The sequence below is a fragment of the Caballeronia udeis genome (assembly GCF_044909315.1).
Taxonomy (GTDB): domain Bacteria; phylum Pseudomonadota; class Gammaproteobacteria; order Burkholderiales; family Burkholderiaceae; genus Caballeronia; species Caballeronia udeis_A.
Genome location: NZ_JBIYEB010000027.1, coordinates 1 through 56,461, shown reverse-complemented (window position 1 = coordinate 56,461; position 56,461 = coordinate 1). Strand labels below are relative to the sequence as shown.

Here is a 56,461-nt window from a genome sequence, read left to right as displayed (position 1 = left end):
CATAACCGACGCGCGGGGGATTGTCGCTGCGCTCGCACTGGGCGCGTCGGCTGTGCAGATGGGGACCGCGTATCTGTTTTGTCCCGAGGCGAAGGTACCCGAGGTGCATCGTATTGCGCTGCGCGAGTCCCAGGACGATTCCACCGTGCTGACGAACATATTCACGGGCCGGCCGGCGCGCGGCATCATCAATCGGGCAATCCGTGAACTAGGCCCGCTGTCCGCTGTGGCGCCCGCGTTTCCGCTTGCGGGGGCCGCGCTTGCGCCGCTCAAGGCCAAGGCCGAGCAGGCCGGCAAGGGCGATTTCACGAGCCTGTGGTCGGGGCAGGCGGCGCGGCTTGGGCGCGAACTGCCTGCGGGCGAATTGACGCGAGTGTTGATCAGCGAAGCGTTGGCGAGGATGGCGCAGGCGTGAAGCATTGCGGCGCCGTTCGCGTGGCCTGTCTGGTGCGATGAGCGTCACCCGTTCATCGCAGCCTCAAGCACGGCGAACACGCGCGGGTCAGTCGATTGGGCGACGTTGAAACGCAGGAAGCGGCTTGCGGACTGGGCAACGCTGAACGCATTGCCCGGCGCGAGGATGACGTTTTCGGCCAGTGCCCGCCGGGCCACGTCTGTTGCGTCGAGTCCTTCGGGTAGCGTGCACCAGAGAAACAGGCCGCCTCGCGGTTCGATCCATGGTTCGATGCCAAGCGTTTGCAACCGCGCGCTTGTTTGTCCCATCGAACGGGACAAACGCTCTCGCAAGCTCTCCATGTGCTTCCTGTAAGTGCCGTCTTTCAGCACGCCGAGAATGAGCTCGGCCGAAAGACGTCCACCGCCGAATGACGTGGCAATCTTCAAATCGATCAATCGCTCGACCCAGTCGTGCCGGGCCGCAATGAAACCGCAGCGCACCGACGCCGAAAGGCTCTTTGAAAAGCTGCCTGTGTGAACCACTCGCTCCAGGCCGTCGAAGGCTGCCAGGCGAGGCGCGGATTCGTGCTCGAAGTCGCCAAAGATATCGTCTTCAATAATGGTCAGGCCCGACTGGTCAGCGAGCTTGAGAAGCCTATGTGCAACAACCGGAGACAGCGTGGCGCCGGTCGGATTGTGAAGCGCCGAGTTGGTGATGTAGAGGCGCGGCCGATGCTCCGCGAGGGCCTTTGCGAACAGGTCGATATCAGGGCCTGCCGGCGTATACGGAACGCTGACGACCTTGGCCCGGTGCGCACGCAGCAACGCGAGGAAATTGAAATAGCAGGGGTCGTCGACGAGGACCGTATCGCCGGGTTCGAGCAGCAGGCGGCATAACAGGTCGATCGCTTGTGTGCCGGATTCGGTGAGGATGATCTGGTCAGGCGCGGCTTCAATGCCGCGATCCGCCATGCGCCGGGCGAGCAGTTGCCGCAGCGCCGGGTGCCCCAGGGACGTGCCGTAGTCGGCCAGCACGGCCCCGTCGGTGCGCGCCACGGATCTCAACGCACGGCGCAGCCCTGCCTCCGGCAGCCACGATGCAGGCAGCCAGCCGCAACCGGGTTTCAGGGCGTTCGCGCCGGCTTCCAGCGACTGTCTCGACACCCAGAACGGATCGACAACACGGTCCAGGCGCGGGCCCAATTCGGCGAGCGACAGCGGCGGCAGATGTCCGGCGACGTAAAAGCCCGAGCCGCGGCGTGACTGGATCACCCCTTCGGCAGCGAGGCGATCATAGGCTTCCACTACGGTGGACTTCGAGACCTGCAGGGTTTCAGCGAAGCCCCGGATGGACGGAACCTTGGCGCCCGGTGCCAGGGTACGTCCGGCAATCCGCTGCCTGATAGTCAGCATGACGCGCTCGACCAGCGTGCCGGCGTCTGTTCCAAGCGTAGTAGTGTCTTCCATGTGTACTGATATTTAACCCATACAGTTTTGCGTAACTGTAGTGCACTGTCTCTGGAAAATCCATGCTTCATGGACCGATACTGCCAGCTGAAAATAGGGGAGCATGATGGACAAGACGGCAAGCGGATGGATGAACGGTTTCCTCGGAATGCTGATTTTCAGCGGCTCATTGCCCGCGACTCGGGTAGCGGTCGCTGCTTTCGACCCGGTCTTCCTCACGGTCGCGCGAGCGGGAATTGCGGGCTTGCTGGGACTTGCGCTCTTGCTGGTGTTCCGGCAAAAGCGGCCCGAGCGGGGCGACCTGATTTCGCTCGCGGTCGTGGCGTGCGGCGTCGTGATCGGCTTCCCGCTGCTGACCGCCCTTGCGCTCAAGCACATCACCGCAGCCCACTCCGTTGTCTTCGTTGCCTTGCTGCCGCTTTCGACCGCCATCTTCGGGGTGCTGCGCGGAGGCGAACATCCGCGCCCGGCGTTCTGGCTCTTTTCCGGGTTCGGCGCGCTGTTCGTGGCGGGTTTTGCGCTGGCCCGGGGGACGGGGGCGTCGCCTGTCGGCGATCTGCTGATGTTCGCGGCCATTGTCGTCTGCGGGCTCGGTTATGCAGAAGGCGGCAGGCTCTCGCGCAAGCTCGGCGGCTGGCAGGTGATCTCCTGGGCGCTGGTTTTATCGCTGCCGATCATGGCGCCGCTGGCGCTGATCACCATGCCTTCGTCATGGGCGGACGTGGGTGGATCGGCATGGCTGGGCCTTGCCTACGTGTCCCTGTTCAGCATGTTGATCGGTTTCGTCTTCTGGTACCGCGGCCTGGCTCAGGGCGGTATTGCAGCGGTGGGGCAGTTGCAATTGCTTCAGCCCTTCTTCGGACTCGTGCTTGCCGCGACGTTGTTGCATGAGCCAGTCGGCTGGCCGATGGTGGTGGTCGCAACGGCCGTGGTGCTGTGCGTGATTGGCGCCAAGCGGTTTGCACGACCGGCGAATGCCGCGTTAGCGCGTTAGTGCATTTTCAGGGTGTCGTCATGGGAGCGGCACGGCGCGGGTCAAGCGCCGGACGAACGCGGCGGCCGGCCCGGAAAGCCTGCTTCGTGCTTTGTGCTTACTCGCCTGCGGCCTGAGCCTCTATTGAACGTCGACGACTATTTTTCCCTTGGCGGTTCCCGCTGTAATAGCCTGATAAGCGAGGTCCGCGCTAGTCAGCTCGAAACTGCGGGGATCCACTCTGGGCACCAGTTTTCCTGCTTCGACCAGCCGCGTTGCTATCTGCAGTATTTCTCCGTGATGTTCACGGTGTTTGCCGGTGAGCAGCGGCGAGAGCGTGAATACGCCCGAGTAGCTTGCTTCGCGGAATGACAATGGCGCCAGAGCATGGGTCCCCCAGCCTAGCGCGCTCACGACATGCCCGAATTGCCTGACCGCTGCAAACGATGCGTCCAGCGTCGCTCCGCCAACCGTGTCGGCTACCAGATCGAAACCTTCTCCTCGCGTGTGCTCTTGAACGTATTGCTCGACCGAGTACTCGCGATAGTCGATACCAGTCGCGCCATAACTCGCGATGAGTTCGGCATCACCTTTGCTCGCCGTTGCAAAGACGCGAGCACCCAATGCTTGCGCGAGTTGCACCGACACGTGTCCAACGCCACCGGCTCCGCCCTGTACGAGCACTGTTTGCCCCGCTTGTAACTGCGCCCTGTCCACAATCCCCTGATAAGAAGTGATGAAGCTGAGCGGCAGGGCTGCGGCTTCTTTCATCGACAGGTTGGAAGGTTTTAACGCGAGCAGTCGCGCATCTACTGCTGCGAACTGAGCAAGTGAGCCCTGGATGCCGCCGACGCCACCCGTCATTCCGTACACCTCATCACCCGCCTTGAACTGAGTAACGCCTTGCCCGACCGCCTCGACCACGCCCGCCATGTCGATACCCAGCACCAACGGCAGCGGATGTTGGGCATGCGCCGCGCTGCCCGCACGAATCTTGGTATCCAGCGGATTCAGGCCGCTCGCCTTGATGCGAACCAGCACCTGCCCGGGTTGCACGCCGGGACGAGGAATTTCCGTCAGTTCAAGCGGACCGTTATAGCGGTTCAGAACCAGCGCTTGCATGTTCATGATGTTTATCCGGGGAATCGAGCGAATGTGCTTGATTCATATTCGTCCATGCAGGAAATTACGTAAATCGACGTTATTGCACGACGGCCAAACATTTATGCATGAGGCGAAATGGACTGGGGCGATGTTCGGATTTTCCTGGCGATTGCCCGCACGGGTTCGCTTGGCGCGGCTGCAAGGCAGGCCGGTCAGACACAACCGACAATGGGCCGGCGGCTACGGGCGCTCGAGGCAGCGGTAGGCCAGACCCTGTTTCAGCGCACCACTGACGGGTTTGTTCTGACAGATGAAGGCGCGGCCGTACTGATGCATGCGGAGCGCATGGAGGAGGAGGCGCTTGCGTTCCAGCGCTCGCTGGCCGGCAAGGAACCGCATCTGAGCGGTGTGCTGAGGGTTTCATCGTCGGACTGGTTTGGCATTCACGTCCTGACGCCACTCTTCGCCGAATTCCTGAGAGCGAATCCGCGTGTGAGCATCGAGCTGGTTACCGATTCACGCCAATTCAGTCTTGCAAGACGTGACGCGGACCTGCTGTTTCGCATTACGCAATTCGAAGAAGCCGACGTGATCCAGCGCAAGTTCATGCACATGGACTACGCGCTGTACGGACCGGTCGACATGGTTCCGCCGCAGGCCGGCAACGGCGAGGGTTACCGCCTCGTCACCATGGACAGCGCGTTTGGAACGTTGCCCGACGTCGAATGGGTGACACGTGTGCTGCCAAAAGCGCAAGTGGCGTTCGGCAGCAACAATCGCGGCGCGCAAGCCCGGATGTGTGCGGAAGGGGGTGGACTAGCGGTGCTCCCTTGCCCGCTGGGTGACAATACGGCCGGCATACGCCGCATGGATCTTGGCGAGGCGCCGCCGGGGCGCGACGTCTGGTTCGGGTACCACCGCGACCTCCGCCGGCTGGGAAGACTAAGGGCGCTGCTTGATCTGGTCATCGAACGATTGGCGAATGTGTGAGCCGTGTGCTCAAAGCCCCATCGTTCGACTCTCGGGCAGGCCGGTTATTGCATCGCTGATCGATGCTCCCGATATGCCGCTGCAACCGTGCGCAAGGCCTCGCGCGTCTTCGTATCCGAGAGACTCGAATGCAGCACAATCTCCGACGAGGGAAGCACAGGCAGGCCCAGCACCGCGCCGACTTCGACGACACCGAGCGGTGCAACCCGATGCGCGAACGCTCCCACGGCTAGCCCGGCCGACACGGCAGCAGTGACGGCCGCCGTACCTCCGCCGATGAACACCTCGGTCCAGGCAATCCCCGCTGCATCCAGCCTGCGCGTCGCCACGCTGCGTATTCCGCACGATGCCGAGAGCGACGCGAGCCTCAGCGGCCCTCCTTCCCGATGCACGAAGCCGGGCGATGCAAACCAGCCCAGCGGCTCCAGCGCGAGCACTTCGCCGTTGCGGCGATCGTCCTCGCGACGCAGGATCGCAGCGTCAAGCTTGCCGCGCTCGAACGCGTCGAGCAGCGCGCGCGACGATTCGATCTGGACCTCGATCAGCAATGCGGGATCGTAGGCATGCAGCCGCGTGAGCAGTATCGGCAGGTCAGGACCTGCAACATGGTCACTGATGCCAAGCGCGAGGCGCCGCGTGGTGCCCGATAGTCCCGCGAGGGCGCGCTCATGCGCCGCGACGAACTCACGCGCCGCATCCAGAAACGCGGCTCCGCGCGCGGACAGCCGCACCAGCCGCGGCGTGCGTTCGATGAGCTTGTGGCCGAGCCGGTCCTCCAGCCGTTTCAGCTTCATGCTGATCGCGGCCTGCGTTGTGTCCATTGCCTCCGCGGCACGCGTGAAACTCTGAAAGTCCGCGACGAGTGTGAAGGCGCGCACTGCGTCGACATCGAGTGTTGCCATCTTATTCATCTCCAACCGTTATCACTGATATGTTCATACATCCCGTTGAGTTATGAGAAATAGTACCGCATAGTCGTCTTCACCGACCACCGGGCGGGCCGATCCTCGCGCCCCCGCATCCATCGACGAACGACTACATCCATGAGCCCACTCGACAAAGCGCGCCAGCTTTCTTCGCTCGACACGCATACCGCTGACCCGCGGCGCTGGCTCGCGCTATCCGTCCTCTTGACGGGGGCGTTCCTTCCAATCCTCGACTTCAACGTTGTCAACCTTGCACTTCCTTCAATCAGGCAGAGTCTCGGCGCCACGTCTGGCGAGATCGAATTCATCATCTCGGCGTATGCGGCAACCTACGCCGTTTTCCTCATCACCGGCGGCCGGCTTGGCGACCTGTTTGGCCGCAAGCGCATGTTCGTGACCGGCGTTGCCGGCTTCACACTCGCGTCGGCGTTGTGCGGACTCGCGCCGTCCGCTGTCGCACTCGTCGCGGCGCGCATCCTGCAGGGCCTGACCGCGACCGTCATGGCGCCTCAGGTTCTGGCCTCCATCCGCGTATTGTTTCCTCCCGCGGAACAGGGGCGCGCACTCGCGCTCTATGGCGCCACGTTTGGCCTCGGGAACATCTGCGGCCAGGTGCTGGGCGGCGCGCTCGTGTCGTTGCATCCGTTGGGATTCACCTGGCAGGCGATCTTCCTGATCAACGTGCCTATCGGTCTGGTGGCATTTGCCGGCGGTCTGGCATTTCTGCGTGACTCGCGGGCCGAACACGCGCAACGTCTCGACCTTGGCGGCGTAGTGCTGCTCTCGGTTGCCCTGGGTCTGCTGGTCTATCCGCTCGTAGAAGGACGGGAAACCGGCTGGCCGATGTGGATCATCGCGATGCTCGTCGCCGCGCCGTTTGCCTTCACGCTATTTGTGCGCTTCGAAACACGCCTGGCTGCGAGGGGTGGTTCGCCTCTTGTCGAATTCGCGCTCTTCCGCGAAGCGGGCTTCGCGGTCGGCGTCGCCATGGCATTCGCGTTGTATACGCTTTCGTCGTTTTACCTGACGTTCTCGGTGTACCTGCAAGGAGGGCTGCATCTCTCGCCGCTGCAAGCAGGGCTTGCCACGTTGCCGTACGCCGTCGCCTATTTCCTGGCGTCCCTGGCCTCCGCTCACGTCATGGCGCGGCTTGGCAAGTTCGCACTGACAGCCGGCTTCGCCCTGCAGGTGGTTGGCTTCAGTGTCGCGCTCCTTGCGGTGGCGGGAACGCTGGCGGACGGCCTTGATATCGGTCTCGCGATCGCCGGGCTGGGGTTTGGCACGGTCATGCCGTCGGTCATCAAGGCGGTGATCGGCGGGGTCGCGCCGAAGCATGCGGGTCTTGCTTCTGGAATTGTCATCTCGACATTCCAGATCGCCTCGGCGCTTGGCGTTGCGGTCATGGGCGGCGTGTTTTATGCCGAGCTTGGGGCTGGTCGCGGAGCAGCCTCGTTCGGTCACGCATTTGCCGTCGCGCTCGGCTGCAACGTGGTGTTGCTGGTCGTTGGCGGAGTGCTTTCACTATTCCTGCCCGATCAGCGGCACGCGCTCGCAAAAGCGGCTTCTACGGGAGTGAGCCGCGGCTAAGCGCGTCCGGTTTGGTCCCGGCTCTTCAGAGATGCATGCCCGCCGATTCCGAACAAGGATGAAGGATCGCGGTATTTCGAAAGCGGTCTTGTTGCAGCGATCGATATTCTTGTCCCAAGACCTTACGACGAAAGGTCGAGATTGCCGGCTAGCCGGATAACCTGGTGGTCCGCTGTAATCTGATGCCGTGGCGCTTCAGCTTTGCGTAGAGCGCCGGCTTGGACACGGAGAGCATGGTCGCGCAGCGGGTCATATTGAACCCGCAAGCGCCGAGTGCATGTTCGATAGCGAGGCGCTCTGCTTCCGCAAGTGACACGACGCCCACGGGGTCAGTCTTGCCCAGGCTGTCGCTTGTGTGATCGAGTCCCCGAGCGCCGGCTATCAGCGCACTGACGTCGCTGATATAAGGGTCGTCCTGCAAATTCATCGCCCGTTCCACGAAGTTCTCGAGCTCGCGAACGTTGCCTGGCCACCTGTACCTGATCAGTTGCTGCATTGCCTCCGGTGAAAAGCCGTAGATGTTCTTTCGCAGCAGCGCGGCATACTTGGCTACGAAAAAGCTCGCAAGGACGGGTATGTCGTCAACGCGTTGCCGCAGCGGCGGAATCAGGATATCGATGACATTGCAGCGGTAATAGAGATCCTCGCGGAACGTCTTGTCATGGACCATCGCTTGCAAGTCGCGATTGCTCGCGCAGATAATCCGCACGTCGATCCGTATGCCTCGCGTGTCACCCAGCCGGGTTACTTCGCGCTCCTGCAAGACGCGCAGCAGCTTTGCCTGAACGTCCAGCGGCAATTCAGAGATTTCATCGAGAAACACGGTTCCGCCGTCGGCTGATTCGAACTTGCCCGGCCGGCCTTCCCGAGTCGCACCCGTAAAGCTTCCCGGCAAGTGACCGAAAAGCTCGCTTTCGATCAGGTCGTGCGGTAACGCGGCGCAATTGATCGCGACGAACGGATGCCCTTGCCGCTCGCTCTCGTTATGGATCGCCTGCGCAAACACCTCTTTGCCAACACCGCTTTCTCCGCTTATCAGCAAGTTCGCTGCACCCCGCGCGGCCTTCCGCGCGGACGCCACCGCGGTCAGCAGTCCAGCACTCTGACCGACGATATTCTCGAACGTGTAGCGTGCATGATTGCCGGCGTACTTGCCGACGATCTTGCGAATGCGCTTGAATTCGCGGAACGTATTGACGACCGACACCACCCGGCCGCACGCATTTTTAATAGGAATCGCCGTATCCAGCAGATGAAGATGACGTGCCGGCGAATCGATGATGAGTTCCCGGTCGACGTAGCCCACGCCCGTGGAGAAGATCGGGCCGATGATCGGTTGAAAATCGATGAGCTTCTCCAAAGGCTGGCCGATCGCCTGCACCGGGTCGATACCAAGAATGCGCCCTGCGACCGTATTGGCATGACGCACCACACCGCCGCGTGCGAGCACCATCAGGCCATCGCCAATGTGATCGATGATCGCCCGCTGTTCGTCGATCAGCGTCTCGTGTGCGGCGAGCTCGGTATGGCGTTGCACCACGACTTCCAGGACGCTTTGCAGCAGGCCGCAGATTGTGGCGAGATCCGGTCGGTCCAATGATCCGCCGCTCGACACGAATATGACGATCCGTTCTGCGCCACAGACGAAACGCGTCGCGCACGCTGAGCCGATCTCGACGGGTTGTGTATCAATGGTCCCGCTTTCCACCAGCGCACGAATGGCGCTTTCGTCCTCCTCCGAAAGCGCGAATGCCGGATCGAGCGGTGAGCCTCCGCCGTCGAGCACTCGCACGAGAATGTCGGAATGCGACGCTACGCGATCGCGCGCTTCCTGCCAGGCCGGATCGGCCAGCGCTGCCAGGAGCGCATGAACCTCGACGCCTGTTTGATGGCCTTCCCTGTTCATGATCGAACTCACGATGGTTGTTCCCCAGAGAAGGTACCAACGGCAAAAAAGTTCGTCGCGTACAACATGCGCTGCATGCAAAAAAAAGACCGCCTCGACAGCGGTCAACACGGTCAGCAGGTTGGCCCCTGTCTTAAGCCTTTACTGCGCAGCCAGCGGTTCCAGTTTTCCGCCGGTCAATCGATACACGGTCACTGGCGCATGAACCCAGTCGCCATGCTCGTCGAACTTGACCGGCCCGAGCATGCTGTCGAAAGCCGACTCGCTCATCACCTTTGAAAACACCGGTGCCGACGTTGAATTTGCCTTCTGCATGGCCTGCGCTATCACCAGAGTAGCCGCATAGAATGCCGGCGCGTAGGTGTCGACATCGGCACCGAACGTGCTCTTGAATTTTTCGCGAAACGTCTTGCCGGCCGGCAGATTATCCAGCGGCTCTCCGCCCTGGGCGCAGAACATCCGGTTATCGAGGGCATTGTTCGACAACTTGGCAAATTCCGGCGAGCAGATTCCGTCTCCGCCGACCAGCGCTGCCTTCATTCCCAGGTCGTTCATCTGACGGGCGAGATACGCGGCCTGCGCATAGTAGCCGCCATAAAAAACAACCTGCGGATTCTCGGCCTTGATGCGGGTCAGGATGCCCTTGAAATCGGTACTTTTATCGGTGCCGTATTCACGGGCCACGACGTTCAGGCCATCTTTCCCGGCCTGCTTGACGAATACGTCGGCGACTCCCGAGCCGTAGGCGGTCCTGTCGTCGATCACGGCAACCTGTTTGGCCTTCAGCGCCTTGGCCGCATAGTCAGCCATGCGTGCGCCCATCTCGTTGTCGTTTGTGGCGAGCCGGAACACATAGGGAAACCCGAGCGCGGTCAGCGCGGGATTGGACGATGCACCCGTGATCATGACGACGTGCGCGTCGTTGTAGACCCGCGCGGCCGGAATGCTAACGCCCGAGTTGTAGTGGCCGATGACTGCCACCACACCCTCATCGACGAGTTGCTGCGCAACATTCACGCCCACTTTTGGATCAGCCTGGTCGTCGACAGAAACCAGTTCGAACGTCACCGGCTGGCCGCCGACGCTGATCTTCTTCGCATTGAGTTCGTTGATGGCGAGTTGCACACCGCGTTCGTCGTCCTTGCCGCTTTGTGCCTGACTACCCGTCAGCGGTCCAGCGTGACCGATCTTTACGATGGTATCTGCCGATACCGGCGCCGCTCCTGCCAGGCTGAGGCCCGACACGACCGACATTGCGACCAGCGAGCGTGCTATTTTCATCATCATTCCCCGAGGTTGATATTGCGAAGTGATTGCAAGAGATCCCGTACGGGCGACAGGTCTGAAAACTCGTAGTCGGGACGCGGCTGCCATGTGCCAAGCGATTCGCCACCGCGATTGATCCATGCGACCTGCATGCCCAGGGGCTTCGCGCCGTCAATGTCCGCCCAGCTCGCGAGAGAGCAATGCAATACGTCAGATGCGGGGACGCCCAACCGGTCCAGCGCCAGCGCGAAGATTGCCTGTGAAGGCTTGTACGCCTTCGCCATCTCGGCGGTCGTCACGTGTTCGAAGTAGCGGGTCAGGCGGCTGCGTTGCCACAAATCGCTGTCCATGTTTGTGATCGGCATCAGCGGAAAATGCGCGCTGGCCCATTCGAGAAACGGTATTGCGTCGCCGTGAGCCGGCGACGATTCCACCAGGTGCGTGAGGAAGATATCGGTCAGCGAGGCCGGGTTCTGGTTCCTCAATACGCCCGGCTCGAGGGCGTCGAGGCAGTCTCGCATTGCCGCCTCGGCAACATCCCGATACCGCCGATAAGCTCCTCCCCGATACAGCCGCACATTGCGGATGTCCCAATCCAGGTAAATGTCGGCGGCACTCCTTGCCGTTTCCACGCCGAGCCGTGCAAGCACCGCTTCCATGCCGCGCGTGCCACCCGCGTCCACATCCACGAGTGTGCCGAAGTAGTCGAACGTCAGGGCCTGGATCTTCATGGCGATTTTCTCTTTGCAAATGCGCTGACCCGCTGTGCGGCATCCGGATTCCTGAATGCGTCGATGGTCGCTTCGGCTTCGAGATCGAGACTATGCGCAAGCGTGGTCGACAGGTCGCGGTTCACGAGCCGCTTGAGCTTCGACACGGACAGTCGCGAAAGGCCCGCCACGCGTTGCGCGAGGTCGATCGCGGTGTCAACGAGCAATTCGCGCGTGACAACCCGATTGACGATGCCCATCGCGTGCAGTTGCTGCGCGCTGTGCCGCTCACCCAGGAGCCATAATTCCATCGCGCGCTGATAACCGACTGCCTGTGGCAAGAGCCAGGTGACGCCACCCGTGACGAACTGGCCCCAGGCCATTTCCGGGAAGAAGCAAACGAGATCGTCGGCCGCGACGACCAGATCGCAATTCAGCAGCCACTCGAAGCCACCGCCCACCGCGAATCCGTGGATCGCACCAATGACAGGTTTATCGTTGAACATGAGATCCCGCGTGATGCGCTGAATGCGGTCTATGTGACTTCGGATACTGGCATCGCTTTCCGTTTGTTGGTCGAACTCCTTCAGGTCATCGCCTGCGCAGAACGCACGGCCTTCACCTGCAATGACGATCGCATGAACGGTTGCGTCATCATTGACCTGCTTCAGCGCGTGATGAAAATCCTCAAGCAGGTCACCGCTGATCGCGTTGAGCCGTTCGGGCCGGTTAAGCGTCACGACGCTTACGGCTCCGTGTCCGACAATCGTTACGTAGCTCATTTTGGATTCCTCTCGATCCAGCGGGTTTTTCCTTCCGTGCGCGGAAAGTGTTCGAAGGGGACCATGGTCACGATGGCGGTTGAGCCAACGCGAGCGCGGATAGCCGCTTCAATTTCAGCGGCAGCGTCCGGCCAGCGATCGGCGGACATGCCTTCTGCCGCTTCCACGGTCATGGCAATGCGGTCATAGGGCCCGTCACCCTTGAGCATGATCCGGAACATGCCGGAACTCAGGTGCGGCAAGGATTCCACGGCCACGCGTACCGCACTCGGGAATACGTTGACGCCACGCACGTTGAACATGTCGTCGGTGCGGCCGGTTACGCGAAAACGCCATGCGGTTCGACCGTCAGGACCGGGGTCCGTGCCGGTGACCGTGACCACATCCCGGGTGCGATAACGGACGAGCGGCTGGCACTCCTTGCGCAGATGCGTGCAGACGAGTTCTCCAACGGTCCCTTCGATGATCGGCAAACGCTGCAGCGTCGCGGGATCGATGACTTCTGCGAAAACAACGTCGCTTGCGTGAAACAGCAGATCATTGGTCCAGTCCGTCTGGCCACCAAGAATGCTCAGGATTTCGGATAAGCCGAAGTTCGCGTTGCGTACCTTGAATCCCCATTTCTCTTCCATGCTTGCACGCAGGTCCGGATTGTCGAGCCCGGCCTCGCCGCCAAAGAGGCCGAGGGTGAGCTTCAGATCGCGTGGCCCCACGCCATCCAGCTCGCGCAAGACCTGCTCAATGAGACCGGGATAGGACGGCGTGCAGGAAATGGCGTTGATGCCGAGTCTCAGGATTGAATCAATCAGCAAGCGCGTATTTCCAACGCCGAACGGAATCACCGTGGCGCCTGCTGCTTCAAGGATGGTGTGATCCGTGAAGCCGCCTGTCCACATGCAGTAGTTGAGGCAATGCACGACGCGATCGGTCGGCCGCAGTCCCGCCGCCCACATGGACCGTGCGCCGGCGCGAGCGACCCATTGGGAATCGCGTGCACTATTGCCCAGGATGAGCGGGCTGCCGGTCGTCCCCGATGTCTTGTGCAGACGAGACACCGATGCTTCACCGCACGCCGCGTAGTCGCCATATGGCGAAGCGTTCTCCTGGCTGACCCGGAGTTCGTCCTTTTCCGTAAAGGGAAGCTCGGCAAGTGAATCCAGCGTCACCTCGTGGTCTATCCACTTTGCAAGCTTGCTATGGTAGAACGCGGACATCGATCGGATGTAATCCCATTGCCTGGTCCACAGGCCGTCCTGGAGGGCACGCACATCGGGCAATGGCAATGTTTCGAATTGCTCGTCGAGATAAACGGCCGAAGACGGCCGCGCCGAATGCAAATCCATGAATCAACCTTTTTGTGATTGGGATGGCGGAAACGGAGGGCTTATGCGATGCGGCGCCGCTCGGCGCGTTGCTCGATCTGGACGTGATCGACAATGGATCGGGCGTGCCTTGCTCTTGCGACTATTCCCGCAGGATCAGCCGCTTCGACATCGAACCAGTAGAGCGCGCCTTCGACCTTGCTAAGCGTCGCTGTCGCGCTCACCAGGACATCGAGGGCGGTAGGTTGGGTATGCGACATGTCCGTGTTCACCCCGACAGACAACTGCCCTTCGCCGAGCGCGGATACCATGGCTTTCGCGCACGCGCGCTCCATCAGGCCGAGCAAGGCTGGCGTTGATAGCACATGGGGGTAGTGTTCGACTTCGGTCTCAGCAAATGCCGATGCAAGATCTGCGTCGCGCACGTGCATGGAGACGGTTGCTGTCAAGCCGGCTTCGAGCATGAATCCTCCGTTAAGACGAAGGAGTAATTGCAAGGCCCGTGCCAATTTCCAGGAGCCTTATGGGGTAAGGCTTCTGGAAATTTTCATGCGTGAAGTCTGCCGGAGGTGGAAAGCAACGGAACGTTTGATTTCGTTACTGGCGTTAATTTTCTTAACGCTTCGATAGCGATGTCTGAAACGGATCGCCTGCGCGGCCCCGAGTGACGCGCTACGCCACCTTGCCGTTGCGGCACACGGTTGCGTCGGGCTGCAGTTGCGCCAGATGTCGCAGAAGTTTTGTCACCATCCAGACGACACCGAACGCGAGGATCACGAAGAACACCGCGAGCGGCGTCAGGACCTGGACCGACAAGAAGCCGGCGAATCCCATCATCGCGGATGACACGAGCAGCAGTGCACACCCGAGGATCGCGCTCGTCAGGCCCGCGATGTGCGGGAACAGGGAATTGCCCTTGGCCATCAACGTCGGATACATCGCGCCTGCGCAGAACCCCATCACGAGCACGGGTGTTGCGAGCGTCCATACGCGCAGGCCCACCGTCAGCGCAAGCAGCAGCATCGCAATCGAAGCGGCCGCCATCACGCGAGCACCGATGTACAGCCGCTGCTCCGCGGTCGGCAGACGCGCGCCGTGCACACGGTTCGACAGGCCGCCCAGGAAATACATCATCCCGATGCCGAGCGCGAGATAGCCGAAAAAGGTCGGTGGCTTGTGCAGCGTGTTCTGCACCATGAACGGTCCGATGATGTTGAATACGAGCAAGATGCTGTAGCACAGGCCCTGGGCGAGGAAGCAGCTCTGGAACACCGGGCTCGAGAGCACCTTGCCCGCGTTCGTTATCAGGGTGCGCGGTTCCAGGTGTACCGGGCGCAGCAACGTTTCGCGATAACGCCAGAGCACCGCCCACATCACAAGCGAATAGACGAGCAGGAAGACGAGGCAGGCCTGCCAGCCGAACCACGTCTGCAGGTGGGCGCCAATCACGGGCGCCACGATAGGCGCAAGCCCCCACGCGATTGCCATGTAGGTGAACGCATGTATCAGCGTCTGCCCGGAGAATGAGTCGGTGATGATCGCCTTCGCTAGCAAGTTGGTGGCGGCAATGCCGAGGCCCTGCAGACAGCGGGCGAGGAGGAACGTCTCCAGATTCGGCGCGGCGAGCGACAGCAGGCAGCCGATCGTGAAAATGACGAGGCCGAAAGCCAGCACGGGCTTGCGCCCGTATGCATCGGCTACAGGCCCGAGGACAAGTTGGCCTAACGCGTAGGCCGCCATGTAGCCGGAAACGCTCGACTGGATTGCCTGCGGCGAAGTCGCAAAGAAACGCGCCATGGCGGGTAGGGCGGGCACGTAGATGTCGATCGCGAGCTGCCCGGCGGAGGCGAACAGGCAGATCAGGAACAGCAGGAAGCGCGGCGAGTTCGGTGTGGGCGCGGGAGGAGCAGGGCGGTCGGGGATAGTGGGGTTCATGAAAGCATCGAAGAGGCAAATTCGGTGATGCTGTATCGCGGGATCGCGGGATCGGCCCGTTCGAATATCGGACGCAGCGCAATTCAGTGGCATCGCCGCGTATTGTGCCTGTCGTCTCGTGTTTTCGACGCGATGCCCTTTACGGGTGCATGGTTTGAAAGCTGCGTCGCGCGGCGTTTTGTGGTTGACTACCGCGCTACGTGGGCAGCTCAGTACGACCCCGAACGGCCCTTCGACTCGATGCGAGCGCTATGGCAGCTTCCAAACCGGAACTGCCAGGGGGCTCAACTCAGGCGATGACCTTCTGCTCCCCGGCAGCCTGCTCGCGCATGCGACGGGCTTCGTCGCGCAGAAACTGCTGGTAATCGTCCAGATCGCCGTCGAAGGGCTCGACGCCACCCTTGGTGACGAGCCAGAACTCGTCACATACCGCGCGCAGCAGGGACCGGTCGTGACTGACCAGCAACACTGTGCCTTCGAATTCGTTGAGTGCCATGCCTAGCGCTTCGCGTGTGGCCAGGTCGAGATGGTTGGTAGGCTCGTCGAGCAGCAGCAGGTTGGGGCGCTGCCACACGATCATGCACAACACGAGCCGCGCCTTTTCGCCGCCGCTCATCGTGCCGACCGCCTGATGGACCATGTCGCCACTGAAGTTGAAGGTGCCGAGGAAGGTACGAAGCGATTGTTCGGTGCCACTCTGGCCGGGGGCACGCATGTGCGCCGGCGTGTCCTTGGCAAGGCGGATCATGTGTTCCAGCGGCGTGTCGAGAGGACGCAGCACGTCGAGTTCCTGCTGTGCGAAGTAGCCGATGTTCAGGCCTTTGCCTTCGCTGATTTCGCCGGCAGTCGGCGCCAGCTCGTGCGCCACCGTCTTCACCAGCGTGGACTTGCCTTGGCCGTTGGCACCGAGAATGCCGATGCGCTGCCCGGCCAGCACGGATCGGCTGATGCCCCGCACGATGATCGTGGGCGGCGTGCCCGGCGGTGCGTCGGTCGGTGCCGGGTAGCCGAAGCTCGCGTCCAGCATCGACAACAGCGGGTTCGGGACGTTGAGCGGCTCCTTGAACTCGAAGGTGAACTCTGCGTCGGCAAGCACGGGTGCGATCTTCTCCATGCGTTCGAGCGCCTTGACCCGGCTCTGCGCCTGCTTCGCCTTCGAGGCCGTGGCCTTGAACCGGTCGATGAATTTCTGCAGGTGGGCGATCTTGTCCGCCTGCTTGGCCATCGAAGCCTGCTGCAACAGCATCTGCTCAGCGCGCATGTCTTCGAACTTGCTGTAGTTGCCGCCGTAACGCACGAGCTTGGCGTTGTCGACGTGCACCGTCACCTGCGTCACCCCGTCGAGGAATTCGCGATCGTGGCTGATCACTACCAAGGTTCCCTGATAGCGCTTGAGCCACGCTTCCAGCCAGACCAGTGCGTCGAGGTCGAGGTGATTCGTCGGTTCGTCGAGCAACAGCAAGTCGGACGGGCACATCAGCGCGCGCGCCAGCTGCAGCCGCATGCGCCAGCCGCCGGAGAAACTGTTGACCGGCTGGCTAAGCTGCGCATCACTGAAGCCAAGGCCCTGGATCAGCGCTTGGGCACGCGCGGGGGCATCGTGTGCACCGGCGTCGTGCAGGGCCATGTAGGCGTGTGCCATGCGCATGCCATCGTCGCTGGCCTCAGCGGCGGCTACTTCGGCCTGCGCGGCCAGCAGTACGGTGTCACCCTCGATGACGAAATCGGTCGCACTCTGCTCGGTCTCCGGCATCTCCTGCGCGACCTGGCCCATCTTCCATGCAGCGGGAATCGAGAACTCGCCGCTGTCTTCGTGCAGCGTGCCGTTGAGAAGGCCGAAGAAGGACGACTTGCCGGCGCCATTGCGGCCGACAAGGCCAATCTTTTCGCCGGGGGTGAAGGTGACGGACGCGCTGTCGAGTACGACATTGACGCCGCGGCGCAGCGTGACATTACGGACTGAAATCATAAGGAGCTACTTCGGAGAGGATTGGCATGATAGCCGACCGGACGGGTAGGACTGACTCTTTTCTGGCCGCACGAGTGAAGAGCCGCTTGCGCTTTGCGGTGCCCACCGGCCACAAAGCGAGGCTGGCACTGGCGCACCGGGCATTCCGGCCGCGGGGCCGGGAACAGACGGTGAGTGACGGGAGTGACGGGAGTGATGGCTCCTGGCCGGACAGCGCCGGAAGCAGGGAGAGCCTCAATGGGTACGAGGCGCATGTGCCTTGCCAACCTGTCCGAATTATGAGGTCTGCTTCCGTGCTCGTTCGCGCTCAGGCAGGCGTGTAGATCGAAAGCTTGAGCGCGGGATCGTCGTTCGCTTGAAACGTGGTGTATTCATAGCGTTGCGCGCCTCGCTCGGGATGCACGAGCACCTTCTGCCCGGATGTACCGCCGCGAATGTCGTGCGCATTCCACCACTTCACGAACTCCGGGCTACGGGCGCACACGCGCTCCACCAATTCGATGAAAGCAGGATCGCCGGCATGGAGATCGTGGGTCGCGCGAAAGAGCGCGACCATGCGGCGCGCTTCATCGGCCCAGGTGCGGCCGAACAGCCGCCGCGAATCCGTTTCCATGAACATGAACGCAAGGATATTGCGATCCGATGCGGCGAGGCGGTCAAACCCAAGGATATCCGCGGCGGCCGCGTTCCAGGCCAGGATGTCCCAGCGCCGGCCGGTGACGTAGGCGGGCAGATTGAGGCTCGTGACAAGACGCTCGATGGCCGGCGGCAGGCTCTCGGGCGCAAAGTCCTGGCGATCGCCATTGCGCGCCAGCGCTCGCAAGTGCGCCGCTTCGACCTTGCCGAGACGCAGGGCGCCGGCGAGGGCATCGAGAGTGGCATCGGAAGGACTGACCGTTCGTCCTTGTTCCAGCCGCACGTACCAGTCCACGCCAATGCCCGCCAACTCCGCCACTTCCTCGCGCCGCAAGCCCGGCGTACGGCGGCGCCGGCCGCTCTTGAGCCCGAGTTCGCCAGGACTTAATTTCTCGCGCCGTGAGCGCAGGAAATCGCCAAATTCACTTCGGCTAGACGTCGCCATGTTGTGTCTTCCGTCTGCAATGGAGGGTCGCGCTAGTCCTAGGATAGTCCCAGGCCTTGTTGCCAATTCTAAGCCTGCCAAAATCGTCTTGTCCCAAACACAGAGAGCAAAAGATCGCCATGAAAGCCGCAATCCTGAAGACGCTTGGCCAGCCGCTCGACATCGAGGAAATGCCGGCACCGGAAATTGGCACCGGCGAAGTTGTCGTGGATGTCGCCGCCGCGCCGGTGCTGTCCTACGCGAACGAAGTATTCAACGGAGAACGACGCTACAACATCGGTTTGCCGATGGTGCCCGGTTGCGGTGCGATCGGACGAGTGCGCACAAGCGGCCCGGACGCGACGCACCTGAAGCCGGGCGACTGGGTATTTTGCGACCCGACCGTGCGTTCGCGCGATGACGCCCTGATGCCCGACATCGCACTGCAGGGCTGGAGCGCAAGGGGCGACGGCGGCATGCGCCTGCAACGGCATTATCACGATGGCCCCTTCGCCGAACAGGTGCGCGTGCCGACTGAAAACGCGATTCGTATCGGCGAGATTGATCCAGGCGATGCCGCACGCTGGTGCGCACTCAACGTCGTGCTCGTGCCTTATGGCGGGTTGCTCGCCGCTAACCTGCTCGCCGGCGAAATACTGCTTGTGAGCGGCGCAACCGGCAATTTCGGCAGTGCGTGCGTCGCAACAGCACTTGCGATGGGCGCGCGCTGCGTCGTCGCTCCCGGGCGCAATGAACGCGCGCTTGCGGATCTGGAGCGCCGCTTCGGCGAACGTGTGCGGACCGTGAAACTCTCGGGCAACGAGGACGAAGACACCAAACGGATGCGCGAGGCGGCGCCGGGTCCGGTTGATTGCGTGATCGATCTGTTGCCGCCTTCCGCCACGACCACAACGGTGCGCGCGGCAGTCATGGCCGTGCGCCCTTATGGCCGCATCGTGCTGATGGGCGGTGTTGGCATGCTTGGGGGCGCAGGGCTCGACCTGCCTTATCCGTGGATCATGCGCAACGACATCGTGGTGCGTGGCAAATGGATGTATCCGCCGGAAGCGGTGACGCGCATGACCGGTTTGATCCGCTCGGGCCTGCTGGATCTTGGCCACTTTGACGTCACCACGTTTGCGCTGGACGATGCGAACGCGGCGGTATCCCATGCAGCCGCCAACGGCGGACCATTCAGAATGACTGTCATCAGGCCTTAGGCTGCGGAAGTTCGTGACTTACGCTGACGACGCGAGACGCGATCTGAAGGCACGATTGCCCGGTTGGTGGAGGTCAGTTTCCCGGCGTCAGAGGCGCCACTGCACTTCGAAATGAAGCTTTGCCTGGCGAATCGCCAGCCACCGTCGCTTCGCCAGGTAGCGATTCGCCGCTCATCAGCAGACGTTCACCAAACCGGCCATGAAGGACCGCCCCCGGCGGCACGCGGTCCATTGGACTCATCGCGCCACCGCTCATTGAAGCGATTAGCCCCCGGCCCGCTTCGCGTTGTAGCCGTACTTCTTGAGCGTTTCTATAACCCGCTCGCAATGGTCACCCTGTACTTCAATCACACCTTCCTTGACTGTTCCTCCAGAACCGCAGGCCGTGCGCAATTGCTTGCCCAGAAATGCCAAGTCAAGCGGACCGAGCGCCAGCCCTTTGACGAGCGTCACGCTCTTGCCGCCCCGGCCTTTGGTCTCACGCGTCACCCGCACTACGCCATCACCTATTGGCAGTGTCTTGGCAACCGGCTTGCAGACACATGCCGCGAGCGCCTGCCGGCATTCGGGACACATCCGCCCGCCATCGGTGGAATAAATAAGGCCGCCTTTGGGACTACTCTTCATGATTGGCTTAGTCGAAGACACCTAAGAGACACCTAAGTCGGGAATCGAGACGAGTTTAGCAGGTGCGTCCTGGCAGCCGCCTCCGGCCAAGTCTGGTCTCATGCTGAACTCCCGATGTCGACCCGGAGCAGCCAGGCAGCTACGAACGACAAACGTCTGAAGTGATCGCAGGAACGGACCTTCCGATGAGCTACGAGACCGTCGGCTTCTCGCTGCCGCGGTGATGTTGAAGCCGCAGTCGGCTGAGCGCTGTGAATGGACGTTCTAGCGCAGCAAGAAATCAAGCATCATTTCTTGCACTGCATCGACCATCTGGATGCCATTCGCCGTTTTGCAGCCCGCTGAATGGGCCGCGATCAGCAACGGTGTCACCCCATGCCCGGCAATCACATCGCCAACGAACATCGACGGATCCAGCAGTTCGCCAGGGACTGGAAGCGGATCGTCCTCTGCCAGGCCCATGGGTGTTGCGTTGAACACCAAAGTACATCCCGCCGGATTGGCCGGGCCAACGCGTGCACGACCCCGGGCGAGTTCGGCAACAAGTCCGTTCAGGCGGGTTGCGCGCGATTCGTCGGTATCGTGGATGATGAGTTAACCCACGCCTGCTTCGAGCAAAGCGATAGCGATCGCGCTGCCCGCAGCCCCGGCGCCCAACAGCAATGCACGGCCGTCTTTCACGCGCGCACCGTTATCGATCTGCGCTTTTACGAACGCGAGTCCGTCGAGCATATCGCCGTGCCATGTAGCGTCCGCATTGCGCCGCATGACACTTACTCCACCTAGCAAGCTTGCAGTGTCGGAACTGGTCGCACAGTAAGTGAATGCCGAGAACTTATGCGGCATTGTGACGAGCAGGCCATCGACGTTTCCGGTCAGCGTCAGCGCATGCATGACCGCATCCAGGTCGTCCTTCGCTACCTGCATGGGCAGGCACAAGGCGTTGTGGCCTCGTGCCTCGAAACCACGGGTCAACGGTTGCGGCGATTTCACGAATTTGATCGGGTCGCCGATAATCGGGAACAGCCGGGTGGCGCCATTCAGTTTTTGTGACATCCGGTTTTCTCTTGTGCTGAATCGACAGGAACGTTTGCTCCGGCCGTCAGGCCCGGGCCAGCCCTCAGCCGGGTCGCTTTTCAAGTACGTCCTTGACGACTGGAAGTGCCGTAAATACATTTGGCCAACCCGCATAGAACGCGAGTTGTGTCATCGCCTCCGACGCCTGTGCCCTCGTCAGTCCGTTATCCATTGCACGGTTCAGGTGATAGGTCAGTTGCGCGACCTGGCCGGTGGCAACCAGCGCGCTGACCGTGACGAGACTGCGGTCGCGGGGCGCAAGACCTGGTCGCAGCCACAGGTCGTTGAACAGTACGTCCCGGGTGAACTGAACGACTCCGGGCGAGACGGCGCCGAAGTTTTGCTGCACTGTGCTTTCGCGCCGGGCTTCTGCCGCCTCGTCGAGAGGGAGAAGGTCAACCGCCGCCGGCGGGAGCTGCGCCGCCGTAATGCCACGTCTTTCGAAAACGGCGTTCGTGACATTCGCCGCCGCGGTCGCATTGGCCCAACCGGAGTAGAACGCCAGATGCGTGATGATTTCCGAAATCTCTCCAGGCTTGAGGCCACTGTCGAGCGCGAGATCGAGATAGAACGGCAACTCTGCGCTCTGATTGCGCGCAATCAATACCGAGAGGGTGACTACGCTGCGATCCCGAGCGGAAAGCTGCGGACGTTTCCACAGGTCGCCCAGCACCACATCGTTCGTGTAGCGCTCAAGGGCGGGTGAAACGGCGTCAATTCCAGCGAGCAGGTTGACGGAGGACGAACGATCCGGACTTTCCATATCAGCTTTCCTTTCGAACTGCGAACAGGCCGCGGTGCCTGGCGCAAGCGACATCATTGCCATGGCGAATATCCTCATCGGCAGTCTCCGCGATAGCGCTCTGCATCGAAACGAGCCGATCTGCATGGCGTCGTTCGACAGCTCATAAGCGCACTCTGCTCCGGCATCCGGTTGTCACAAGGGCGGCAGGGATGGGCAGGCGCCACGCCACGCCACATTTGAAATCTAACGTACCCGCTCATAGCCGACTAGGCGCTAGAATCGGCAAACACCTATGAAATGAGTTCATCAATGCGCCGAGAAAGCTACAACGACCTGCTGGCCCTGATTGCCGTCGCGCGCGAGCACAGCTTCACGCGTGCGGCTGCGCAACTCGGCGTATCGCAATCGGCCTTGAGCCATACCATCCGGGCGCTTGAAACCCGGCTCGGCATGCGACTCCTGACCCGAACCACGCGCAGCGTCGCGCCGACGGAGGCTGGCGAGCGACTCATCCGGACCATCGCACCCCGCTTCGAAGAGATCGATTCCGAGCTCGCAGCCGTCACCGAGTTTCGGGACAAACCCGCGGGTACGATCCGCATCACCGCGACCGATTACGCGACCGAGACAGTCCTGTGGCCCAGGTTGTCGCCGGTCCTTCGAGAATATCCAGACCTCAGGGTGGAGATCATCACCGACTACGGCCTCTCGGATATCGTGGCGGATAGGTACGACATCGGCGTTCGCCATGGCGATCAGGTAGCAAGGGACATGATCGCGGTCCGTCTCGCGCCCGAGATGCGGATGGCGATTGTCGGAGCGCCGGAGTACCTGAAGACACGTGCGTTGCCAAAGAAACCCCAGGACCTGACCACACACAACTGCATCAATCTTCGTTTGCCGACGCTGGGCGGGTTTTACCCATGGGAGTTAAAGAAAGGCAGCCGTGCAGTGCAGGTGCGCGTGGACGGACAGCTCGCGTTCAACGGGACCTATCAGATGCTGGCTGCAGCGTTGTCGGGATACGGCCTCGCTTACGTCCCGGCTGATCTCGCCCAGTCTCATGTCGAAGCGGGTCGCCTCGTGAAGGTGTTGGAAGAATGGTGTCCCGCATTTCCGGGGCTGCACGCCTGCTATGCGACCCGTCGCGAGTTCTCACGGGCGATGACCGTGGTGATCGATGCGATCCGTTATCGCACGGAAGAGCCGGGACGCCGAAAACGGGATTCATGATTCCAGTTCATGAGGGTTTGCCGTTTTACGGGCTTTATCACTAGATAACCTCGACCTATCATCCTCCATACAGACGGCGGTCAAAGCGCCGGCAGGTGCGCCGTTTCCGGCGTGCACGCTCTGGTAACCGCAGGCGCAGCCTGCATGGAGATGATGAGAATGGACTATCGGTATCTGGGTCGCAGCGCCCTCAAGGTTTCGCCTTTGTGTCTGGGCACGATGATGTTTGGCGGCGAAACAGATGAAGCTACCTCCCGCCGGATTATCGACAAGGCTTTTGATCAAGGTGTCAACTTCCTCGACACCGCAGACGTCTACCACGCTGGCCGATCTGAAGAAATTATCGGCCGGGCGATCGCGGAACGACGGGACGACTGGGTCGTGGCAACCAAGTTCGGCTACCCCGCTTCGGCAACTGCCCGTCCGAACGAACAGGGGCAGTCGCGCAAATGGATCTGCCAGACAGTCGACGTCAGCCTGAAACGCCTCGGCACTGACTACATTGACGTTCTCTACTTCCACCGGTCGCTTGTTGACGCGCCGCTGGAGGAAGGGGTTCGTGCCATCGGCGAGCTCATTCGCCAAGGTAAGGTGCGTTACTTCGGTCTGTCCAACTTCCGCGCCTGGCGTATCGCGGAAATCGTGCGCGTGGCCGATCAGCTCGGCGTTGATCGTCCCGTTGCAATCGAACCGGTTTACAACATGGTCGACCGCACGGCCGAGGTCGAACTGATCCCCGCTGCCGGACACTACGGCATTGGCGTCGTGCCCTACAGCCCGCTCGCACGGGGTGTGCTGACGGGCAAATACGCACTCGACGATGCCCCGCCTGCCGACTCTCGCGTTGCGCGCGGTGACAAGCGCATCCAGCAGACCGAGTGGCGTCCAGAATCTCTCGCCATTGCACAGAAGGTCGCGGCACACGCCGCTGAGCGCAATACCACCTCGATTGCGTTCGCCATCGCGTGGGTGCTCAGGAACAAGCTGGTGAGTTCCGCCATCGCCGGGCCACGCACGGAAGCGCACTGGGACAGCTACATGGACGCACTGACGCTGCAACTGGGAGCGGAAGACGAAAAGTTTGTGGAGAGTCTGGTTCCTCCGGGGCATGCATCGACGCTCGGATATACGGATCCAAACTATCCGGTCGAAGGCCGGCGCGTGATGGGCTGATCTGCAGCCCGCGCAACGCCGTGCGCGCTCCTGACGCCGCAGGTGCGCCTGATCGGTATCAGCGTCGCCTGCGAGAGGACGTCTTCGCGCGGTCCCCGTTGCCCTTTCCAACGTTCTGCCTGGCACAGAATCCGCGCCAGGCAGAACAGCACTGAAAACCATAGCCTTAAGAGGCTGAAGGAACTCTTTGGAAGGCTGGATGCCGCCTACAACAACGCCGGTGTCCAGAATGTCCTTGCTGAAACAGGACTAGCGAAGTGCGTTCAGGTAACGGTTGACCTCACTCAAGAGCGCCGAGTGGTATTTTTCCGGTAAGGGCGTGTCATCACTTAGCGACATCAAATATTCAACCTTGCCACGGAACGACTCGGCAATATCTGCCCGCATCGCGTCTGGAAGGTGCGTCAACACGGAAACCAGCAGTTCACCCATGACTGCAAGGCGCGCTCCTTGTTGAACCGCGCTGATACCGTTTGCCTTGGACAGGGTCGCGAGCGAATCGAGCAACGTATCCTTGAGCGCTCTTTCAGGTTGTGTGGTCGGGGCGGGCTGCGATTGCACCGGCGAAACCGGTCGGGCCTCAACCCCTGAGTGGTCGCGCTGTGTTTTGAAGATCCTGAACATGGTGCGTTGCATGGATCAGAAAGTTTCCCAGTCCGCTTTCGCCGTATCGGCTGCGAGGGCGGTGGATTTGTTAGCAATGCTGACCAAGGCAAGCCTCGGATTTGTAGGCTCCGCGCGCCGCATGGCAGGAGTCGCGGAAGCTGGCAGGCGAGGTTTGCTTTGCGGGATCGCCATGCGTGCCGAAGATTGTCCGGTGTCAGCGATCCTGAATACGGAAACGGCGTCCTTCAGCCTCATTGCCTGTTCATCAAGTGACTGCGCTGCAGCTGCAGCCTGCTCAACGAGCGCCGCATTCTGTTGCGTGACCTCGTCCATCTGGCCCACGGCCTGATTCACCTGTTCAATGCCACGGCTTTGCTCTTCGGACGCCGCGGCGATCTCGCCGACAATATCGGAGACCTGCTTGATTGCCTGCTTGACTTGTCCCATGGTCGCGCCGACATCAGCCGCCTGTTTCGATCCGTCCTGGATCATCGCAACGGACGAGCCGATCAGTTCCTTGATTTCCTTGGCGGCGGTGGCGGAACGCTGGGCCAGATTGCGAACCTCACTAGCCACCACAGCAAAACCCCGCCCTTGTTCGCCAGCACGTGCGGCTTCGACGGCTGCGTTAAGGGCAAGAATGTTGGTCTGGAAGGCAATGCCTTCAATGACGCCAGTGATTTCTGAAATCTTGCTGGAACTACCGCTGATTTTATCGATGGTCTCAACCATACTCAGAACGGCGTCATTACCCGCGTCGACTATATCGGTCGCAGTCGTCGCCAGCGTGCTTGCCTGACGGGCATTGTCAGCATTCTGTTTTACTGTTTCGGTCAACTGGGTCATGCTGGAGGCTGTTTCTTCAAGCGAGGCAGCCTGCTCTTCCGTGCGAGCGGAAAGATCCGTGTTACCTGCGGAAATCTCTTTCGCAGCAATGCTGACCGACTCGGTGGATGCATGAACCGATCCAATGACTTCGGAAATGCGCGCGAGGAGGCTGTTGAACGCTGCCCCCGTCTGACCGATCTCGTCCAGACGCTTCACAGGTGCTTTACGTGTTATGTCGAGTGTGCTGTCCGCATAGGCGAGCGTGTCGCGGATTTGCCCCAGCTCGCCGACTACCCCGCGCGCCAGAAGAAGACCGATTAACATTGAGAGACCGGAAACGAAGGCAATCGCCGCACTGCTGATATACGACGTCGAAGTCGCAATGCCTTGCTGCTGTTCAAAACTCGCCTTGGCGGTATCCGACAGGGATTTCTTCATGTCGGAGAGTATGGAGAACACCTGGGTCGCATTATCCTTGACTTCGAGACGGTTGACCTCTGCGCCGCCTTTGATGTCTCCTGCCTCAATACGCTCGATTTGATGCTCCATCCCTGATCGCATCTTGTGATATGCGCCTGACAAATTCTTCACCGCGGATTGTCTTTCGCCGGTCGTGCTGGAGGCTAACAAATCGAGCAGTTTGTCGACTGTATTGAAGCGCTCTGCATTCTCCTGTTTCCACGTCGCGATAGATTGTGGATCTCCAATTGCAATCATCCGCAGGATGTTTACGTCCGCGCGCGTGAGCAGGCCGTCGATCTCTCCTACTGTGGAGATGCTGCCCACGGTGCCGCGATACATCGCTTCCAGCGCGGAGTTTGCGCTATTCATTTGGAGGAGAAGTGCAATGCACAAGCCGGTGAATATCAAGCATGTTGCAGCGATAAGCGTAATGAGCCGCTGTCTTACGGTGAATTTCATAGTGCCTTTTTGATGGAGCGGGTTTTTCATTTGCCAGATCGAATGGCCATCTGGAATCGGAATGCATGCAAGACCGCCAGTCCGGGCGCGTCGGAATGGACGGTCTTCATGTCACGTATTGTTTGACCAGGTTGCCCGCATCATCTTTTCCGAAAATCAGCATTGAGACTTTGATGCCGTGAATGATGGTGTGAAGCGGAGCGCCAACGGCTTGGTCAGATTTACGACAACCATTGAAGGTTTCTGAAGAGTGATTTATGTAGGCATTTCCTGAATTTATAGTAGGGATTAGCCGGAAATTCGTAAGGCCATGTGGTCTTACGCAGGCAGTTGCAAGGAGCCGGGCGTTGCGTTCGTGCAAGGTGACCGATGGCGGCCGGCCTGGCCGCCTGTTGGAACTAGTTCGCGTAGCTGGGACGGTAAAGCATGCCTTCGATCCATGCGCGAATGTCGGCGGGCCGGGTCGCCTGAGCGAGGCCGCTGTCGAACATGAATTCAGCTACCCGGGTTGCGGTCGTCACTTCCGTTTCAAGGATGTTCGACTGCGTGGGGAACAAGCGGCCTGCATCGCGAAGATCGCTGTCCACCTGGTCTGCCATTGCCTGGGCCGCGACAATGAAGCATGCGTCGTTGAGCAGTTTGGGGCGCGCCGCGAAAGTGGCGAGTCCAATGGCCGGATAGATATAGAAATTGTTGGCCTGCCCCGGATGGAAGGTCTTTCCGCCTACCGTGACATCGGGGAATTGCACGCCGGCCGCGTAAAGCGCGGTCCCGCCCGACCAGGTATACGCATCCTCGGCATTGCACTCCGCCTTGGTGGTCGGATTCGACAGGGAGAAGATGATGGGGCGGCGGTTCAGCCGGCTCATCTCCTTGACAACCTCGCGAGTAAACGCACCGCCCTTTGTACTGACGCCGATCAGGATCGTGGGCTTGAACGTTTCGAGTGCGGCAACTATTTGGGGCGATTCGCTTTGAATACTGGCCGGGTCGAACCGTTCGGTCGCGGGTGCGTCGTGGGCAAAGCCTGCTTTCTGAGGCGCCAGGCCCGCGCGCGATTTCACGACCAGGCCCTGGGTGTCGAACATCTGGATCCGGCTCAAGGCATCAGTCTTTGACAGCCCCTTCGCTTGCATCGCCGAGACGATCAGGTTGGCAATACCGATGGCCGCCGATCCCGCGCCGAGAAACATGATCCGTTGATCCGCCAGCGGTGCTTCGAGAATTTGCAGCGCCGTGGTGAGACCCGCGAGGACGATGGAACCCGTTCCCTGGATATCGTCGTTATGGCAGAGCACTTTGTCCGCATAGCGCTTGAGGATGCGCATTGCGTCAGTGCCCTTCCAATCTTCGAAGTGGATCAGGCATTGCGGGAACACGGTCTGTACCGCTTGCACGAATTCCTCGACCAGTTCATCCAGCGCTTGCTCGGACGGAGGCGCCTCGCGCATGCCGAGGTACAGCGGATCGGCTCGCAGCGAGGCGTTGGTCGTCCCGATGTCGAACAAAACCGGCAACAGGCAATCAGGCGGCACGCCAGCGCACGCCGTATAAAGCTGCAGCTTGCCGATCGGAATGCCCATGCCGTTCGCGCCGATATCGCCCAATCCAAGGATGCGCCCCCCAGTAGAGACGCAGATGATGCGGACATCCCGGATCGGCCAGTTGCGCAGCACTTCGGCCATTCGTCCCTTCATGTCGCGGCTGATATACATGCCGCGCGGCCGACGGTAGATGTGGCCGTATGCGAGACAAGCGTCGGCAATGGTCGGATCGTAGAGAATGGGAATAAAGTGGGCCGGGTCGGACATGACGACGAAATAAAACAAGGTCTCGTTCTGATCCGACAGCGCAATCAGCGACAAATAGCGGGCCAGGTCGGTAGGTTCGGCTTCGAGGTTTTTCAGAACTCGTTCCGCTTGCCGCGACAGCGTTTCGACCGAGTGAGGCAACAGGCCCTCGAGGTGATCGGCGCGCCGCTGTTCCAGCGTAAACGCAGTGCCGTGGTTTCGGACATGATCGTTCAGCAAGGACATTCCCGTGGGAACGAGGGTTGATACGTTGGAAGATGAGTTCATTATGTCGGTCCGAAAAGGGGTTCAAGAGGGCGCATATCTGCTGCAAGGTGGCGGGCACGCCATCTTTGTCGTCAAACGGTCAAGGCGATACAGATGCCCAGGGTCACGATCGAGACGATGGTGCTGAATAGAATGGTGGCGTCGGATTCAGCGATATAGACCTTGTACTGGACGGCGAACATGGCGGTCATCGATGCGGTGGGGAGGGCGCCCAGCAGGATCATTTCGCGGCGGTAGACACCCGTCACGCCCAGGGCGACCGCCAGCAGCCACATCACCAACGGTTGCGCCAGGATTTTCAAAACAATATTCACGCTCGCCGACCAACTGATCTTCAATCTTTGTCCGCTTAGAACGAGACCGAGTGCAAACAAGGCGACACCCGAGGTGGCTACGCCGATCAGGTTGAACGACTTGGCGATAACGTCGGGCAGCGGGACATGTACGACGGCAAACAGGATCCCCGCGAGCGGGGCCCAGACCAGTGGTTGCTTGACCGCGCGGGTAACGGCGCTCAACACGACCATGGACGGAGAGGTGCCGGCTTTGGACGGTTTGCCCGTTTCCAGCAGCGTCAAGGTGATGGGCAGCAGGACGAAGCTGGATATCAGATTGCCGATGACAACCGAGATCACTGCCGATGTGCCGATCACGGCGGTAAGCACCGGTATTCCCATGAACGCCATGTTGGGAAACGCGCCGTTTAACGCCTGCAGCGAACTTTCAGCGACGGGTTTGCGAAATGCGAATAAAGCGAAGGCAAGTCCCACCAGGTAAATGGCGATCAGGCCGAGCGCAATGCCCAGGAAGAATTGCCAGTTTTCGAATTCCTGCGCCGTCATTTGTGCCGTGGCGGCAAACAACATGGCGGGCAAGCAGAAATCAAGCGCCAATGCGGCCAGGACGCTGCTATTTTCAACTGTGATGAGCTTCAGTACGCCGGCGAGAAGTCCGAGGAGGATGACAAAGGCAACCGGCACAAGCGAGTTGAGTATGACGGGCAGGGAAGTCATGGAGGTTTATGGTTTTTAAATATCATTTCGTAATCCTGACTTATGAAATAGCGGCGTTTGTAAGGAATGGAAAGGTGCCGGCACGTGTCTCCGGGTGCCCTGGGTCTCGGTTCAAGGTGGAAATTCGTGCTTTGAAATCAATAAATTCCAGGCGACCAGCAGAGCGTACGGGATGGAACTGCGATGCGGTTGATGTGGATCAAGTGAAGTCTCGTCACCGAACGACCGCCTTGGCGGTAAATGACCTGCATGGTTGTGATAAAGCTAAAATTTGAGCTTTCTTGAGCTCGGCTACGTAGAACAGCAGTAGAACAGCAGAAAAATCGAGCGAACTCCATCCAAAATATCAGGAGAACCAGACCCATGAGTGATCAGCCGTTCGGACGTTCCCGTCGTGATTTCATGCGGATTGCCGTTACGGCAAGTACCACCGCAGCGCTGCCGTGGATGCAGGATGCCCACGCGCAGTCACCGGCAAGCTCCACAACCACAGCAACCGCCGCCGGGCATTCGGCAAAGGGCACACAACTCATCCTGCTCGGCACCAAGGGCGGCCCAACCCCGTCTGACCTGCGCGCGGCACCGGCGAACGTGCTGGTCGTCGACGGTCAGCCATACGTGGTCGATTGCGGCAACGGCGTCGCGCTGCAGTTGACCAAGGCGGGCATCAAGCTGCCGGGCATTCGCGACATCTTCCTGACCCACCATCATTCGGATCACAACGCCGATCTCGGCAACCTGGTGTTTCTCGCCTGGGCCACCGGCCTGCGCACGCCCGTCAACCTGTACGGACCGCCGCGCATGACAAAGATGATCGATGACTTTGTCGACATGAATGCGATCGACCTCGATGTGCGAATGCGCGAAGAAGGCCGACCGCCTTTCCGGCCACTGATCAACATCCATGAATTCGACGGCCCGCGTCTCGTGATGGAAGACGACCGCGTGCGTGTCACGTCGATGCTGGTCGACCACTACACGATTAAACCGGCATTCGCTTACCGCTTCGAGACCCGGGACCGCACCGTCGTGTTCTCCGGTGATACGGCCTACTACCCGCCGCTCGCCGGGTTCGCGAAAGGCGCTGACATATTGGTGCATGAAGTGATGTACCTGCCCGCACTCGAAAAGCTGATGAAGAGCGTCGACAACGCGCCGACGCTGCTCGATCACCTCATGAAGAGCCACACCACTACCGAGCAGGTCGGCAAGATCGCCGCGGCGGCCGGCGTCAAGACGCTGGTGCTGAGCCATTTCGTGCCGGGCGGCGATCCGGCGATCACCGACGAGATGTGGGCCGCCGATGCGCGCAAGCATTTCGACGGGCAAATCATCATTGGTCACGACCTGCAGGTTATCTGAGTGTTAGGAAAAACCATCATGCAATCCGCCGCCATTCCGCTTACCCTGCTAACGGGCTTTCTCGGTTCGGGCAAGACCACGTTGCTGAATCGCCTGCTGCCACAACCGGCGCTGGGCCGCTGTGCGGTGGTGATCAACGAACTCGGCGCGATTGGTCTCGATCATCTGTTCATCAGCACCTCGCGCGACGAAACCATCGCGATGCTGGAAAATGGCTGCCTGTGCTGCGGCGTGCGCGACGAACTGGCTGCGACCGTGGCCGATCTGCTGGAGCGCCGCGCGCGTGGCGAGATTCCCGCTTTCGAGCGGATCTTGATCGAGACCACGGGGCTTGCGCGACCCGGCCCGGTGATCTCGCTGCTGCTGGGTGATGCGGCGCTTGAAGGTCGTTTGCAACTCGATGGCATCGTGACGACCGTCGATGCGAAACACGGCGCCGCGCAACTTGCCCGGCATGAGGAATCGCGTCAGCAGGTGGCGGTCGCGGACCGGCTGTTGCTGACCAAGGTTGAACTGGTCGATGCACCCGCGCTTGCCGACCTCGAAGCAGCGCTTGAGACGCTGAATCCGGGTGCGCCGCGCATCCCGGTGCGCAGCGGCGAGATTGATGCGCAACAGCTGCTCGACATCCTGACGCCGCGTGCCTTGCGGCCCTGGTTGCGCGCCGAGCCTGCGCCGCGCAAGTTGCTCATGCGTGGCGCGACCGCGTCACGCGCGGCCCATCCGGATATCGACAGCTTCTGCCTGACTTACTCACAACCACTGCCAATGCAGGCATTCGAAACCGCGCTGACCGTACTGCTCGGTTATCACGGCGAGCGCATCCTGCGGGTCAAGGGGATTGGTAATTTCATCGGCGAATCGCGGCCTGTGGTATTTCATGGCGTGCAGCAGTTGCTGCATGAGCCGTTGCGGCTCGAAGAGTGGCCCGACGACGATCACACGACCCGGCTCGTGTTTATCGTGCAGGGTCTTGCCAGGTCGGTGATCGAGGAAACGATCACGCATTTTCTGCTTGAAGCCGGTGTGGATGAACCGGCGGGAGGAGATGCAACGCTCACGGCATGACCCTGACTGTGATTGAGGGTGTGCCGCGCATTCGCACCGCTCGCGCCCTGGCGTCATGCCGCGGGTACGTTCGCTCCGACCGTTCGCGCAAATGTCGAGCTACATCGGCGGTTTGACGCCATTCTTCTCGACAATCACGCTGACTGCACTCATTTGCCGATGATCACTCGGGACCACGACTGCGAACACCGACGCTCCCGGCTTTAGATCGGCAAAAGCTGCCGGCGCGAAGGTGACAACCGGCGCTGAGTTCGGTACTGAGACCGCGAGTGTCTTGTTGCCATAGCTCACGTCAAGGTCACGGGCGTCGGGTTTTTCTATTATCGATGTTACCGTGGCGCCCGTCATGGTGCTTCCCGGCGCCAGATCCCAGTCGTAATGACCTTCTCCGGTTCCGCGCCGCTCCTCCCTGAATATCATGACCTCCATTGCCTGGACGCCACTGGCCGTTGGAGTCCCCGCAGCACCGACATAGGTGCCGGGCTTGATGGTGGCAGGATCAACGGGCTTGACCGCCGCGAACCGCGTACGGTCTTCGAGCGCCAGCTTCATATGCGCACCCTCACGGGTCAACACCGTGAACTCACGGCCGTCAACCGATTCGATCTGACCTCGAACATGCGTTGAAGCGAAGAACTGGTTGATTTGCCGGGCAATATCGACATGGTCCTCCTCCAGCGCGAAGTGACCCGTATCGTAGTAGTGAACCGATGCATCGGGCACCTCCTGCTTGACGGCTTCGGCGCCCGCCGGCAAGAAGATCGGGTCGTTCTTGCCCCACACCACGAGTGTCCGCGGCTGGTGCATGCGCAGATAAGCCTGCCACACTGGAAACGATGCGACGTTGCTTGGAATGTTGAGCTGCAGGTCGGTCATGATCCGGCGGCTGTCGGGGTTCGCAAGGGCAACCGCATCGTTCGTCCAGGCATCAGGATTGAGCGCCGCGGGATTGCGCGCGCCATGCTGATAGAGCAGCAGCGCAGTCGCGAGCGATACATGGCTCTCTGCCAACGCACGCTTCTCCGGCGTGATCTCGCCGGAGATCGCTTCGTCACGCTTGCGCCGCGAGGGATCAACGCCGGCTTCGGACACAATGGCATTCTGAAAAATGAGTCCGGAGATCCAGTCCGGATGATGCACGGCCATGCGCATTCCCACTGGACCGCCGAAGTCGGTCATGTAGACGATGAGATGCGGATCGCCAAGACCCGCGACAAAGTTTTCGATCACGGTCGTCACGTTGTCGAAGGTGGGAGTGAACTTGTCAGCCGGCGGCGCGTCGCTATACCCCATGCCCGGGTAGTCCGGCGCCACCACATGGAAATTGTCGGACAGCAGCGGAATCAGATCGCGGAACTCGTGAGACGAAGAGGGAAAGCCGTGGAGAAGCAGCAGAGTCGGTTTCGATTTGTCTCCGGCCTCTCGATAGAAGATCTTGATGCCGTCAACGGTGGCGTAGTGGTATGAGACCTCAGCCGCCTGCGTACCGGCGCACGCAAGAGAGAGTACGAAAGCTGCAAGCGCGCATACCGCACGTCGCATCAGTTTAGGGAGCAGCAACATGAAGTGTTCCTTTTTGGTGATCGGTACTGGGGTCGTGGCTGGTTCAGACATATGCACGGCAGCGATAAAACAATCTCACTTCACATCGCCACAATGAACTTGCACACACCGAAACCAATAGATGCAAATCCGGACCTGTTGCATTTGCCATGGAACAGGATCTCGTCTCCATCCTCAAGATAACTTCGCGTTTCGTTCGCGGAGAATGAGAGCGGGGTTTTCCCGTCATCGGTCAATTCGAGAAGGCTGCCCGCGGACCCGGGTTCGGTACCGGAAATTGTCCCGGTGCCGATCAGGTCGCCGGGAAGCAGATTGCAACCACCCATCGTATGGTGCGAAACCATCTGCGCAGCGGTCCAGTAAAGCTCGCGTGTCGATGTCGCTGAGACGCGTCTCGGCGAAAGGCGTGCGTCGCGCATGCGCCTGGACGTGATCGAGACTTCCAGGTCGACAGAAATGGCGCCGCTTTCGGCATCTTCGCGGCCATCAAGGTAATGCAGAAGTGGCGGCTCGCAAGATGTGCGGGCACGCCGGTTCGTCCGGAACGGCATCAACGCCTCAGGCGTGATGATCCACGGCGAGACCACCGATCCAAAGTTCTTCGCGAGGAAGGGACCAAGAGGCTGCGATTCCCAGGCCTGAATATCACGCGCTGACAAATCGTTTAGAAGACAGTAGCCGCCTATATGCTCGTGAGCGTTATCAACAGGGATCGGCGTACCGAGAGCATTGCCGCTGCCAATCCAGATTCCCAACTCGAGTTCGAAGTCCAGCTTTCGCGATGGCGCGACTATGGGAGCCGCGTCGTCTTTCAAACGAAGCTGCCCGGCCGGCCGGAGTATTTCAATGCCGGACACGCGGACCGATGAAGCGCGGCCGTGATACGCAATTGGAAGGTGCGCGTAGTTCGGGAACATATCTCCCGGAATTTGGTGGCGACGTGCGGCATACGCTGCGTGATGCACCCCGGCAAAGAAGTCCGTGTAGTTGCCGACTCGTACAGGAAGTTGGAGCGTGCACTCGGATGACTCATGCAAAAGCAGCGATGTCGCGCCTTTCTGCCTCAGGATTCGCGATGTCGAGTCGGTGAGGAAGGCGGAAAGGAATTGGCGCAACCCGCGCCGGGCCGCCGCCCCGAGTGCAAGAAAACCATTGAGATTTTCCGCGTAGGCAAGAGGCGCGAGGATTGTCCTGGCATCGGGAGACGCCATTTCATATAGCACCCTCAAATCCAGAATTTTGTCACCAATCGCGACTCCGGCACGTGCCGGTCCGCGGCGAGGCATGAAAATGCCGAGTGGAAGATTCTGCACCGGAAAATCCGGATGACCGTTGGCACTCGTTACCCAGCTTTCAAGGCCCATGTCATGAGTTGAGTCGATACTGTTCACCATTGCAATACCTTCCTGGGTGGTTCTCGCTATATCAGGCCGATGCAGTGCGTCTTGCCGTATCGCGCCCGTGACGTGCATGAACGCGACGGGGCGCGCCGAAAGTGTCAGTCAGGAAGGACCGCTACCGCTCGTGTCCAGCCGGCACTTGCGGCGCGGATTTTCGTAGGAAAACAAATGATTGTGAAACCCTTCGACGGCAGAATCTCGAGGTTGTGAAGCTTTTCGATCTGGCAGTAAGCGGCCTCGCGTCCGGCCTTATGACCCTCCCAGATAAGGCTGGCGTCACCGGTCTCGGCAAAGCGCTTCGCCGTGTGCACAAAAGGCGCGTCCCAGCTCCAGCCATCGGTTCCAACCACGCGCACGCCTTTCGATGCCAGATGCAGCGTCGCTGCGCGTCCCATTCCGCATCCACGTGATACGTAGTCATCCTGACCATATCGTTGACCAGCGCGTGTGTTGACCACCACAATTTCCTGGGGCATCAACGTGTGGCCGATACGAGTGAGCTCAGCGTCGATTTCATCGGGTGTCACTACATGGCCGTCAGGCAAATGACGGAAGTCGAGTTTGACTCCGGGTTGCATGAACCAGTCGAGCGGCACCTCGTCGATCGTCATCGCGCGAGCGCCGCCATCCATGGTTGGGTGGTAATGCCACGGCGCATCGACATGCGTACCGTTGTGGGTCGAAAGCCTGATCGACTCCACAGCCCAGCCCATTGCTTCGGGCAACCGTTCGACCGTCATGCCGGGAAACAATGCAACCAAGGCAGGCCCCGTCGCGGCATGGGCGGTGTATTCGATCGAGGGACGCAACGCGGCAGGATCGGCGATCGTGTCGTTGTCGAGTGCGATGGAAATATCGATTAGTCGCTGCACTGTTCTTCTCCGGATAGTAATGACTCGATGAACGCGCCGGTGATGCATTCATCCCGTTGATGTGTTTCAGACGATGAAGGTCATGCCCGCTTCAGCTCCATGCCGGCCGACGCAATCGGCTGACGGACCAGCAGCCCGACGAACGAAAACGAAAACGTCATGACGCCCAGAACGGTCCACGCGCTCGCCGGGCTATACGACAGCGCGACCTTGCCGTACAAGGCGGGCATGACTACGCCGCCAACCGCGGCGATGGTCAGCATCAATCCGCTGGCAATGGGCACGTCTGCGAGTGGAATCCTGTCGCGATGCGCGCCGGGCACTGCGATCCAGACAACGAAGCTGAGGGTTCCAAATGCCCCGATCACGGCGGCGGCAATCTGCAAGCCCGCGATATCGAGAAGTGGAACAAACACGGTCGCCACTGCCTCGATACAACATGCGCCGATGATGGTCGGTACCAGACCGAACAGGCGGTCCGCGCACCAGCCACCGATCGCCCCGCCAATGAAGCCGCTCAGCAGCAGGATCGTGCTGAGCTTGTTCGCTGCATGAGCGCTCGCATGCAAATGCGATATCGCGTATGTGGGCAGAAGTTCGACTGCGGTGAAGTAGCTGCCGTAGCCGGCGAGCAGGGACGCGCCCAACAGCCAGAGGTCGCGGTTATAGAACGTGCGTCGAAACACGGCCATGCCCAAATGGCTGCCACCCAGACTTTCCTTGCGCGATTCGGGAGGAGTCGGAAACACGAAAATCAGCGCGGCGAAGGTGCCTGCACCAACAATTGCGCCGAGCATCAATGCGTCACGCCAGCCGGACGTGGCCACGATCCCTTCCCAGAGATAAAGTCCCAGCGCCGCGCCCGCCGTGAAAGCAACGCCCGTGATCAAGCCATTGGCGGTTGCCAGTTCATGGTCCCGGAACCATGCAGCCGTGAGACCGATTGCGCTGCCAAGGTAGATTGATCCGCCGACACCGCAAACAAAGCGACCGATCAGGAGTATGTCCAGGCTGGACGCGTGGGCCGAGATCAGCGTGCCGAGAGTTTCAACAGCTACGCCGAAGAGGATGTCGAACCGGAGCCCGAACACCTCGGCCAGCACTCCGCCTGGAATATGGGCCACGCCGTAGCCCGCGATAAACATTCCAACGACGATGCCCAATTGCGGAAGAGCCAGATGCATGTCCGCAACAAGTCCGCCGAACGCCGGGACGATGTTGAACCAGTTCAGCGTGAACTGGAGGAACGAAAAGAAAATGATGATCAAGGCCAGCCAGCGGTTTTTCATCGTGAACCTTCATGCGGCGGTAAGCGCCACGCCGGAACTGCGAGGACAAGTACGTACAAGTAACTCTCGAACGACCGGACTGCGTTCTGGGTCCCGGCCTTTTGCAAATATGGACACCATGGCCGCGGAGTAAGGATCTACGCGGGGCGGCTCCGCTCGCCGCCGTCCACCCGTGCACAATGCCTTCAAGAGGGGAGTCTGTACAATTGATCTTGCTGGCATGATGTATCCACACGGTCAATGGAACGGTGCGATGCGGTTCAACAAACTCGACTTGAATCAACTGGTGGTTTTGGACGCGCTCCTGAGCGAACGCAGCGTGACAAGAGCTGCACAGCGGCTATTCCTGAGCCAGTCTGCGACGAGTTCCGCCATGGCCCGGCTACGCGAATATTTCGATGACGAGTTGTTGGTTCAGGTAGGCAAGGCAATGGTCCTGACGCCCAGGGCGGAAGGCCTGAGACGCCCGGTCCGCGAGGTGTTACGGCAAATTCAGGTAATCACCAACGACAGTCCTGAGTTTGATCCCGCAACCTCGGATCGAAAGATCGTGGTGGAGACGTCCGACTACGTGATCAGTGTGTTTCTCGGAGAGGTCCTGAGGCGTGCATCCGTCGAGGCACCGCTCATGAGGTTCCGCGTGCGTACCGCCGCGACATTGGGGCTTTCCCATCTGGACAATGCGGAAATCGATCTGCTTATTACACCCGACTTCCGCGCCGGGTCGGCTCATCCCGCCGAACCCATATTCGAGGATTCGTGGTCATGCCTGGCATGGGCGGAAAACGACCGGATTGGAGACGACCTTACGTTGGACCGGTATCTCGAGCTGGGTCACGTGATCATGGAGTGGGCAGGCGGAGCAATTGTCACATCTGACAGCCACGCTGCAGCCGCGTTGGGATATGTCCGCCGAGCGGAGGTAACCGCGGAGACGTTTCGAGTCGTCCCGCATTTCCTGGTCGGGACCCGACGCATCGCTACCTTGCAGACCCGTCTTGCATTGATGCTACAGCGCGACTTACCGTCACTAAGGTTGCTTCCTTGCCCCTATCCCATTCCCAAGCTTGTCGAAGTCGTTCAGTACAACAAGTTCCAGGAGCGTGATCCGGCGCTGCTTTGGTTTAGACAGATCATGCGGGAAGTTGCGCTAGCGAGCTAGTGCCATATTTTTTACCCAGACCTGTTTCCGGACATCGACCCATTTGGGTCCTTTGCCTTTCCGCGAAGCGGTCATTCAACGTTGGGGCGAATTCGTTCGTCTTGCGCGTTATGGCAGGCTAGCCCATTCGCTGTTATTCGGTCACTCCACGGGCATGCGACCAGTCGGTGTGTCGCAAGCCGCTGCCAGGAAGAGGTCAGGAAAAACAAAAGACCGCTGCCCTCACGGACAGCGGTCTTTTCTACGATGGGTGGCAACTGCGGCGCCGATCACAATTACAACTGCGCCCTATGCGATTGAAGCGCTTGGTTGCCTTGCATTTATTCGCACCTGGTTGTCACCATTGATTGCTGTTATTGGCCAGCCGGCGACGCTGTGCTCGGGGTCGCAAGCGTGTTGTTAACCCCGAAAGCGGGGGTGCCGGAGGTTGAGCTGTTGCTCATGCTATTCGGCGTGCCCGAGTTCGGTGACCCGGCGGCCTTGCCGCTTTCCGAGTTGTTGACGCCAGGCGTGCCGTAGCTGCTCGTTGCAGCGGCGGGCGAGACGGTGCTCGGGGTCGCCAGCGTGTTGTTCTGCGCATAAGCGCCGCCCGACAGCGCGAGTGCGGCGACGGCCGCGATTAATGTGCTGGTTGTCTTGTTCATGACTCGTGTCTCCTTGATTGGACTGGAATTTCGATGCAGACGATCCATTCGTATTTCTCCATAGCTGTCGTTGTACGCTTGGCTCGTGGCGATCAAACCCGCGCTACCGGTCGTAGTGGTGCGCGTGAAGCAAACCACAGATCGCCGCTCCGCGCTGGCACGAGACACGTACTTCATTCTTGGAAAGAATCTACGCCTGCCTAAGGCCCGCCCAGGTGACTGGCACCTCGTTCAGGCCCGCGATGCACTCCATGTCTCAATCAGCTCAAGCGACAGTCAATAAGGTTTCTCACACCGGTATTGCACAGTATTGACGGCATAGAATGCACCGACAGCGCGGGGTCGAACCCGTAGCAGCTGATACCAAGTTTAGGGAAACGGTCGCTGATAATTAAGCGCATTATTCGCAAGGGTTAATTGCGATTTTTGGTGTTATTCCTAATGGGGTCCCGGCCCCAATCCGAGAAGCGGGGAGGTGAGCAAACTTGCAAACCTGACGCGTCGCCCTCTAAAACCTTGACGGACTTCAAAGGGTCGCTGGTCCGTACGTCAGCAATGACTCGTGCCATGCGTTCGGCCGTTTGCTTAAGGCATGTGCGAGAAGCCTATCGGAGTTCTGATTGAAAGTTAGTCAGCCAATTTCTCATATAGTGACCAGACATAGCCGTCGGGTTCTGGCTCCGGGTACAGTCCTACGCGGATAAAGCCAAGCGACTCGTAGTAGGCGCATAGCTTCGCGTTGTGGACGGCGCAGTCGAGTCGAATGAAACGCCGGTTCAAGCCGCTCACCTTGTGAGCGCACCAATCAAGCATGAAGTTGCCAAGTCCACGTCCGTTGGAGCCTTTCCGCACAGAAAGCCCATGCACATAACCGGCGATCGGTTCTTGAGGTCCCCAATGCCTTTCATCGTCTAGTTCGAACGAAAACGTCCCGGCCGGAGTGCCCTCCAGCTCAACGACATACACTTCTTTTTCAGAGACATTGTTTCGTACCCACTTCTCGGAGAATCCATCCCCTTCCTTGCCCCACGCATAATCGCCATGAGCCACCTTCTTCGCATGCGCATCGTTCCGGATCTGCGTAAGAACTGATACGTCCTCTGCCGTTGCTCTGCGGATGCTTTTCGAGGTCGTCACTCATATCTCCGTTGAGGAGTCTCTGTGAAAAAAAACGCTCATCTCGGTTCAACGGTTAAGTCGTTAGACGAGATGGGCGCGCAGGATGGATCCGTTGTGACGCGTTCACTTTGCCGCCAACGCGAAGAATTTCTTACAATTCCATATCAACCGTCGTGTCTGATCCTCAGCCGGATTGTTCGCGATCCCGGTGCTCATGTCGAATTGCCCTGACCGACCGGACTCGGTCCGACGCCGAGCTGCGGCAGCTTACCCAGTGGATCCGAATACGCCATGTTGGAGAACGTGCGACCCGGTAAGTCGAAGGAATACGCGCTTACCAATTCACTTTCTTTAACGAGTCGGAATCTGCTGCGAATAACTGTTTCGCCAGATTTAAAGATCTGATGGTCCGTGTAAGATGTCTTTAATATCAATGTCTGGCTCAGTTTGGCTGGGTGTGGTATTTGTATCTTATTGACGCGCGACGTGATTGTTCCCATGCGTCCCGGCGCGATGCGCGTACACTAGCCGCTGTTTTAGGGAAGAGGCCCGCGGGGGAATCCCCTCCGCGCGCATGCAGCACCTCTTTGATCGCCCACTGACGCGGCATTTTGCCGGTCACGGTGTCGTGGCTAATGAAGACTCCGACGAAGGTCGCAGACCGGAACGCCGCTAATTTGGCAGCCATCGGTCTTGCAGGCGTAGCCTGTTCGCCAAACGGACAGACTGCGTGAGGCCCGCGGCGCACCCGCCATTAAAAAGCGATTCCTTCCCCGCCAACCCATGTTGAGCAATACGCTGTTGAATACCCATATAACTTCAAAGAACGACTTTTATCATGCAAACGGAAATGCCCACCCTTAAAGAACTGCTCGCGCAACGCGAAGCGCTTCAGGACCAATTGAATGTCGCCCGACAGCGCCAGGCTGAAATCGTCCTCGCTGAAATAGTCGCCAAGATGGGCGAATACAAGATCTCGCTCGCGGAACTGATGGGACACAGGAATCCCGTCAAGGCGACGGCCCCGGCGGCCGCGGCTGCCGTAACAACCGCAGCGCCGAAATATCGTGACGCAGTGAGCGGTGCGACCTGGTCCGGACGTGGCCGGGCTCCTCATTGGATCGCCGACAAAAACCGCGACGAGTTCCTGGTAAATGCCTGAACGGGTGTCCTTGCGCGGCGCGGCGGCCTATCGTCGAATCCGGCGCCACGGCACGCCATAGCGTGATGCAAACCATCCGCGCTTATGGGATTCAATAGATCCCGGATACCCGATGAAAGAACTTGAGCAGCGCTTAAGACCCAGTTGAAGACCAGTTGACGCCATCGCCCGTTGTTGAACAAGCGGGCTTGTTGTGCGTCGCATGTTCGGATAGACAAGATACTGCCCGCGATACAGCATTGACGCACCAGGCGAGATGCGAGCTATACTCAAGCAGTTGCATATGCATCTTATTTTTTTGCGCTGCCTATGTTCTACGGGTGCTAAGAGGGTGCTTAATTGCGGTAAAGCAACGGCGTTGGGTTCCCTCGCTGCTAATCGACTCTGGAATGTCATGTTCACGGACTGCTACTGCACACAATTCCGTCGCTCTGCAAACGCTTTGACGAGCGTCTACGACGACGCGCTCCGGCCGATCGGATTAAAAATCACGCAATTCTCGCTTCTCCGTGCGCTCGAGCGTCTCGGGTCGGCGACCTTCACTGAAATCGCGGTGGAAGCGGCGCTGGACAAGACCACTATCTCGAGAAATCTCAAGGTCCTCATCGACGCCGGCTGGGTCAAGGTCGGTAGCGAAGAAGACGCCCGTTTCAAGGTCGCCACCCTGAGCAAGGAAGGTTTAAAAATGCTCCGGCGTGCGGAGCCTCACTGGCAGGTCGCCCAGAAGCAGGTTGAAAGCGAAGTTCAAAAGTTCATGAAGGGGCCGGCGAGCAAGCGGTTGTTGGAAGCGCTCGAAACGCTTCAGGGTGTAGGGCGGGAGGGTTGACGCTCGTGGCAGTTTCGATTTGACGGGTAAACACGTGTATCTGACCGGTTCTGCAAACAATAAGATGTAGATACAACTATTGAATCTGAGTGTTTATTTACTCTACTAGTTGTAGCTGCAACTGTTGGTTGTTTCGAGCGATGCGCAGTGATGTGGTTGTATATGCAACAGATTGAATGAAACAACGAACACGTAATTTTACTGCTCAAGGAGGGGTTATATGCCGACCTATATTGTTTCTGCGGCCAGCGGGCGCCTGTCTGACGATGCCAAAAAACGTATTGCGGAAGAGATCACCCGGATTCACAATCAGGCGACCGGTGCTCAGTCTTTCTTCGCGCAGGTAATATTCAACGAGGTGCCCCAAGGCAACCACTTTGTAGGTGGAAATCCGCTTCGCTCGGAGCAGATTTTTGTGCACGGACATATTCGCGCGGGTCGCAGCGCTGAGCGCAAGCGGGAGCTGCTCGAGGGCATTGTCGACGCGATTTCGAAAATCACGTCCGTCGCCAAACGATTCGTCTGGGCGTACCTGTCTGAATTGCCTCCGGCGCAGATGATCGAATACGGTCATGTTCTACCGGAACCCGGTTCTGAGCAAAGCTGGCTTTCGTCGTTGCCTGCTGAAGATCGCGACTACATGCAAAGCGTCTGAAAAGCACGTCTGATGCATTCGGCACCGCATCCACGCCTAAGAGGGTGATCGATCGATGTTCAACGTGAACATTGATCGATCGCTTGTACAAACGAATCCTGCAACGCCGGATCCTGGAAAAATGCTTCGAGGGAACGGTGTTCATCGTTTGCGAACGCCTGAAGGCACTGTGCATTATTGGCGCGGCTGCTTGAGCCTGAGCAGGCAAGTGCGGCCAGGAGCGCTGCTATTCCAACAATGACTATGGCGGCGCCGGTGACTCGCGCCGACGACCCTTTCCACCCCATACGCTTTTCAAGCACGGCGATGCCACGCAACTCGTTATCCATTTAATAGCTCCCTTTATGATTAGCAAGACAACTATTTATCATTAAAAAAAGCCGTTGGACTTACACCAGCGCCTTCCTCACGCCGTGCATGGACGTGACAGCCGACTCGAACAACTCCGGGCCGATCTTTGCGCGCAAGGTCCGCGCAATCCTGGCGCTGGCATTGTTGATTGGCCGATCGAGCGCCAGACCGGCGGGCGTTGCATGGACTGCCCACTCCCGGCCATCTTCCTTGACTTGACGGCGTTCGACTAATTGCTTTTCGCAGAGACTGTCGATAAGCCTGGTTGCAGTAGGGCGCGCTATGCCCAGCATCTCGGCCACCTGACTGCTGAGGCAACCGGGCGTAGCCAGCACGACCCGGAGCACGAATCCCTGCGGCGGCGTCAGCCCGAATTCTGCATAGGCGGCCGTCCACTCCCGTTCCACGAGGCGGGCGAGGGCAGCAGAATTGAAGTAAAGGCAATGATCGAACATGACCGCATTGAACCACATAATAGTTAGCAAGGCAATTAATTGAGAGTGTGTTGTTCCCGTGAATTGCCGTGCGGAAACCGTGGCGTGCACGGTAGGCGGAAGGGGCGTTCCGCTCCGCGCCTGGTCACCCGCTAATGAATGGCGTGGCCGCTCGCCTGTCGGCTATCTCGCGGCACCTGGCGCATGCAGATGATTGCGCGCTGGCTCAGCCGACCAGGCCGGCCAAGCGCGAGAAACGAGACAAATTCCGGTGTCGCGCAGCGGCTCGGATACGAATCCGGGCCCGCGCTCAACCGGGCATTCACACGTCCTGGGAGATGTCCACCCGGCGCGCCGCGCGTGTTGCCCAAAAGGGCCCCAAGCGCGAGCGCCCGGGCGCTCGATCAGAACGACCGCAAGAACCAGAACGATCAGAACGTCTGGCGGATACCGACGCGCACGAGCGTCTGGGTATTGCTCGCAGACGAGATGCCGTTTCCAACGTCGCCTACCGACGCAGTCGCGTTGACAGTATTGCCGTATGGATCCAGCGTCTTGCCGCTCGCCTTCTGATAACCGACGAGTGCATAGAGCGACGTCCGCTTCGACAGGTTATAGAACGACGCGAGGTTGAACTGGTTGTACTTGGGAGCTGATGCGCCATTGATCGAGCTGCCGCTGGTGTAGTCGTAACCCGCGGCTACTCGCAAGGCCGGTGTCGCCTGATACGACACGGTCAGGCCGGCCGAGTTGAAGGTTTCCGTGCCCTTGAATACCGAGAAGTTGCCGGCCGTGTATTGTGTGTTGCTATACGACAGTCCAAGCGTCACCAGCCCGATCTGATACGTACTGGCTGCGGCGATGATCTGCTGGTTCCGGGCCGATGCAAAACCTTCGTTGATCGACGACGAGAACGTGCCGTCGTACGAACCGGTCCAGGCGCCACCGTTGGCGCCGTAGGTATTGTTCGCCTGCATGTACGCTGCGCCGATCGAAAACGGGCCGTTCGCGTATTGACCGCCGAGACTCCACGTGCTCTGGTTCTTGATACTGCCCGCCTGACCGCCGAATCCGTAGAGCGCGCCGAACTGGAGACCTGAGAACGATGGGCTCGTGTACTTGATCGAGTTGTTCTCGCGGGACTGGTTGTCGATGTTGTCCAGGTCACCCGGATGCGCGCCCATGCCCGTCAGGAAGTTGCCGGCGCTGAGCGAGCCGACGAAGTCCACGATCGGGTCGTACTGGCGTCCGAGCGTGACCTTGCCGTACTTCGTACTTGAGAGACCCATCCATGCCTGGCGGCCAAACTCGCGACTGCCCTGGCCGAGCTGGCCGGTACCAATGTTGAAACCGTTCTCCAACTGGAAGATCGCCGCGAGACCGCCGCCCAGATCTTCATTGCCCTTGAGGCCCCAGCGGTCGCCCGACCACGTGCCGCTTGCGAAGGCATAGCTCGAGGCGTTGGTATAAACAACCGGTTTGCCCGCCGCGCCGGTCGACTGGGCGACACGCTGGCCGCTGGTATAACCCAGGCCTGCGTCGACAATACCGTATAGCGTGACATTGCTCTGCGCAAAAGCGGCAGGCAAGACGCTGTTCAGCGCCAGGAATGCAAATGCTGTTTTTTTCAACATGATAAGGATACCTAGTTATCAAATAAAAGATGAAAACCTGATTCGGATGATGGTTCTGCCTGAGTGCCGGTGATGCAAGCCTGGCGGTCTGCGGTGAGTGCCCGAGACCGGATCGATCCTTCAACGGTGACTGTCTACCTCCTCTCTGATGCCAGCCAGTTTGCAACCCTGACGGTAAGCGAGTCCGCGTCTTCGAACTCCTCCGCGCCCGGCACCTGCGGTGCGCCGAGCAACGTAAATACCGGCTTGCCCCACTGCAGGCCAAGCGCCATTTCAGACAGCGTGCCGAGCCCGCCACCCACTGCAATCAAACACACCGAGGCACGCGCGATCAGCGCGTTGCGGGTGATCCCCAGCCCTGTCGGAAGCGCCACGGTCAGGTATTCGTTGGCCGCGGCAGCATCGTCTTCAGGCAGTAGTCCGATCACCACACCCCCGGCGGCTTTCGCTCCGCAGGCGGCTGCTTCCATCACACCGCCCTTGCCACCGCAAAGAAGCGCCATTCCGGTGCTGGCCAGCACATAAGCAATGCCTCGGGCTGCTGTGAGTTGCTCCGCTGTCGCCAGGCGCGGACCGATCATCCCTACCGGTGTTGCATGTCGCGCCGGACCAGCCTGGCGAACGGCCAGCTTTTGCAGCGCGAGAAAAGCGTTATTCGACCAATCAAGTTCTCCGTTGCCGAGCAAGGCATTCCCCTAAGGCAAGAACACAGGTACAACCGGCGGTCAGCACCAGAGACAGGGCTGCAGCCAGCGGGAAATCCGTCTGTCCGTCGGACAGTTTCAGGTACATCAGCAGCGGCAGGATGTTGACCTGCGTGCCTGCCAGTGCGAGCGCGGTGCCGTAGGTTCCAAGCGCTATCGATGTCACGAGGCACCACGCGGCGGCAATCGACGGCCACAACTCACGCAACGCGACATCGAAAAGCGCGCGCAACGGCGTGGCGCCCAACGTCAGTGCCGCTTCAAGCGGCCGGCGATCCAGGTTCGCGATAGCCGGAAAGAGCATCAACGCGACGCGCGGGATCAGGTAATACGCATACGCCACGACCAGCCCCGTGGTGGTGTAGATCAATGAGCCGACGCTGGCGGGATCGGCCCCTAGGTGTGCAAGGAGGTTCGTCACGAACCCGGCGCGGCCGAACGCGAGAATGAATCCGTATGCAATCACCAGCCCGGAGAACGCGAGTGGAACGCCGAGCATGGCGAGCAGCCAGCGGCGGCGTCCGGGTGGCTGCGCGGCGAGTGCTACCGCCAGCGGCAAGCCGATCGCCAGCGACACCGTGCCGGCCCCGACCGCCAGGGCGATCGAGTTGCCCAGCGCGCTGATCACCAGCGGGTCCTGTGCCAGCCGCACGAACGCGGAGCCATGATCCGCCCCGGCAGACACCACCAGTGCACCCAGCGGCAAGGCAAAGAACAGCGCTAGCAGGAGTCCCGCCGGGACCCCACCGAAGCGGCGTGCGAGGCCGCCTCCGTTCATCGACGAGACGTCCATCAGGCGCCCCTTACTTCGCGAGCGCAGCCTGCGCCCACAGTTGGTCGACCTCGGCCTTCTTCTCCGCGGCTTTCACCACGTCGAGCGGATGAACCTGCGGTACGTCAGGCATCTTCGCGCGGATCTCCGTCGACAGCGGCACGCCCGGCACCGCAGGGCGCACATACCCCTGCGCGAACAGCGACTGGCCGACATCGCTCATGACCAGGTTCAACCAGAGTTGTGCGGCGTCCGGGTTCGGCCCGTTCTTGACGAGACTCATGGCATAAGGCGCCGACACCGTGGCTTCCTTCGGAATCACCACTTCGGCCGCGTCGCCCATGCCGTCCGTGTATTTCGCTTTCAAGCCGTCGTTTTCATAGCCGATCAGGATCGGGATCTCGCCCTTGACGAACTTCGCGTAGGGCGTGGTGCCTTCCACGCGCATCACGTTGCCCGCTTCGCGCAGCTTGCCGAAGAAGTCAGCGCCCGGCTTCGGGTTGTCGACGCTGCCGCCGAACGCATAGGCTGCCGCGAACACCGCGACTTGTCCCTGGCCCGTCGAGCGCGGGTCGAGATAAACCACCGAGTTCTTGTACTCGGGCTTCAGCAGGTCGGCCCAGCTATGCGGCACGTCCTTGACCAGTTTCGTGTTGACCAGAAACGCGATGTTCAGCGAATGCACCGTGAACCAGCGTCCGTCGCGTTCACGGAACACCGGTGTCAGCTTGTCGAAGTTGACCGGCTTGAATGGCGTTACAACGTCCTTGCCGGCCGCATCCAGTGCGGACGCCGCGAAGTAGTACGCCGTGTCCGCCAGCGGGCGCCGGCGGGCCTTGTCGAGGGCAACCACGGTCGCGGCCGAACCAATGTCGTTATAAGTGATCTCGACCTTCGGGTAACGCTTCTTGAACTCGGCGAACAGCGACTTCCAGTTGGCCCATTCCGGACCGGTGTCGAACGAAACTACCAGGCCTTCGTCCGCAGCCTTCGCGTACAACGCTTCTTCCCCGGCATAAAGCGGCGCCGCGGGTGCGGCATGAGCCGCAGGCGCCATGCTCAGGACAGACAGCGCGCAGACGAATCCGGCGGCTAGCCGGAGTCGTGGGAAAAGACCAAGCCCTGCAACCATTGTGGTTCTCCGTGAAACGAAATTGAATAAGGAAACTGATGAGTTAAGCGGCCAATATGCGCAGATGTTCCGGTGCGATGGCGATGGTGTGCTCCGCGAGCTGACGCCCCTCGCACAACAGCGGTTGACGCGCTGCATCCGGGATGAAGTCATAGCGGCAAGTCGCGCCGAAATAGCGCACCTCGGTCCTGCGGCCAGCCAGCCGGTTGAGCGAGGTTTCCGGCGGATCGGGCTGCACGTGTTCAGGGCGCACCAGCACGTCGACCTTGTCGCCCGGCCGGAAGGCGCCCGTATCGGCGTAGAGGATGGCGAACGAAACATCGACGGTATTCGTGCCGACAACCCGCCCCTGCATCACGCTCGAATGCCCGACGAAGCGTGCGACCTGGCTCGAGACCGGCTGCGTATAGAGACGCTCGGGCGTGTCCACTTGCAACACGCGGCCACCGTCGACGACCGCAACCCGGTCCGCGAGGCTCAGCGCTTCATCCTGATCGTGCGTAACCAGTAGCGTGGTGGCGCCGCATGCACGTTGCAGCGAGCGGATCTCGTCGCGGAGTTGCTGGCGAATGCCGGCATCCAGGGCCGCAAGCGGTTCGTCGAGCAGCAATACCTTCGGATCGAACGCGAGCGCGCGCCAGTGCAACGCGTTGTTGCTGGCCGCCGGAGAGCAGCGTGGTGCTGCGGGCGGCATGCTCGGTGAGACCGACCCGCGCCAGCATATCGAGCGCGCGGGCCCGGCGTTTCGCCGCGCTCATGCCGCGCATCCGCAGCCCGTAGGCCACGTTGTCCATTACGCTCAAATGAGGGAAGAGCGCGTATTGCTGGAACACCATGCCGACCTCGCGCCGCCATACAGGAACGCGCGCCACGTCGCGGCCGTTGATCTCGATACGTCCTTGATAACCATTGAGAAGTCCGGCGGTCAGCCGAAGGATGGTCGACTTGCCGGAACCGCTGCGGCCCATCACGGCCAGCAGTTCGCCGGGTTCAACCGAGAGCGTGACGGCTTCAATGCCGTGCTGTGCCCCGGGGTAGCTGAAGCTCACGTTTTCGAAAAGGAGGCTCATCGTTTTACTTCAGTCTTTGAACAGTGTTGACCGACACGAGTGTCGCGATTACCGCCAGGCAAAGCAGCACCACGGTGGCCGCGCAGGCCATGCCGGTTGCGCCATAGAACGCCTGCAGCAGCACGACCGGATAGTTGCGGTAACGAAAACCCGCGATCAGGTTGGAGACCTGGAATTCGCCTATGGAGAGCGCTGCCACCATCACGAGCCCGGAGAAGAGGCTCTGCCGGAGATTGGGCAGCACGATCGTGACGAACTGCCGCATCGGGGTGGCGCCTAGCGTGGCGGCGGATGCTTCGAGACGTTCGATACCGAGGTGACGCAGATCGCTTAGCAGCGTTTGCGTCAGGTAGGGAAGTGTGAGCACTGTATGGGCGGCAATCAGGAGCGGCAGGGACCCGAGCCAGGGCAGCGTGTCGCCGCTGAAGATGGCGATGTAACCAAATCCGAGCGTGAGCCCAGGCACGCCCACAGGCAGCAGCGCAACGAGCCGTGCGGTCAAGCCGCGCCCGGAGAGCGAGCGGTAGTGCAGGGCATAAGCTAACGGCAGGCCCACGGCCGCGGTCGCGCAGCAACAGGCCAGCGCGACTATCAGGCTCACGCCGAAGGCGCGCCGGAAGCTGGTGTCGGCGGCAAGGTCGGTAAACCAGTGGCCCGTGATGCCTGTCGGCAGGACCGTGTTTGTCCATGTCTCGCCGAAGGATCCAACCAATAAAAGCACGATTGGCAGCAGCATGTAGATCGCAAAGAGCGCGACGACGAGCTGCAGCGCAATGCGTCCGGCCGATAGGGGCCGCCGGGAACTACGATGAACGTGAACGCCTGGCCGGATAGCCGGTGCGATGGGAGTTTGCATGGGAGCACTGGTAGGAAGGCGGATCGAAACCGGCCCGCCTTGAATCAACAGGGTGTCAGGTTTCGGATTGCTTGCAATTGTGCGGAGACGACATGGCATCGTCATGAAAAAAACGTACAAAGCTCGCACTGCGCTGTGCGCAGCCGGAACATACCGAGGCAACCCGCTGGACCGCCGATGAAACATCATTACCCGAACGTCGCCGAACTACTCGCATTCACCAGTGCTGCCAAGCATTTGAATTTCTCGCGGGCCGCACGCGAACTCGGTCTGACGCCTAGCGCCGTCAGCCGCCAGATTGCCGCGCTGGAGACGCTGTTCGGCGTGCAGCTTTTTATCCGCGACGGCCGTAACCTCGCACTGACTCCGTCGGGCAGCCGCTATCTCGACCGTGTCGCCAGCCCGTTGCTCAACATCGGCAACGCATCGCTCGAGATGATGAGCGCGGGTGGGCAGAGCGATCTGCTGACCATCGCGAGCGTGCCGACGTTCACGACGAAATGGCTGATTCCGCGATTGCCGGATTTCCTGTCCAGCACGCCGGGCGTCACGATCAGTTTCACGCGCCACCTGGCGCACGGCGATGCGTTTCCGCTGGATCTGGACGCGGCGATTCGCTATGGCGACGGCACGTGGGACGGGGTGGTGTGCGATTACATCGATGGCCGCAGGTTTTTGCTGGTGTGCGCGCCCGATTATCAGTCGAAGCGTCCGCTGCGCTGCCTGCAGGACGCAGCCGATGCTGCGCGGCTGTTGCATGGGCAGGCCGGGCGGGTATGGGGGCAATGGGCCGACTTCTACTGCGTGTGCAATATGAACGCGCTGGCGGGGCCCAGGTTCGAGCAATATTCGGTGTTGATCCAGGCGGCGCAGGCAGGTCTTGGACTGGCACTGGTGCCTGAGTTTCTGGTCCGCGATACCCTCGCGGCAGGCACGCTGGTGGAACCGTTATCGGCGCCTGTCGATGTCGAGCAAGGACATTATCTTTGCTATTTTCCGGAGCGGATTGAAACCCGGCCAGCCTTGAAGCATTTTCGTCAATGGGTGATGTCGCAGGTTTGAAGGGCGCTGGCAGGATCACGCCCAGCCCACCGATGTCCGCTTCGACAACGCATATTCAGCCGTCAGGTTGTTTTACGCCGCGTACTTTCTGTGCCGAAAACGCATTTCCGTCGCATTTCCATCGATACCTATTTGCAAATCGGGATTTCTTGGTTTGTGATGGTTTCTCGTGCCGTTACTCTCCTCAGCTATTGCAGCCGATTCACTGCTACCTGGTCGATAATGTCGAAACGCGCTTGAGCGGCCAAAAACACTTTCCCTTTAAAAACGACAGTTCAACTGAGGTCATCATCCCCATGGGAATCGCAAAATCAATCAAGGCATGGGGCGCCGCGGCGCTCGTCCTGACCATTTCCAACGCTTCCATTGCCTATGCCGCGGACTCGGTCACCGTCGCGTCGAAGATCGACACGGAGGGCAATCTGCTGGGGAACATGATTGCGCAGGTGCTGAAGTCGCACGGCATTGCGGTCTCCGACAAGATCGGCCTCGGGACCACGCCGATCGTGCGCAAGGCCATCACGACCGGCGAAATCGACATCTATCCGGAATACACCGGCAACGCCGCGTTTTTCTTCAACAAGGCCGACGACCCGCTCTGGAAGAATGCGGACCAAGGCTATGAAGAAGCCGCCAAGCTCGACTACGCGGCCAACAAGATCGTCTGGCTGACGCCCGCGCCGGCCAATAACACCTGGGCCGTAGCCCTGCTCGGAACCGTGGCGAAAGCCAACAAGGTCAAGACCTTCGAGGACTTCGGCAAGTGGGTGTCGGCGGGCGGTCAGGTCAAGCTCGCGGCATCGGCGGAGTTCGTCAATACCGCTGCCGCGCTGCCGTCGTTCGAAAAGACCTATGCATTCAAGCTGAAACCTGAACAACTGCTCGTGCTCTCGGGCGGCGACACAGCGGCAACGATCAAGGCGGCCGCCGAGCAAACCGACAAGGTCAACGCCGCCATGGTCTACGGCACGGACGGCGGCATAGCAGCCGCGGGCCTGGTCGTGCTGGAGGACAACAAGAACGTGCAACCCGTCTACGCGCCCACGCCGGTGATCCGCGAGAGCGTGCTGAAAGCGCACCCGGAGATTGCCGGCTACCTCAAGCCGGTATTTGCCAGTCTTGACCTGAAGACCCTTCGGACGTTGAACGGCCGCATTCAGGTCAACGGCGAGCCGGCTGCAGCGGTAGCGGCGAGCTATCTGAAATCCAAGGGCGTCGTTAAATGATTGCCGGGACCGGGTCCGACGCACGGGACGACGCACGCGCCCGCGAGACACCGGCTGCGGCCGTTGCGCAGCAGGGTGCGGGCGCCTTGCGTATCGACAAAGTCGGTTCGCTGATCGCAGCGCTGGCCTTGTTCGCGCTGGTGTTCGAACCGTTCGTGACGTTTCGGGCGAACCGGATCGTGTCGGGCAAAGGTCTCGGGTTCACCGACATCTTCACCGCCGGGCAGGCGTGGGCGTTTCTTGCGGTGCTCGCCGCGGGGGCGCTGTTCGCGTTGCTGCGCAGCCGCCCGACGCTTCGGTTTGCGGTCGGCGTGGTCCTGCTCCTGACTCTCTGCGTGCTGCTGGGCCTTGTGCCTGCGCATCTCGTCACCGCCGACAACCCGTTGGCGCGGGTGTCGCCCGCCGGTGGTTTCTGGATCCTGTTCTTCGCGTTCTCGGTGCTGGTGACCGACGCTATCGCCAAGCTCTCGTTTGGACCGGTCCGGGATCTCCTTGCGCTTGCACTGGCCGCGGCTGCGACAGCCGCCATCCTGAGCAGTGGATTGTGGAGCGGGCTGTCGGTCATGCAGGAGTACGCGAATCACGCCGATACCTTCTGGCTCGAAGCAGCCCGCCACGTCGAACTCGTCACGGGGTCGGTTGCGGCGGCGGTCCTGATCGGCGTGCCGCTGGGCGTAGCGTGTGCGAAGTTGCCGGCGTTGCGTGCTGTCACGTTGCCGGTGCTCAACATTGTCCAGACCATTCCGAGTATCGCGATGTACGGGTTGATGATGGTTCCGCTCGCACTGCTTGCCTCCCGGTTCCCGCTGCTCGGTTCGCTGGGCATTCGCGGTATTGGTGTTGCGCCTGCGGGAATTGCGTTGTTCCTCTATTCGCTGCTGCCGGTCGCGGCAAGCGTCGTGGTGGGTTTTACGCAGCTTCCGCACGAGAGCGTTGAAGCGGCCGTGGCCATGGGCATGACGCCGCGCCAGCGGCTCTTTGCGATTGAACTGCCGCTTGCGTTGCCGGTCATCCTCACGGGTGTGCGCATCGTGCTGGTCCAGAACATCGGGCTCGCGACCGTGGCTGCGCTGATCGGCGGGGGCGGTTTCGGTACCTTTGTTTTCCAGGGTCTCGGACAAGCGGCGACTGATCTCGTGCTGCTCGGCGCCGTGCCAACCATCGCGCTTGGTCTTGCTGCGGCAATCGTGTTCAACGCCGTGACTGAGCTCGCTAAAAGACGCCACTAAGGGACGTCACTAAAGGACGCCACGTATGATCGAAATCGAAAAAATCAGCCGGCGTTTCGGCGATATCGTCGCGGTTGACGACGTCTCGCTCACCATCGAACGCGGCACCATCACCGCGTTTGTCGGCACGTCCGGCAGCGGCAAGTCCACGCTCCTGCGCATGATCAACCGCCTGATCGCGCCCACGAGCGGCACCATCCGCATCGACGGACGCGACACGGCAACGTTGCCGGCCGAGGTTCTGCGGCGCGGGATTGGTTATGTGATCCAGGGTAACGGCCTGTTTCCGCATTGGACGGTGGCCCGCAATATCGCGACTGTTCCGCGCTTGCTGGGGTGGAGTGCGGCCAGGATCGACGAGCGTGTGCGCGAGTTGCTGGCGCTCTTCAATCTCGACGCCGATGCCTACCTCGACAAGTATCCCCATCAGCTTTCGGGCGGTCAGCAGCAGCGTGTGGGCGTGGCCCGGGCGCTGGCCGCGGAGCCTGCAATCCTGCTGATGGACGAGCCGTTCGGCGCACTCGATCCCATCATTCGCGGCAAGGCACAGGAAGACTTGCTCGCACTTCAGCGGCGTCTGGGGATCACGGTCGTGATCGTCACGCATGACATGGAAGAGGCGTTGCATCTGGGCGACCGCATTGTGGTGATGGACGGCGGCCGTGTGCTTCAGGCCGCTACGCCCGCCGAGATCTTGCAGCGGCCCGCCCCGGGTTTTGTCGAGCGGTTGGTGGCAGGCGTTGACCGGCCGTTCCGGCTGCTGTCGCTGATTCCTGTCAGTGAAATCGCCGAAGCCGGCGCCGCCGAAGGTAACCCCATTGCCGGCACGCAAAGCCTTCGTGACGCGCTGTCCGAGTTGCTTTGGCGTGGCGCGCAGAGCTTGCCGGTTGCGTCGGCGGACGGTGCCGCGCAGAGGCGTATTTCGCTCGCCTCCATCCTGGCGCGCGCCGAGAGGTCCGCATGAAATCAGCCGCCTGGATAGCGCGTATCTTTGCGCTTGCCGTGCTGCTTACGCTGCTGTTCAAGCCGCCGGTGTTCCAGCCGCTGCTTGCACCGCTGGCTGAAAACGGCGCGCCGGCACTCTATGACCGGGCGAGCCTGCTGGACCTCACGCTTGCGCATCTCGCGCTCGTGGCGGGCGCCAGTCTGGTGGGTGCGGTGATTGCGTTGCTTGCCGGGATTTTCGTGACACGCGAGGCGGGTGCGGAATTCCTGCCGCTCGCGCGTAGCGCGGTGAATATCGGGCAGACGTTTCCGCCGGTGGTCGTGCTGGCGCTTGCGGTGCCGGTGGTCGGGTTTGGTGTCAAGCCAACCGTGGTCGCGTTGATTCTCTACGGTCTCCTGCCTATCTTCGAGAGCACCATAACTGGCCTGAAGGAGATTCCGTCCGCGACTATCGACGCGGCGAGAGGCATGGGCATGAGTGCAACGCGGCAATTGCTCACTGTCGAACTGCCGCTTGCGCTGCCGGTGATTCTCGCGGGCTTGCGCCTTTCCGTGGTGATCAACCTGGGGACAGCGACCATTGGTTCGACCGTGGCAGCGAAGGGGCTGGGAGACGTCATCATCGCCGGCCTGCAGACTTCGAATACGGCGTTTATCCTGCAGGGCGGGGTGATCGTCGGATTGCTTGCCGTGCTGATCTACGACGCGATGGGCCTTGCCGGGAGATTGGCTTCAAGACATGTGCCGGACGCTGCGGCGAGTGGGGCTTAGCGAGAAGCAATCGAGGGGTTTCCTTGCAATCATGCTCCTCGAGTAAACCTAAAGCTAAAAGCCGACCGGAGCCGGTCGGCTTTTAGCGTGCGGATTTTCCAGTTACTTCTTGAACTTGTTGCGCACGGCGTCGGCTGCTTCGCCGATCTTCGACTGCACCTTGCCTGCGATTTTCTCGGCGGCGCCTTCAGCTTGCGTCGTCCGGTTGCCTGTGACTTTGCCGATCGCTTCCTTGACGGAGCCGATCACTTGCTTGGCTGCACCTTCAACCCGATTCTTATCCATGACGTTTTTCCTTTAGAGAGCTTGCGTTCTCAACGTGCTAAAAGTACGTCTAGCGATGAGTGACTTTGCATACCTTCAACCCGGCGAACGCTTTCATTGTGCTCATTCAGTTCAATGGCCGATAGTCGCAAATGCATCAGTCCGGCTAGTGCATTTGAAGTGCCGCCACGCCTTGTATCACCGCGTATGACCAAACCAACCAAGCGCTGGAATCAAGTCGCACAATTCGTTCCCGGGGTGGGCAATGACCCTTGGCAATACACCCTCGGCAATGCTCCGGCCTGGTCCGTAACGCCGTTCAGTCAAGGTTCATTGAAAAAAAGCCGAGCTTGGGAGTTCGGCTTGGAACCTGCGGACTGGACGCTCGCGAATAAGCCGCGGTGCGGATGGCAGAGGGGCGAAAACCGGCCGTGAGGGACGTTCATGGCCGGTCCAGATCCAATGACGAATTTCTGTGGTCGACCCGGAGCTGACCGAGAGGCCGCCACAATGCGGTCATTCAAAGGTGGCTGCCTGGCCGCCAGACTCACTGTCGAGTTGACGACCTGCAAGCTAGCGACTAGTTGCGAACTCAGCGTAGGGAAAATTACTCGCGTCTAAAACTGAGAATAGCCCTTCCTATTGGATTTCCTGATACTAACGGATTCGGCATCCAGGCCGTACTGACGTCGAGCGTGTCTCCATCAAGCTTGTAGAATCGTTCCTGCTCAGTGCCGTTACAGGCTTCATTCCAAGATGAGTCAATCTTTGTGACGAATCTATCCCCATCTATCCGATACCGTCCTGTATAGGACATCACCGTACGGAAAAGCACCACCAGTTTCTCATCCGTATTCCCTGGCTCCCGCGCCTTTGCGGTAACTAGTACAACATCCCGTAAATAGGTTGAATAATTAACTACCTCGGTTATCATGACGGGATGAGCCGAGGCCGCCATGCAACGCCAGTGAAACT

General features: G+C 60.4%; 53 protein-coding genes and 1 pseudogene (1 of these 54 cut by a window edge). 18 read left to right on the top strand and 36 right to left on the bottom strand.

All coding sequences use genetic code 11. The features are described 5' to 3' along the window. Positions 1-415, top strand: the 3' portion of a protein-coding gene (locus ABH944_RS33205) for an NAD(P)H-dependent flavin oxidoreductase (RefSeq protein WP_404611579.1). Its footprint begins 662 nt before the window's first position; the window shows 415 of its 1,077 coding nt (coding positions 663-1,077); its start codon lies beyond the left edge, outside the window; it ends in the stop codon at positions 413-415. Between the two features lie 44 nt (positions 416-459). On the opposite strand, the gene ABH944_RS33200 is transcribed toward ABH944_RS33205, so the two are convergent. After that, on the bottom strand, positions 460-1,863 hold the full coding sequence (locus ABH944_RS33200) for an aminotransferase-like domain-containing protein (protein ID WP_404611577.1): 1,404 nt from the start codon (positions 1,861-1,863) through the stop codon (positions 460-462). 106 nt (positions 1,864-1,969) lie between these two features. Between ABH944_RS33200 and ABH944_RS33195 the strand changes: the two genes are divergently transcribed. Next, positions 1,970-2,857, top strand: coding sequence for a DMT family transporter (locus ABH944_RS33195; RefSeq protein WP_404611710.1), 888 nt, complete (start codon positions 1,970-1,972; stop codon positions 2,855-2,857). Between the two features lie 120 nt (positions 2,858-2,977). On the opposite strand, the gene ABH944_RS33190 is transcribed toward ABH944_RS33195, so the two are convergent. After that, positions 2,978-3,964 (bottom strand): zinc-dependent alcohol dehydrogenase family protein, encoded by a 987-nt coding sequence (locus ABH944_RS33190; protein WP_404611575.1) that lies wholly within the window; start codon positions 3,962-3,964, stop codon positions 2,978-2,980. Positions 3,965-4,075: 111 nt separating this feature from the next. Between ABH944_RS33190 and ABH944_RS33185 the strand changes: the two genes are divergently transcribed. Then, positions 4,076-4,930 (top strand): LysR family transcriptional regulator, encoded by an 855-nt coding sequence (locus ABH944_RS33185; RefSeq protein WP_404611573.1) that lies wholly within the window; start codon positions 4,076-4,078, stop codon positions 4,928-4,930. Between the two features lie 44 nt (positions 4,931-4,974). Here ABH944_RS33185 and ABH944_RS33180 read toward each other — a convergent pair whose 3' ends face one another. Beyond that, on the bottom strand, positions 4,975-5,832 hold the full coding sequence (locus ABH944_RS33180; RefSeq protein WP_404611571.1) for a LysR family transcriptional regulator: 858 nt from the start codon (positions 5,830-5,832) through the stop codon (positions 4,975-4,977). Positions 5,833-5,973: 141 nt separating this feature from the next. On the opposite strand from ABH944_RS33180, the gene ABH944_RS33175 reads away from it, so the two are divergent. Continuing rightward, complete coding sequence (locus ABH944_RS33175) at positions 5,974-7,443, top strand: MFS transporter (protein WP_404611569.1); 1,470 nt, start codon at positions 5,974-5,976, stop codon at positions 7,441-7,443. A 148-nt stretch (positions 7,444-7,591) separates the two neighbouring features. Here ABH944_RS33175 and ABH944_RS33170 read toward each other — a convergent pair whose 3' ends face one another. From ABH944_RS33170 to ABH944_RS33130, 9 genes are all read right to left on the bottom strand, one after another. Beyond that, the gene (locus tag ABH944_RS33170; RefSeq protein WP_404611567.1) at positions 7,592-9,361 is read right to left on the bottom strand and encodes a sigma-54 interaction domain-containing protein; all 1,770 of its coding nucleotides are present in this window, start codon (positions 9,359-9,361) and stop codon (positions 7,592-7,594) included. A gap of 129 nt (positions 9,362-9,490) precedes the next feature. Further along, positions 9,491-10,603 (bottom strand): branched-chain amino acid ABC transporter substrate-binding protein, encoded by a 1,113-nt coding sequence (locus ABH944_RS33165; RefSeq protein ID WP_404611708.1) that lies wholly within the window; start codon positions 10,601-10,603, stop codon positions 9,491-9,493. A 29-nt stretch (positions 10,604-10,632) separates the two neighbouring features. After that, complete coding sequence (locus ABH944_RS33160; RefSeq protein WP_404611565.1) at positions 10,633-11,346, bottom strand: HAD family hydrolase; 714 nt, start codon at positions 11,344-11,346, stop codon at positions 10,633-10,635. Next, entirely contained in the window at positions 11,343-12,107 is a 765-nt protein-coding gene (locus tag ABH944_RS33155) for an enoyl-CoA hydratase/isomerase family protein (RefSeq protein ID WP_404611563.1), read from the bottom strand. Before ABH944_RS33155 ends, ABH944_RS33160 begins: the two co-directional genes overlap by 4 nt. Then, positions 12,104-13,450, bottom strand: a complete 1,347-nt coding sequence (locus ABH944_RS33150) for a phenylacetate--CoA ligase family protein (protein ID WP_404611561.1) — start codon at positions 13,448-13,450, stop codon at positions 12,104-12,106. The genes ABH944_RS33155 and ABH944_RS33150 overlap by 4 nt, the downstream gene beginning before the upstream one ends. A gap of 41 nt (positions 13,451-13,491) precedes the next feature. Further along, positions 13,492-13,893 carry a thioesterase family protein gene (locus ABH944_RS33145; protein ID WP_404611558.1) on the bottom strand — a complete coding sequence of 134 codons (402 nt, stop codon included), beginning with the start codon at positions 13,891-13,893 and terminating at the stop codon, positions 13,492-13,494. A 208-nt stretch (positions 13,894-14,101) separates the two neighbouring features. Next, the gene (locus ABH944_RS33140; RefSeq protein ID WP_404611556.1) at positions 14,102-15,364 is read right to left on the bottom strand and encodes a multidrug effflux MFS transporter; all 1,263 of its coding nucleotides are present in this window, start codon (positions 15,362-15,364) and stop codon (positions 14,102-14,104) included. 289 nt (positions 15,365-15,653) lie between these two features. Then, complete coding sequence (locus ABH944_RS33135; RefSeq protein ID WP_404611554.1) at positions 15,654-17,333, bottom strand: ABC-F family ATP-binding cassette domain-containing protein; 1,680 nt, start codon at positions 17,331-17,333, stop codon at positions 15,654-15,656. 307 nt (positions 17,334-17,640) lie between these two features. Then, entirely contained in the window at positions 17,641-18,414 is a 774-nt protein-coding gene (locus ABH944_RS33130) for a helix-turn-helix transcriptional regulator (RefSeq protein ID WP_404611552.1), read from the bottom strand. A gap of 119 nt (positions 18,415-18,533) precedes the next feature. Here ABH944_RS33130 and ABH944_RS33125 point away from each other — a divergent pair, with 119 nt between their 5' ends. Next, positions 18,534-19,613, top strand: coding sequence for an MDR/zinc-dependent alcohol dehydrogenase-like family protein (locus tag ABH944_RS33125; RefSeq protein WP_404611550.1), 1,080 nt, complete (start codon positions 18,534-18,536; stop codon positions 19,611-19,613). A 264-nt stretch (positions 19,614-19,877) separates the two neighbouring features. Here ABH944_RS33125 and ABH944_RS33120 read toward each other — a convergent pair whose 3' ends face one another. From ABH944_RS33120 to ABH944_RS33105, 4 genes are all read right to left on the bottom strand, one after another. Further along, positions 19,878-20,240, bottom strand: a complete 363-nt coding sequence (locus ABH944_RS33120; RefSeq protein WP_404611549.1) for a translation initiation factor Sui1 — start codon at positions 20,238-20,240, stop codon at positions 19,878-19,880. A 264-nt stretch (positions 20,241-20,504) separates the two neighbouring features. Then, on the bottom strand, positions 20,505-20,720 hold the full coding sequence (locus ABH944_RS33115; protein ID WP_404611547.1) for a hypothetical protein: 216 nt from the start codon (positions 20,718-20,720) through the stop codon (positions 20,505-20,507). A gap of 114 nt (positions 20,721-20,834) precedes the next feature. Continuing rightward, positions 20,835-21,296: a hypothetical protein gene (locus ABH944_RS33110; protein ID WP_404611545.1), complete on the bottom strand. Its 462-nt coding sequence runs from the start codon at positions 21,294-21,296 to the stop codon at positions 20,835-20,837. Positions 21,297-21,360: 64 nt separating this feature from the next. Next, positions 21,361-22,158 carry a carboxymuconolactone decarboxylase family protein gene (locus tag ABH944_RS33105; protein WP_404611543.1) on the bottom strand — a complete coding sequence of 266 codons (798 nt, stop codon included), beginning with the start codon at positions 22,156-22,158 and terminating at the stop codon, positions 21,361-21,363. A 213-nt stretch (positions 22,159-22,371) separates the two neighbouring features. On the opposite strand from ABH944_RS33105, the gene ABH944_RS33100 reads away from it, so the two are divergent. Next, complete coding sequence (locus ABH944_RS33100; protein WP_404611541.1) at positions 22,372-23,295, top strand: LysR family transcriptional regulator; 924 nt, start codon at positions 22,372-22,374, stop codon at positions 23,293-23,295. A 159-nt stretch (positions 23,296-23,454) separates the two neighbouring features. Next, entirely contained in the window at positions 23,455-24,468 is a 1,014-nt protein-coding gene (locus tag ABH944_RS33095) for an aldo/keto reductase (protein WP_404611707.1), read from the top strand. A 249-nt stretch (positions 24,469-24,717) separates the two neighbouring features. Here the strand turns inward: ABH944_RS33095 and ABH944_RS33090 are convergent, their stop codons facing one another. The 4 genes from ABH944_RS33090 to ABH944_RS33075 form a co-directional block, all read right to left on the bottom strand. Further along, positions 24,718-25,104: a hypothetical protein gene (locus ABH944_RS33090; RefSeq protein ID WP_404611539.1), complete on the bottom strand. Its 387-nt coding sequence runs from the start codon at positions 25,102-25,104 to the stop codon at positions 24,718-24,720. A 3-nt stretch (positions 25,105-25,107) separates the two neighbouring features. Next, positions 25,108-26,853 carry a methyl-accepting chemotaxis protein gene (locus ABH944_RS33085; RefSeq protein ID WP_404611537.1) on the bottom strand — a complete coding sequence of 582 codons (1,746 nt, stop codon included), beginning with the start codon at positions 26,851-26,853 and terminating at the stop codon, positions 25,108-25,110. A 368-nt stretch (positions 26,854-27,221) separates the two neighbouring features. Continuing rightward, complete coding sequence (locus tag ABH944_RS33080; protein WP_404611536.1) at positions 27,222-28,901, bottom strand: NAD-dependent malic enzyme; 1,680 nt, start codon at positions 28,899-28,901, stop codon at positions 27,222-27,224. 71 nt (positions 28,902-28,972) lie between these two features. Beyond that, complete coding sequence (locus tag ABH944_RS33075) at positions 28,973-29,914, bottom strand: AEC family transporter (RefSeq protein ID WP_404611534.1); 942 nt, start codon at positions 29,912-29,914, stop codon at positions 28,973-28,975. A 402-nt stretch (positions 29,915-30,316) separates the two neighbouring features. Here ABH944_RS33075 and ABH944_RS33070 point away from each other — a divergent pair, with 402 nt between their 5' ends. Then, positions 30,317-31,276 (top strand): MBL fold metallo-hydrolase, encoded by a 960-nt coding sequence (locus ABH944_RS33070; RefSeq protein ID WP_404611705.1) that lies wholly within the window; start codon positions 30,317-30,319, stop codon positions 31,274-31,276. Between the two features lie 18 nt (positions 31,277-31,294). After that, positions 31,295-32,344 (top strand): CobW family GTP-binding protein, encoded by a 1,050-nt coding sequence (locus ABH944_RS33065; protein ID WP_404611532.1) that lies wholly within the window; start codon positions 31,295-31,297, stop codon positions 32,342-32,344. A gap of 99 nt (positions 32,345-32,443) precedes the next feature. On the opposite strand, the gene ABH944_RS33060 is transcribed toward ABH944_RS33065, so the two are convergent. From ABH944_RS33060 to ABH944_RS33045, 4 genes are all read right to left on the bottom strand, one after another. Next, a complete protein-coding gene (locus ABH944_RS33060) occupies positions 32,444-33,907 on the bottom strand; it encodes an alpha/beta fold hydrolase (RefSeq protein ID WP_404611530.1) in 1,464 nt (487 codons plus the stop codon). 80 nt (positions 33,908-33,987) lie between these two features. Further along, entirely contained in the window at positions 33,988-35,301 is a 1,314-nt protein-coding gene (fahA, locus tag ABH944_RS33055; RefSeq protein WP_404611528.1) for a fumarylacetoacetase, read from the bottom strand. A gap of 104 nt (positions 35,302-35,405) precedes the next feature. Beyond that, on the bottom strand, positions 35,406-36,227 hold the full coding sequence (locus ABH944_RS33050; protein ID WP_404611526.1) for a cyclase family protein: 822 nt from the start codon (positions 36,225-36,227) through the stop codon (positions 35,406-35,408). 32 nt (positions 36,228-36,259) lie between these two features. After that, positions 36,260-37,468: an MFS transporter gene (locus ABH944_RS33045; RefSeq protein WP_404611524.1), complete on the bottom strand. Its 1,209-nt coding sequence runs from the start codon at positions 37,466-37,468 to the stop codon at positions 36,260-36,262. Between the two features lie 253 nt (positions 37,469-37,721). Between ABH944_RS33045 and ABH944_RS33040 the strand changes: the two genes are divergently transcribed. Beyond that, complete coding sequence (locus tag ABH944_RS33040; RefSeq protein WP_404611522.1) at positions 37,722-38,630, top strand: LysR family transcriptional regulator; 909 nt, start codon at positions 37,722-37,724, stop codon at positions 38,628-38,630. 353 nt (positions 38,631-38,983) lie between these two features. On the opposite strand, the gene ABH944_RS33035 is transcribed toward ABH944_RS33040, so the two are convergent. Beyond that, entirely contained in the window at positions 38,984-39,274 is a 291-nt protein-coding gene (locus ABH944_RS33035) for a hypothetical protein (RefSeq protein WP_404611520.1), read from the bottom strand. 627 nt (positions 39,275-39,901) lie between these two features. Next, positions 39,902-40,411 carry a GNAT family N-acetyltransferase gene (locus ABH944_RS33030; RefSeq protein ID WP_404611518.1) on the bottom strand — a complete coding sequence of 170 codons (510 nt, stop codon included), beginning with the start codon at positions 40,409-40,411 and terminating at the stop codon, positions 39,902-39,904. Between the two features lie 832 nt (positions 40,412-41,243). Here ABH944_RS33030 and ABH944_RS33025 point away from each other — a divergent pair. From ABH944_RS33025 to ABH944_RS33015, 3 genes are all read left to right on the top strand, one after another. Next, positions 41,244-41,555, top strand: a complete 312-nt coding sequence (locus ABH944_RS33025) for an H-NS histone family protein (RefSeq protein WP_404611516.1) — start codon at positions 41,244-41,246, stop codon at positions 41,553-41,555. 283 nt (positions 41,556-41,838) lie between these two features. Next, positions 41,839-42,381, top strand: coding sequence for a MarR family winged helix-turn-helix transcriptional regulator (locus tag ABH944_RS33020; protein ID WP_404611514.1), 543 nt, complete (start codon positions 41,839-41,841; stop codon positions 42,379-42,381). A 220-nt stretch (positions 42,382-42,601) separates the two neighbouring features. Continuing rightward, positions 42,602-43,036 (top strand): tautomerase family protein, encoded by a 435-nt coding sequence (locus ABH944_RS33015; protein WP_404611512.1) that lies wholly within the window; start codon positions 42,602-42,604, stop codon positions 43,034-43,036. Between the two features lie 59 nt (positions 43,037-43,095). Here the strand turns inward: ABH944_RS33015 and ABH944_RS33010 are convergent, their stop codons facing one another. The 8 genes and pseudogenes from ABH944_RS33010 to ABH944_RS32975 form a co-directional block, all read right to left on the bottom strand. Next, positions 43,096-43,365, bottom strand: coding sequence for a hypothetical protein (locus ABH944_RS33010; RefSeq protein ID WP_404611510.1), 270 nt, complete (start codon positions 43,363-43,365; stop codon positions 43,096-43,098). Positions 43,366-43,425: 60 nt separating this feature from the next. Next, positions 43,426-43,842 carry a MarR family winged helix-turn-helix transcriptional regulator gene (locus tag ABH944_RS33005; RefSeq protein ID WP_404611508.1) on the bottom strand — a complete coding sequence of 139 codons (417 nt, stop codon included), beginning with the start codon at positions 43,840-43,842 and terminating at the stop codon, positions 43,426-43,428. A 410-nt stretch (positions 43,843-44,252) separates the two neighbouring features. Continuing rightward, complete coding sequence (locus ABH944_RS33000) at positions 44,253-45,452, bottom strand: porin (protein WP_404611703.1); 1,200 nt, start codon at positions 45,450-45,452, stop codon at positions 44,253-44,255. A 137-nt stretch (positions 45,453-45,589) separates the two neighbouring features. Next, entirely contained in the window at positions 45,590-46,036 is a 447-nt protein-coding gene (locus tag ABH944_RS32995) for an SLOG cluster 4 domain-containing protein (RefSeq protein WP_404611700.1), read from the bottom strand. A gap of 82 nt (positions 46,037-46,118) precedes the next feature. Next, a complete protein-coding gene (locus ABH944_RS32990; RefSeq protein ID WP_404611506.1) occupies positions 46,119-46,952 on the bottom strand; it encodes an ABC transporter permease in 834 nt (277 codons plus the stop codon). Positions 46,953-46,962: 10 nt separating this feature from the next. After that, positions 46,963-48,063, bottom strand: coding sequence for an extracellular solute-binding protein (locus ABH944_RS32985; protein ID WP_404611504.1), 1,101 nt, complete (start codon positions 48,061-48,063; stop codon positions 46,963-46,965). A gap of 43 nt (positions 48,064-48,106) precedes the next feature. Next, positions 48,107-49,133 (bottom strand): annotated as a pseudogene (locus ABH944_RS32980) (ABC transporter ATP-binding protein). 4 nt (positions 49,134-49,137) lie between these two features. Then, positions 49,138-49,989: an ABC transporter permease gene (locus tag ABH944_RS32975; protein WP_404611502.1), complete on the bottom strand. Its 852-nt coding sequence runs from the start codon at positions 49,987-49,989 to the stop codon at positions 49,138-49,140. A gap of 177 nt (positions 49,990-50,166) precedes the next feature. Here ABH944_RS32975 and ABH944_RS32970 point away from each other — a divergent pair, with 177 nt between their 5' ends. The 5 genes from ABH944_RS32970 to ABH944_RS32950 all read left to right on the top strand — a co-directional run bounded on the left by ABH944_RS32970 (position 50,167) and on the right by ABH944_RS32950 (position 55,222). After that, positions 50,167-51,051 carry a LysR substrate-binding domain-containing protein gene (locus tag ABH944_RS32970; RefSeq protein WP_404611500.1) on the top strand — a complete coding sequence of 295 codons (885 nt, stop codon included), beginning with the start codon at positions 50,167-50,169 and terminating at the stop codon, positions 51,049-51,051. Between the two features lie 296 nt (positions 51,052-51,347). Continuing rightward, positions 51,348-52,277, top strand: a complete 930-nt coding sequence (gene osmF / locus ABH944_RS32965; protein WP_404611498.1) for a glycine betaine ABC transporter substrate-binding protein OsmF — start codon at positions 51,348-51,350, stop codon at positions 52,275-52,277. Continuing rightward, positions 52,274-53,506 (top strand): ABC transporter permease, encoded by a 1,233-nt coding sequence (locus ABH944_RS32960; RefSeq protein WP_404611496.1) that lies wholly within the window; start codon positions 52,274-52,276, stop codon positions 53,504-53,506. Before osmF ends, ABH944_RS32960 begins: the two co-directional genes overlap by 4 nt. A gap of 25 nt (positions 53,507-53,531) precedes the next feature. Next, positions 53,532-54,470 (top strand): ABC transporter ATP-binding protein, encoded by a 939-nt coding sequence (locus tag ABH944_RS32955; RefSeq protein WP_404611494.1) that lies wholly within the window; start codon positions 53,532-53,534, stop codon positions 54,468-54,470. Next, the gene (locus ABH944_RS32950) at positions 54,467-55,222 is read left to right on the top strand and encodes an ABC transporter permease (protein ID WP_404611492.1); all 756 of its coding nucleotides are present in this window, start codon (positions 54,467-54,469) and stop codon (positions 55,220-55,222) included. The genes ABH944_RS32955 and ABH944_RS32950 overlap by 4 nt, the downstream gene beginning before the upstream one ends. A gap of 102 nt (positions 55,223-55,324) precedes the next feature. Here ABH944_RS32950 and ABH944_RS32945 read toward each other — a convergent pair whose 3' ends face one another. Continuing rightward, the gene (locus ABH944_RS32945) at positions 55,325-55,507 is read right to left on the bottom strand and encodes a CsbD family protein (protein ID WP_404611490.1); all 183 of its coding nucleotides are present in this window, start codon (positions 55,505-55,507) and stop codon (positions 55,325-55,327) included. A gap of 586 nt (positions 55,508-56,093) precedes the next feature. Next, positions 56,094-56,461, bottom strand: a 368-nt coding sequence (locus tag ABH944_RS32940; RefSeq protein ID WP_404611488.1) for a lipocalin-like domain-containing protein, incomplete at its 5' end; no start/stop codon positions are given.

Excerpts from the sequence above, each read along its gene's own strand:
- ABH944_RS33200 (WP_404611577.1), bottom strand. The coding sequence starts at position 1,863 with ATGGAAGACACTACTACGCTTGGAACAGACGCCGGCACGCTGGTCGAG.
- ABH944_RS33195 (WP_404611710.1), top strand. The coding sequence starts at position 1,970 with ATGGACAAGACGGCAAGCGGATGGATGAACGGTTTCCTCGGAATGCTG.
- ABH944_RS33190 (WP_404611575.1), bottom strand. The coding sequence starts at position 3,964 with ATGAACATGCAAGCGCTGGTTCTGAACCGCTATAACGGTCCGCTTGAA.
- ABH944_RS33185 (WP_404611573.1), top strand. The coding sequence starts at position 4,076 with ATGGACTGGGGCGATGTTCGGATTTTCCTGGCGATTGCCCGCACGGGT.
- ABH944_RS33180 (WP_404611571.1), bottom strand. The coding sequence starts at position 5,832 with ATGGCAACACTCGATGTCGACGCAGTGCGCGCCTTCACACTCGTCGCG.
- ABH944_RS33175 (WP_404611569.1), top strand. The coding sequence starts at position 5,974 with ATGAGCCCACTCGACAAAGCGCGCCAGCTTTCTTCGCTCGACACGCAT.
- ABH944_RS33165 (WP_404611708.1), bottom strand. The coding sequence starts at position 10,603 with ATGTCGGTCGTGTCGGGCCTCAGCCTGGCAGGAGCGGCGCCGGTATCG.
- ABH944_RS33160 (WP_404611565.1), bottom strand. The coding sequence starts at position 11,346 with ATGAAGATCCAGGCCCTGACGTTCGACTACTTCGGCACACTCGTGGAT.
- ABH944_RS33155 (WP_404611563.1), bottom strand. The coding sequence starts at position 12,107 with ATGAGCTACGTAACGATTGTCGGACACGGAGCCGTAAGCGTCGTGACG.
- ABH944_RS33150 (WP_404611561.1), bottom strand. The coding sequence starts at position 13,450 with ATGGATTTGCATTCGGCGCGGCCGTCTTCGGCCGTTTATCTCGACGAG.
- ABH944_RS33145 (WP_404611558.1), bottom strand. The coding sequence starts at position 13,893 with ATGCTCGAAGCCGGCTTGACAGCAACCGTCTCCATGCACGTGCGCGAC.
- ABH944_RS33140 (WP_404611556.1), bottom strand. The coding sequence starts at position 15,364 with ATGAACCCCACTATCCCCGACCGCCCTGCTCCTCCCGCGCCCACACCG.
- ABH944_RS33135 (WP_404611554.1), bottom strand. The coding sequence starts at position 17,333 with ATGATTTCAGTCCGTAATGTCACGCTGCGCCGCGGCGTCAATGTCGTA.
- ABH944_RS33130 (WP_404611552.1), bottom strand. The coding sequence starts at position 18,414 with ATGGCGACGTCTAGCCGAAGTGAATTTGGCGATTTCCTGCGCTCACGG.
- ABH944_RS33125 (WP_404611550.1), top strand. The coding sequence starts at position 18,534 with ATGAAAGCCGCAATCCTGAAGACGCTTGGCCAGCCGCTCGACATCGAG.
- ABH944_RS33120 (WP_404611549.1), bottom strand. The coding sequence starts at position 20,240 with ATGAAGAGTAGTCCCAAAGGCGGCCTTATTTATTCCACCGATGGCGGG.
- ABH944_RS33110 (WP_404611545.1), bottom strand. The coding sequence starts at position 21,296 with ATGTCACAAAAACTGAATGGCGCCACCCGGCTGTTCCCGATTATCGGC.
- ABH944_RS33105 (WP_404611543.1), bottom strand. The coding sequence starts at position 22,158 with ATGAGGATATTCGCCATGGCAATGATGTCGCTTGCGCCAGGCACCGCG.
- ABH944_RS33100 (WP_404611541.1), top strand. The coding sequence starts at position 22,372 with ATGCGCCGAGAAAGCTACAACGACCTGCTGGCCCTGATTGCCGTCGCG.
- ABH944_RS33095 (WP_404611707.1), top strand. The coding sequence starts at position 23,455 with ATGGACTATCGGTATCTGGGTCGCAGCGCCCTCAAGGTTTCGCCTTTG.
- ABH944_RS33090 (WP_404611539.1), bottom strand. The coding sequence starts at position 25,104 with ATGCAACGCACCATGTTCAGGATCTTCAAAACACAGCGCGACCACTCA.
- ABH944_RS33085 (WP_404611537.1), bottom strand. The coding sequence starts at position 26,853 with ATGAAAAACCCGCTCCATCAAAAAGGCACTATGAAATTCACCGTAAGA.
- ABH944_RS33080 (WP_404611536.1), bottom strand. The coding sequence starts at position 28,901 with ATGAACTCATCTTCCAACGTATCAACCCTCGTTCCCACGGGAATGTCC.
- ABH944_RS33075 (WP_404611534.1), bottom strand. The coding sequence starts at position 29,914 with ATGACTTCCCTGCCCGTCATACTCAACTCGCTTGTGCCGGTTGCCTTT.
- ABH944_RS33070 (WP_404611705.1), top strand. The coding sequence starts at position 30,317 with ATGCGGATTGCCGTTACGGCAAGTACCACCGCAGCGCTGCCGTGGATG.
- ABH944_RS33065 (WP_404611532.1), top strand. The coding sequence starts at position 31,295 with ATGCAATCCGCCGCCATTCCGCTTACCCTGCTAACGGGCTTTCTCGGT.
- ABH944_RS33060 (WP_404611530.1), bottom strand. The coding sequence starts at position 33,907 with ATGTTGCTGCTCCCTAAACTGATGCGACGTGCGGTATGCGCGCTTGCA.
- fahA (WP_404611528.1), bottom strand. The coding sequence starts at position 35,301 with ATGGTGAACAGTATCGACTCAACTCATGACATGGGCCTTGAAAGCTGG.
- ABH944_RS33050 (WP_404611526.1), bottom strand. The coding sequence starts at position 36,227 with ATGCATCACCGGCGCGTTCATCGAGTCATTACTATCCGGAGAAGAACA.
- ABH944_RS33045 (WP_404611524.1), bottom strand. The coding sequence starts at position 37,468 with ATGAAAAACCGCTGGCTGGCCTTGATCATCATTTTCTTTTCGTTCCTC.
- ABH944_RS33040 (WP_404611522.1), top strand. The coding sequence starts at position 37,722 with ATGCGGTTCAACAAACTCGACTTGAATCAACTGGTGGTTTTGGACGCG.
- ABH944_RS33035 (WP_404611520.1), bottom strand. The coding sequence starts at position 39,274 with ATGAACAAGACAACCAGCACATTAATCGCGGCCGTCGCCGCACTCGCG.
- ABH944_RS33025 (WP_404611516.1), top strand. The coding sequence starts at position 41,244 with ATGCCCACCCTTAAAGAACTGCTCGCGCAACGCGAAGCGCTTCAGGAC.
- ABH944_RS33020 (WP_404611514.1), top strand. The coding sequence starts at position 41,839 with ATGCATCTTATTTTTTTGCGCTGCCTATGTTCTACGGGTGCTAAGAGG.
- ABH944_RS33015 (WP_404611512.1), top strand. The coding sequence starts at position 42,602 with ATGCCGACCTATATTGTTTCTGCGGCCAGCGGGCGCCTGTCTGACGAT.
- ABH944_RS33010 (WP_404611510.1), bottom strand. The coding sequence starts at position 43,365 with ATGGATAACGAGTTGCGTGGCATCGCCGTGCTTGAAAAGCGTATGGGG.
- ABH944_RS33005 (WP_404611508.1), bottom strand. The coding sequence starts at position 43,842 with ATGTTCGATCATTGCCTTTACTTCAATTCTGCTGCCCTCGCCCGCCTC.
- ABH944_RS32995 (WP_404611700.1), bottom strand. The coding sequence starts at position 46,036 with ATGATCGGTCCGCGCCTGGCGACAGCGGAGCAACTCACAGCAGCCCGA.
- ABH944_RS32990 (WP_404611506.1), bottom strand. The coding sequence starts at position 46,952 with ATGGACGTCTCGTCGATGAACGGAGGCGGCCTCGCACGCCGCTTCGGT.
- ABH944_RS32985 (WP_404611504.1), bottom strand. The coding sequence starts at position 48,063 with ATGGTTGCAGGGCTTGGTCTTTTCCCACGACTCCGGCTAGCCGCCGGA.
- ABH944_RS32975 (WP_404611502.1), bottom strand. The coding sequence starts at position 49,989 with ATGCAAACTCCCATCGCACCGGCTATCCGGCCAGGCGTTCACGTTCAT.
- ABH944_RS32970 (WP_404611500.1), top strand. The coding sequence starts at position 50,167 with ATGAAACATCATTACCCGAACGTCGCCGAACTACTCGCATTCACCAGT.
- osmF (WP_404611498.1), top strand. The coding sequence starts at position 51,348 with ATGGGAATCGCAAAATCAATCAAGGCATGGGGCGCCGCGGCGCTCGTC.
- ABH944_RS32960 (WP_404611496.1), top strand. The coding sequence starts at position 52,274 with ATGATTGCCGGGACCGGGTCCGACGCACGGGACGACGCACGCGCCCGC.
- ABH944_RS32955 (WP_404611494.1), top strand. The coding sequence starts at position 53,532 with ATGATCGAAATCGAAAAAATCAGCCGGCGTTTCGGCGATATCGTCGCG.
- ABH944_RS32950 (WP_404611492.1), top strand. The coding sequence starts at position 54,467 with ATGAAATCAGCCGCCTGGATAGCGCGTATCTTTGCGCTTGCCGTGCTG.
- ABH944_RS32945 (WP_404611490.1), bottom strand. The coding sequence starts at position 55,507 with ATGGATAAGAATCGGGTTGAAGGTGCAGCCAAGCAAGTGATCGGCTCC.